This is a genomic window from Pseudomonas sp. m6p (genome assembly GCF_055760375.1).
The window spans coordinates 680023-736345 of the sequence record NZ_CM147084.1; the positions used below are offsets into that span (position 1 = coordinate 680023).

55 protein-coding genes, 1 tRNA gene and 1 pseudogene (2 of these 57 running past the window's edge) are annotated in these 56323 nt (G+C 49.0%); 29 read left to right on the plus strand and 28 right to left on the minus strand.

Features of this window, described 5'->3' with window-relative positions; translation table 11 throughout:
• The 4 genes from ACYZUM_RS03175 to ACYZUM_RS03190 all read right to left on the minus strand — a co-directional run.
• Positions 1-597, minus strand: partial view of a tripartite tricarboxylate transporter permease gene (locus tag ACYZUM_RS03175; RefSeq protein WP_041070400.1) — the start only. The gene continues 918 nt to the left of window position 1, outside the view; the window shows 597 of its 1515 coding nt (coding positions 1-597); its start codon is at positions 595-597; its stop codon lies beyond the left edge, outside the window.
• 1 nt (position 598) lies between these two features.
• On the minus strand, positions 599-1057 hold the full coding sequence (locus tag ACYZUM_RS03180; protein ID WP_041070398.1) for a tripartite tricarboxylate transporter TctB family protein: 459 nt from the start codon (positions 1055-1057) through the stop codon (positions 599-601).
• A 58-nt stretch (positions 1058-1115) separates the two neighbouring features.
• Positions 1116-2093, minus strand: a complete 978-nt coding sequence (locus ACYZUM_RS03185) for a Bug family tripartite tricarboxylate transporter substrate binding protein (RefSeq protein WP_041070529.1) — start codon at positions 2091-2093, stop codon at positions 1116-1118.
• A gap of 94 nt (positions 2094-2187) precedes the next feature.
• Positions 2188-3480 carry an OprD family porin gene (locus ACYZUM_RS03190; RefSeq protein ID WP_108181942.1) on the minus strand — a complete coding sequence of 431 codons (1293 nt, stop codon included), beginning with the start codon at positions 3478-3480 and terminating at the stop codon, positions 2188-2190.
• A 237-nt stretch (positions 3481-3717) separates the two neighbouring features.
• On the opposite strand from ACYZUM_RS03190, the gene ACYZUM_RS03195 reads away from it, so the two are divergent.
• Positions 3718-4389: a response regulator gene (locus ACYZUM_RS03195; protein WP_041070394.1), complete on the plus strand. Its 672-nt coding sequence runs from the start codon at positions 3718-3720 to the stop codon at positions 4387-4389.
• Complete coding sequence (locus ACYZUM_RS03200; RefSeq protein ID WP_142579908.1) at positions 4382-5767, plus strand: sensor histidine kinase; 1386 nt, start codon at positions 4382-4384, stop codon at positions 5765-5767. Before ACYZUM_RS03195 ends, ACYZUM_RS03200 begins: the two co-directional genes overlap by 8 nt.
• Positions 5768-5817: 50 nt before the next feature.
• Here the strand turns inward: ACYZUM_RS03200 and ACYZUM_RS03205 are convergent, their stop codons facing one another.
• Together ACYZUM_RS03205 and ygfZ are read right to left on the minus strand one after the other, a co-directional pair.
• Positions 5818-6639 (minus strand): HDOD domain-containing protein, encoded by an 822-nt coding sequence (locus ACYZUM_RS03205; RefSeq protein ID WP_086792023.1) that lies wholly within the window; start codon positions 6637-6639, stop codon positions 5818-5820.
• Between the two features lie 35 nt (positions 6640-6674).
• A complete protein-coding gene (gene ygfZ / locus ACYZUM_RS03210; protein ID WP_108181943.1) occupies positions 6675-7616 on the minus strand; it encodes a CAF17-like 4Fe-4S cluster assembly/insertion protein YgfZ in 942 nt (313 codons plus the stop codon).
• A gap of 149 nt (positions 7617-7765) precedes the next feature.
• On the opposite strand from ygfZ, the gene ACYZUM_RS03215 reads away from it, so the two are divergent.
• Positions 7766-8020: an FAD assembly factor SdhE gene (locus ACYZUM_RS03215; protein WP_007963266.1), complete on the plus strand. Its 255-nt coding sequence runs from the start codon at positions 7766-7768 to the stop codon at positions 8018-8020.
• Complete coding sequence (locus ACYZUM_RS03220) at positions 8004-8456, plus strand: protein YgfX (protein ID WP_108181944.1); 453 nt, start codon at positions 8004-8006, stop codon at positions 8454-8456. Before ACYZUM_RS03215 ends, ACYZUM_RS03220 begins: the two co-directional genes overlap by 17 nt.
• Here the strand turns inward: ACYZUM_RS03220 and ACYZUM_RS03225 are convergent.
• Positions 8425-8616: pseudogene (locus tag ACYZUM_RS03225) on the minus strand (L-aspartate oxidase); the annotation flags it as partial. The gene ACYZUM_RS03220 and the pseudogene ACYZUM_RS03225 overlap by 32 nt on opposite strands.
• A gap of 43 nt (positions 8617-8659) precedes the next feature.
• Here ACYZUM_RS03225 and ACYZUM_RS03230 point away from each other — a divergent pair.
• Positions 8660-10117 (plus strand): tyrosine-type recombinase/integrase, encoded by a 1458-nt coding sequence (locus ACYZUM_RS03230; RefSeq protein WP_142579909.1) that lies wholly within the window; start codon positions 8660-8662, stop codon positions 10115-10117.
• 487 nt (positions 10118-10604) lie between these two features.
• Here ACYZUM_RS03230 and ACYZUM_RS03235 read toward each other — a convergent pair whose 3' ends face one another.
• Positions 10605-11585, minus strand: a complete 981-nt coding sequence (locus ACYZUM_RS03235) for an IS5-like element IS1384 family transposase (RefSeq protein WP_010466230.1) — start codon at positions 11583-11585, stop codon at positions 10605-10607.
• Positions 11586-11727: 142 nt separating this feature from the next.
• Here ACYZUM_RS03235 and ACYZUM_RS03240 point away from each other — a divergent pair, with 142 nt between their 5' ends.
• The 5 genes from ACYZUM_RS03240 (at position 11728) to ACYZUM_RS03260 (ending at position 15854) form a co-directional block, all read left to right on the plus strand.
• Positions 11728-12123, plus strand: a complete 396-nt coding sequence (locus ACYZUM_RS03240) for a BRO-N domain-containing protein (RefSeq protein WP_473061235.1) — start codon at positions 11728-11730, stop codon at positions 12121-12123.
• 174 nt (positions 12124-12297) lie between these two features.
• Entirely contained in the window at positions 12298-12924 is a 627-nt protein-coding gene (locus ACYZUM_RS03245) for a hypothetical protein (protein ID WP_142579912.1), read from the plus strand.
• Between the two features lie 752 nt (positions 12925-13676).
• Positions 13677-14072 carry a hypothetical protein gene (locus ACYZUM_RS03250; protein WP_142579913.1) on the plus strand — a complete coding sequence of 132 codons (396 nt, stop codon included), beginning with the start codon at positions 13677-13679 and terminating at the stop codon, positions 14070-14072.
• A gap of 56 nt (positions 14073-14128) precedes the next feature.
• Positions 14129-15130, plus strand: coding sequence for a hypothetical protein (locus ACYZUM_RS03255; protein ID WP_142579914.1), 1002 nt, complete (start codon positions 14129-14131; stop codon positions 15128-15130).
• A gap of 250 nt (positions 15131-15380) precedes the next feature.
• A complete protein-coding gene (locus tag ACYZUM_RS03260) occupies positions 15381-15854 on the plus strand; it encodes a Rha family transcriptional regulator (protein ID WP_142579915.1) in 474 nt (157 codons plus the stop codon).
• A gap of 605 nt (positions 15855-16459) precedes the next feature.
• On the opposite strand, the gene nadB is transcribed toward ACYZUM_RS03260, so the two are convergent.
• Positions 16460-18067, minus strand: a complete 1608-nt coding sequence (nadB, locus tag ACYZUM_RS03265; RefSeq protein WP_142579916.1) for an L-aspartate oxidase — start codon at positions 18065-18067, stop codon at positions 16460-16462.
• A gap of 558 nt (positions 18068-18625) precedes the next feature.
• On the opposite strand from nadB, the gene rpoE reads away from it, so the two are divergent.
• From rpoE to ACYZUM_RS03285, 4 genes are all read left to right on the plus strand, one after another.
• Positions 18626-19207: an RNA polymerase sigma factor RpoE/AlgU gene (gene rpoE / locus ACYZUM_RS03270; protein ID WP_003172477.1), complete on the plus strand. Its 582-nt coding sequence runs from the start codon at positions 18626-18628 to the stop codon at positions 19205-19207.
• Between the two features lie 30 nt (positions 19208-19237).
• A complete protein-coding gene (locus ACYZUM_RS03275) occupies positions 19238-19825 on the plus strand; it encodes a sigma-E factor negative regulatory protein (RefSeq protein ID WP_041070379.1) in 588 nt (195 codons plus the stop codon).
• An 8-nt stretch (positions 19826-19833) separates the two neighbouring features.
• Entirely contained in the window at positions 19834-20796 is a 963-nt protein-coding gene (locus ACYZUM_RS03280; protein WP_108181945.1) for a MucB/RseB C-terminal domain-containing protein, read from the plus strand.
• 210 nt (positions 20797-21006) lie between these two features.
• Positions 21007-22437, plus strand: a complete 1431-nt coding sequence (locus tag ACYZUM_RS03285) for a DegQ family serine endoprotease (protein ID WP_047598084.1) — start codon at positions 21007-21009, stop codon at positions 22435-22437.
• An 80-nt stretch (positions 22438-22517) separates the two neighbouring features.
• On the opposite strand, the gene ACYZUM_RS03290 is transcribed toward ACYZUM_RS03285, so the two are convergent.
• Entirely contained in the window at positions 22518-23951 is a 1434-nt protein-coding gene (locus ACYZUM_RS03290; protein WP_041070373.1) for a M48 family metalloprotease, read from the minus strand.
• 98 nt (positions 23952-24049) lie between these two features.
• Here ACYZUM_RS03290 and ACYZUM_RS03295 point away from each other — a divergent pair, with 98 nt between their 5' ends.
• Both ACYZUM_RS03295 and ACYZUM_RS03300 read left to right on the plus strand, forming a co-directional pair.
• A complete protein-coding gene (locus ACYZUM_RS03295) occupies positions 24050-24289 on the plus strand; it encodes a sulfurtransferase TusA family protein (protein WP_007963279.1) in 240 nt (79 codons plus the stop codon).
• A 32-nt stretch (positions 24290-24321) separates the two neighbouring features.
• Positions 24322-25392, plus strand: a complete 1071-nt coding sequence (locus ACYZUM_RS03300; RefSeq protein ID WP_027614463.1) for an AI-2E family transporter — start codon at positions 24322-24324, stop codon at positions 25390-25392.
• A 94-nt stretch (positions 25393-25486) separates the two neighbouring features.
• Here ACYZUM_RS03300 and ACYZUM_RS03305 read toward each other — a convergent pair whose 3' ends face one another.
• Positions 25487-25960 (minus strand): peroxiredoxin, encoded by a 474-nt coding sequence (locus tag ACYZUM_RS03305; RefSeq protein ID WP_108181946.1) that lies wholly within the window; start codon positions 25958-25960, stop codon positions 25487-25489.
• Positions 25961-25970: 10 nt separating this feature from the next.
• Positions 25971-26531, minus strand: coding sequence for a glycine cleavage system transcriptional repressor (locus ACYZUM_RS03310; RefSeq protein ID WP_007963284.1), 561 nt, complete (start codon positions 26529-26531; stop codon positions 25971-25973).
• Between the two features lie 325 nt (positions 26532-26856).
• Between ACYZUM_RS03310 and dapA the strand changes: the two genes are divergently transcribed.
• The 6 genes from dapA (at position 26857) to ACYZUM_RS03340 (ending at position 31493) form a co-directional block, all read left to right on the plus strand.
• Complete coding sequence (gene dapA / locus ACYZUM_RS03315) at positions 26857-27735, plus strand: 4-hydroxy-tetrahydrodipicolinate synthase (protein WP_047292292.1); 879 nt, start codon at positions 26857-26859, stop codon at positions 27733-27735.
• 17 nt (positions 27736-27752) lie between these two features.
• A complete protein-coding gene (gene bamC / locus ACYZUM_RS03320; protein WP_041070366.1) occupies positions 27753-28868 on the plus strand; it encodes an outer membrane protein assembly factor BamC in 1116 nt (371 codons plus the stop codon).
• A gap of 4 nt (positions 28869-28872) precedes the next feature.
• Positions 28873-29634: an MBL fold metallo-hydrolase gene (locus ACYZUM_RS03325; protein WP_102354439.1), complete on the plus strand. Its 762-nt coding sequence runs from the start codon at positions 28873-28875 to the stop codon at positions 29632-29634.
• A 28-nt stretch (positions 29635-29662) separates the two neighbouring features.
• Positions 29663-30376: a phosphoribosylaminoimidazolesuccinocarboxamide synthase gene (gene purC / locus ACYZUM_RS03330; protein ID WP_007963288.1), complete on the plus strand. Its 714-nt coding sequence runs from the start codon at positions 29663-29665 to the stop codon at positions 30374-30376.
• Positions 30377-30460: 84 nt separating this feature from the next.
• A tRNA-Ser gene (locus ACYZUM_RS03335) sits at positions 30461-30550 on the plus strand.
• Between the two features lie 427 nt (positions 30551-30977).
• The gene (locus ACYZUM_RS03340; RefSeq protein ID WP_473061236.1) at positions 30978-31493 is read left to right on the plus strand and encodes a hypothetical protein; all 516 of its coding nucleotides are present in this window, start codon (positions 30978-30980) and stop codon (positions 31491-31493) included.
• 16 nt (positions 31494-31509) lie between these two features.
• On the opposite strand, the gene ACYZUM_RS03345 is transcribed toward ACYZUM_RS03340, so the two are convergent.
• The 8 genes from ACYZUM_RS03345 to ACYZUM_RS03380 all read right to left on the minus strand — a co-directional run bounded on the left by ACYZUM_RS03345 (position 31510) and on the right by ACYZUM_RS03380 (position 42169).
• On the minus strand, positions 31510-32373 hold the full coding sequence (locus ACYZUM_RS03345) for a hypothetical protein (RefSeq protein ID WP_473061237.1): 864 nt from the start codon (positions 32371-32373) through the stop codon (positions 31510-31512).
• Between the two features lie 770 nt (positions 32374-33143).
• A complete protein-coding gene (locus tag ACYZUM_RS03350; RefSeq protein WP_473061238.1) occupies positions 33144-34409 on the minus strand; it encodes a Y-family DNA polymerase in 1266 nt (421 codons plus the stop codon).
• A 1-nt stretch (position 34410) separates the two neighbouring features.
• Entirely contained in the window at positions 34411-34848 is a 438-nt protein-coding gene (locus tag ACYZUM_RS03355) for a LexA family protein (protein WP_473061239.1), read from the minus strand.
• A gap of 120 nt (positions 34849-34968) precedes the next feature.
• Positions 34969-35430, minus strand: coding sequence for a hypothetical protein (locus ACYZUM_RS03360; RefSeq protein WP_473061240.1), 462 nt, complete (start codon positions 35428-35430; stop codon positions 34969-34971).
• A 367-nt stretch (positions 35431-35797) separates the two neighbouring features.
• Positions 35798-36250 (minus strand): hypothetical protein, encoded by a 453-nt coding sequence (locus ACYZUM_RS03365; protein WP_473061241.1) that lies wholly within the window; start codon positions 36248-36250, stop codon positions 35798-35800.
• 332 nt (positions 36251-36582) lie between these two features.
• Positions 36583-38898 (minus strand): hypothetical protein, encoded by a 2316-nt coding sequence (locus tag ACYZUM_RS03370; RefSeq protein ID WP_473061242.1) that lies wholly within the window; start codon positions 38896-38898, stop codon positions 36583-36585.
• Between the two features lie 105 nt (positions 38899-39003).
• Positions 39004-41979 (minus strand): hypothetical protein, encoded by a 2976-nt coding sequence (locus tag ACYZUM_RS03375; protein ID WP_473061243.1) that lies wholly within the window; start codon positions 41977-41979, stop codon positions 39004-39006.
• The gene (locus ACYZUM_RS03380; RefSeq protein WP_473061244.1) at positions 41966-42169 is read right to left on the minus strand and encodes a hypothetical protein; all 204 of its coding nucleotides are present in this window, start codon (positions 42167-42169) and stop codon (positions 41966-41968) included. Before ACYZUM_RS03380 ends, ACYZUM_RS03375 begins: the two co-directional genes overlap by 14 nt.
• 805 nt (positions 42170-42974) lie before the next feature.
• Between ACYZUM_RS03380 and ACYZUM_RS03385 the strand changes: the two genes are divergently transcribed.
• From ACYZUM_RS03385 to ACYZUM_RS03400, 4 genes are read left to right on the plus strand one after another with little or no spacing between them, the layout of a single operon-like run.
• Positions 42975-43283, plus strand: coding sequence for a hypothetical protein (locus tag ACYZUM_RS03385; RefSeq protein ID WP_473061245.1), 309 nt, complete (start codon positions 42975-42977; stop codon positions 43281-43283).
• Positions 43284-44309, plus strand: coding sequence for a hypothetical protein (locus ACYZUM_RS03390; RefSeq protein ID WP_473061246.1), 1026 nt, complete (start codon positions 43284-43286; stop codon positions 44307-44309).
• 21 nt (positions 44310-44330) lie between these two features.
• On the plus strand, positions 44331-46379 hold the full coding sequence (locus tag ACYZUM_RS03395; RefSeq protein WP_473061247.1) for a hypothetical protein: 2049 nt from the start codon (positions 44331-44333) through the stop codon (positions 46377-46379).
• A 19-nt stretch (positions 46380-46398) separates the two neighbouring features.
• Positions 46399-47625 (plus strand): hypothetical protein, encoded by a 1227-nt coding sequence (locus ACYZUM_RS03400; RefSeq protein ID WP_473061248.1) that lies wholly within the window; start codon positions 46399-46401, stop codon positions 47623-47625.
• Positions 47626-47926: 301 nt separating this feature from the next.
• Here the strand turns inward: ACYZUM_RS03400 and ACYZUM_RS03405 are convergent, their stop codons facing one another.
• From ACYZUM_RS03405 to ACYZUM_RS03425, 5 genes are read right to left on the minus strand one after another with little or no spacing between them, the layout of a single operon-like run.
• Positions 47927-48208, minus strand: a complete 282-nt coding sequence (locus ACYZUM_RS03405) for a hypothetical protein (protein WP_473061249.1) — start codon at positions 48206-48208, stop codon at positions 47927-47929.
• 28 nt (positions 48209-48236) lie between these two features.
• On the minus strand, positions 48237-49190 hold the full coding sequence (locus ACYZUM_RS03410) for a hypothetical protein (RefSeq protein WP_473061250.1): 954 nt from the start codon (positions 49188-49190) through the stop codon (positions 48237-48239).
• A 51-nt stretch (positions 49191-49241) separates the two neighbouring features.
• Complete coding sequence (locus ACYZUM_RS03415; RefSeq protein WP_473061251.1) at positions 49242-49769, minus strand: hypothetical protein; 528 nt, start codon at positions 49767-49769, stop codon at positions 49242-49244.
• Between the two features lies 1 nt (position 49770).
• Positions 49771-51450 carry a hypothetical protein gene (locus ACYZUM_RS03420; protein WP_473061252.1) on the minus strand — a complete coding sequence of 560 codons (1680 nt, stop codon included), beginning with the start codon at positions 51448-51450 and terminating at the stop codon, positions 49771-49773.
• Positions 51451-51460: 10 nt separating this feature from the next.
• A complete protein-coding gene (locus tag ACYZUM_RS03425; protein ID WP_473061253.1) occupies positions 51461-51979 on the minus strand; it encodes a hypothetical protein in 519 nt (172 codons plus the stop codon).
• Positions 51980-52219: 240 nt separating this feature from the next.
• Between ACYZUM_RS03425 and ACYZUM_RS03430 the strand changes: the two genes are divergently transcribed.
• The 3 genes from ACYZUM_RS03430 to ACYZUM_RS03440 all read left to right on the plus strand — a co-directional run bounded on the left by ACYZUM_RS03430 (position 52220) and on the right by ACYZUM_RS03440 (position 54264).
• Positions 52220-52984 carry a hypothetical protein gene (locus ACYZUM_RS03430; RefSeq protein WP_473061254.1) on the plus strand — a complete coding sequence of 255 codons (765 nt, stop codon included), beginning with the start codon at positions 52220-52222 and terminating at the stop codon, positions 52982-52984.
• 693 nt (positions 52985-53677) lie between these two features.
• Positions 53678-53854 carry a hypothetical protein gene (locus ACYZUM_RS03435; protein WP_473061255.1) on the plus strand — a complete coding sequence of 59 codons (177 nt, stop codon included), beginning with the start codon at positions 53678-53680 and terminating at the stop codon, positions 53852-53854.
• 32 nt (positions 53855-53886) lie between these two features.
• Complete coding sequence (locus tag ACYZUM_RS03440) at positions 53887-54264, plus strand: hypothetical protein (protein ID WP_473061256.1); 378 nt, start codon at positions 53887-53889, stop codon at positions 54262-54264.
• Positions 54265-54313: 49 nt separating this feature from the next.
• Here the strand turns inward: ACYZUM_RS03440 and ACYZUM_RS03445 are convergent, their stop codons facing one another.
• The 3 genes from ACYZUM_RS03445 to ACYZUM_RS03455 form a co-directional block, all read right to left on the minus strand.
• Positions 54314-54820 (minus strand): hypothetical protein, encoded by a 507-nt coding sequence (locus ACYZUM_RS03445; RefSeq protein WP_473061257.1) that lies wholly within the window; start codon positions 54818-54820, stop codon positions 54314-54316.
• A gap of 20 nt (positions 54821-54840) precedes the next feature.
• Complete coding sequence (locus tag ACYZUM_RS03450; RefSeq protein WP_473061258.1) at positions 54841-55395, minus strand: hypothetical protein; 555 nt, start codon at positions 55393-55395, stop codon at positions 54841-54843.
• A 108-nt stretch (positions 55396-55503) separates the two neighbouring features.
• Positions 55504-56323, minus strand: partial view of a hypothetical protein gene (locus tag ACYZUM_RS03455; protein ID WP_473061259.1) — the 3' portion only. It continues 176 nt past the right edge of the window; only the last 820 of its 996 coding nucleotides appear in the window; its start codon lies beyond the right edge, outside the window; the stop codon is at positions 55504-55506.

The window sequence follows — 56323 nt, forward strand, 5'->3', positions numbered from 1 at the left end:
GTTGTCGCCAGTGAAACGGTACACACCGCTGTTGGCGTCGATGCCCACGGTCGACAGGAACAGGCCGATCAGCGCCGCGATAAACGTCTTCAGCGGACGATCACCGGCCATGCCGCCAAGGCAGACAATCGCGAACACCATCAGTACGAAGTATTCCGCCGGGCCGAAGGCAATCGCCCATTTCGCCAGCAGCGGGGCGAACAGCACCATGCCGCAGGTGGCAATGAATGCACCGATGAATGAGCTCCATGCCGACAGCGACAGCGCCACACCGGCCAGACCTTTGCGGGCCATCGGGTAACCGTCGAGAGTGGTCATCACGGTGGAGGCTTCGCCTGGAATGTTCAGCAGGATCGAGCTGATCCGCCCGCCGTATTCGCAGCCCAGATACACTGCCGCCAACAGAATCAGCGCCGACTCCGGCGGCAGGCCGAGGGCGAATGCGATCGGGATCAGCAGTGCCACACCGTTGATCGGACCCAGGCCCGGCAACAGGCCGACAACAGTGCCGATCAGTGTGCCGCACAGCGCGGTCACCAGGTTGTAGGGGCTCAGCGCAACGCCAAAACCCTGACCCAAATAGCCAAGAGTATCCATATCAGTTCTCCAGAACGCTGAGCAGGCCAAGGGGCAGCGGAACGTCCATCAAACGGTCGAACAGCAGGTAAAGACCGATGGCCATCAGGCTGATGATCGCCACGCTGGGCAACCAGCGACCGCCGTACAGGCGTGCCATCGGGATGCCGGTGATGACGCTGGCGATGATGAAACCCAGCGATTCAAATGTGCCGGCGAACACCAGCAGCAGGACGACGCAGATGCCGATCTTGATCAGGGTTTCGCGATCCAGCGGCGGTTCGTCCGCGCTGTGTTTGATGGGGGCCGGGCGGAACACCATGTACAGCAGCGCCAGGCCCATCAGGCCGAGCATCAGCAAGGGAAAGGCACGCGGGCCGACCGGTTCATAAGAAAAAGCCGCTTGATACGGCCACGCCATCAGCGCCAGGCCGACGCAGGCCAGCAACAGCACCGAGGCGAAAATGCGTTGTAAGAGCATGGGGAACTCCTGTGCCGAGGCCTCGATGCACGAGGCCGCAGCCGCTAGAAAGAGACGATCACTGAATCAGGCCGAACTCTTTGGCCAGCACCTTGTAATCCGCCACCTGCTTCTTCACGTAGGTGTCCAGCTCCGGGCCGGTCATGGCGAACGGGAACAGTTCACGCTGATCGCGCAGCTTGGCGAAATCGTCCGAGGCCAGCAGTTTGTCAAAAGCGTCTTTCCACCAGGCGTAGTCTTCGTCGCTGACTTTTGGCCCGAGGTAGAAACCGCGAACCACTGGCCAGACGATGTCGTAACCCTGCTCGCGGGCGGTCGGGATGTCTTTCATTTCCGGCTCGTCGAGGCGTTTGTCGGCGAATACTGCCAACAGGCGCATGTCACCGCTCTGGATGTGCGGCATGGAGTCGGAAATGTCGGTGCTGCCGACCTGGATGTGCCCGCCAAGCAGCGCGGTGGCAATTTCGCCGCCACCTTCGAGGGCGACATAACGCAGGTCACGCGGGTTGATCCCGGCAGCCTTGGCGATCAGGGCGGTTTGCATCCAGTCCTGGCTGCCGACGGTGCCGCCGGAGCCGATGACCACCGAGCTCGGATCTTTCTTCAAGGCTTTGACTAGATCGTCGAGGGTCTTGTAGGGCGAATCGCTTTTCACCGCGATGGCGCCGTAGCTGGTGCCGACGGCCGCGAGCCAGCGCACATTGGTCTCGTCGAAACGACCGAACTTGCCTTGCGCCAGGTTCAGCAGCGAACCGCTGGACCACGCCACCAGCGTGCCCGCATCGGCCGGACGCTGAGCGACGACCGCGTTGTACGCCACCGCGCCGACACCGCCGGGCATGTAGGTCACACGCATCGGCTTGGTCAGCAGTTTTTCATTGACCAGCGCGCTCTGCGCCAGTTTGCAGGTCAGGTCGAAACCGCCGCCGGGGGAGGCCGGGGCGATGCATTCCGGGCGCTTCGGTTCGGCCATCAGTTGGCCGGCGAACAGCATGACGCCAGCGGCCAGAGCAACTTTACGCAGTGATAAGTTCATTGGTTTCTCCACGGTCTTCTTGTTGTAGGGCTTTTTGCAGGAGCTGCCGCAGGCTGCGATCTTTTGATCTTCCAACCCGCAGCATTTCAATCAATTACCAAAGGGCAACGCTATAGCTCACCAGCAGACGCACTTCATCGGCATCGCGAGCGGAGTAGTTGGAACGGTAGGTGGCATTACGCAGGCGTACGGCAACGTCCTTCAAGGCGCCGCTTTGTACTACATATTTGATCTCGGTGTTGCGCTCCCACTCTTTGCCTTCATCGCCGTTCTTGAGCTTGATGTTGTCACCGCTCAGGTAACGACTCATGAACGACAGGCCGGGGATGCCGAGGCGCGCAAAGTCGAAGTCGTAACGCGCCTGCCAGGAGCGTTCCTCGGCGCCGGCGAAGTCGTTGATCTGCACGAAGTTGACCAGGTACGGGTCGCTGCCATCGACATACGGGAAGGCGCTGTCGCCGGACATGTGCTGATAACCGGCGGTGAACTTGTGGCCGCTCAGGGCATAGCTGACCAGGCCATTGAGCGAGCGGTTGTCGATCTCGCCACCACGGGCCGCGCCCTGATCGTCACTGACCGCAAAACGCAGGTCGGTTGCGAATGTGCCCGGGCCCATCGGCCGCGAGGCGACCAGGCCGAAGAAATGCTGGTTGTAGACTTCGTCGAGTTGGGCGAAATGGTAGCTGCCGGTGATCTTGTCGGTGAACTTGTAGTCCACGCCGGCAAAATCGAAATGCTTGCCGGCCACGGTGCCAGCGAAACGGCTGTTCTTGTTATTGAGGGCAATGTCCTCGAAATCGGTGCTGTCGCGATCCTTGGCTTTCTCCAGACGCCCGCCGGTGAAGGTCAGGTTCTTGATCTCTTTGGAGGTCAGCAAACCGCCCTCGAAGGTCTGCGGCAGGATGCGCCCGTCGTTCGGTTTGAGGATCGGCAATTCAGGCATCAGGCTGCCGATTTTCAGTTCGGTGGCAGAGATTTTCACTTTGCCGGTCAGGCCGACCTTGGAATATTCGTCAGCGGCGCGCCCGTCATCGTGGGTCGGCAGCAGGCCGGTGCCGGTGCGATCCGGACTCGAATCAAGTTTGACCCCCAACATGCCCAGCGCATCGACACCGAACCCCACGGTGCCGTCGGTGTAACCCGATTGCAGGTTGAGCATGAACCCTTGGGCCCATTCATCCCGCTTGCTTTGCTGGGCACTGGTGCCGTCGCGAAAGTCGCGGTTGAAGTACATGTTGCGGGTTTCGAAGGTGGCGGAACTGTCTTTGATGAAGTCGGCGTAGCTCAGCGGTGAAAAACCGGCGAGGGCGGCGGCACTGGCGAGGGCGGTGTGGCTGAAACGCAAAGGGCGAGCGGGCGTGAAAGCCCTGGTCTGCAAGGACGGCATGCGCGGTGTACTCCGTTTATTGTTCTTATTGGTCGAAAACGCTTCGTGGCGTTTTTCGTAGCGCTGTGTGGCAGCAGCGACGGCAGTCGAAACTGTCCGTGACCGGACTCTAACGGCCTAACCTTTCGCTAACCTTTCAGCTGGATTTCGCGGTTTTCGGGCTTCACAGTGGCGGTTGCGGCTGTAAACTCCGCGGCAAAGAATGGCGTCGGCCATCCCTGAATGAGGTAAGGATCCATGCGTGTTCTGCTCGTCGAAGACCATTTGCAGCTGGCCGAAAGCGTCGCCCAGGCGCTCAAGAGCACCGGTCTGACTGTGGACGTGTTGCACGATGGCGTGGCCGCCGACCTGGCGCTGGGCAGCGAGGAGTACGCGATGGCAATCCTCGATGTCGGCCTGCCGCGCATGGACGGTTTCGAGGTGCTGGCGCGTCTGCGCGCACGTGGCAAGAATCTGCCGGTGTTGATGCTGACGGCGCGCAGCGATGTGAAGGACCGTGTACACGGCTTGAATCTCGGCGCTGACGATTACCTCGCCAAACCGTTCGAACTGAGCGAGCTCGAAGCGCGGGTCAAAGCCCTGCTGCGACGCAGTGTGCTCGGCGGCGAACGCCAGCAGCGTTGCGGCGTGCTGGCCTACGATCTCGACACCCGACGTTTCAGCCTCGGCGAAGAATTGCTGACCCTGACCTCTCGCGAACAGGCCGTGCTCGAAGCGTTGATCGCCCGCCCGGGGCGGGTGATGAGCAAGGAGCAACTGGCGGCTCAGGTGTTCGGCCTCGACGAAGAAGCCAGCCCCGATGCCATCGAAATCTACGTGCATCGCCTGCGCAAGAAACTCGACGGCCAGCCTGTGGCGATCGTGACTTTCCGTGGCCTCGGTTACCTGCTGGAAAGCCGCGATGCATAAGCCCAGCAGCCTGCGCTGGCGGTTGCTGTGGAACCTCGCGTTGCTGCTGGTGGTGTTGATGCTCGCCAGTGGTTTGAGCGCGTACTGGAACGGACGCGAAGCCGCCGACACGGCTTACGACCGAACCCTGCTGGCCTCGGCGCGAACCATCGCCGCCGGCCTCTCGCAGCGCGACGGCACGCTCAGCGCCGACGTGCCCTACGTAGCCCTGGACACCTTCGCTTACGACAGCGCCGGGGGGATTTACTACCAAGTCAACGACATCCACCAGAAGCTGATTTCCGGCTACGAAAACCTGCCCGGGCCGCCACCCGGTACGCCAAGAACCGACGATTACCCGGCGCTCGCGCGCTTCTACAACGCGACCTATCGCGGGCAGAATGTGCGCGTGGTCAGCCTGCTCAAAGCGGTCACCGAACCGAACATGAACGGCATGGCGGAAATCCGCGTCGCCGAAACCGATGAGGCGCGCGTCGCCATGGCGCGCAGTCTGGCGGCCGATACGCTGTTGCGTCTGGGCATGCTCGCCATCGGCGCATTGTTGCTGGTGTGGTTCGCGGTGAGTGCTGCGCTGCGCCCGCTGGAGCGTCTGCGCACGGCGGTGGAGGAGCGCCAGCCCGATGATTTGCGGCCGCTGCCGCTGGTGGAGGTGCAACATGAATTGTGGCCACTGGTGCGCGCGCTCAATCACTTCACCGAGCGCCTGCGTGGGCAGTTCGAGCGGCAGGCGCAGTTCATCGCCGATGCCGCCCACGAACTGCGCACGCCACTGGCGGCGTTGAAGGCGCGGCTGGAGTTGGGGCTGCGTTCCAGCGAACCGGAAACCTGGCGCACAACCCTGGAATCATCCGCGCAAAGCACCGATCGCCTGACCCACCTGGCCAATCAACTGCTGTCGCTGGCACGGGTGGAAAACGGTGCCCGGGCGATTGCCGAGGGCGGCGCGCAATTATTGGATCTGAGTCAGTTGGCCCGCGAACTGGGCATGGCCATGGCGCCTCTGGCCCACGCGCGCGGCGTCGCACTGGCGCTGGAGGCGGATGAACCGGTATGGCTGCGCGGCGAGCCGACGTTGCTCAATGAACTGTTGAGCAATCTGGTGGACAACGCCCTGGCGCATACGCCACCGGGCGGCAACGTGATTCTGCGGGTCGCGGCACCGGCGGTGCTTGAGGTTGAAGATGACGGGCCGGGGATTCCGCTGGAGGAGCGTGATCGGGTGTTTGAACGCTTCTACCGGCGCAATCAACAAGTGGCGGGTTCAGGGTTGGGGCTGGCGATTGTCGGAGAGATCTGCCGGGCGCATCTGGCGCAGATCACCTTGCATGATGGCGAGCAGGCCGGTTTGAAGGTTCGGGTGAGTTTTATTGCCGGGTAGCAGCCGAGAGGGCTTTTGTGGCGAGGGAGGAAGCTCCCTCGCCACGAGTATCAGTAAAACATCGTCCGCGACTCTTCCAGATCTGCGCACAATTGCTTGTTCTCCGGATCGATCCCAAGCTTTCTGAATGCCGGCACACTGAGCGGGTCAATCCGTGAAATCGGATGATCGCTGTCTTTGTGGCAGTACAGGCTCGCGACCTGCACCAGATCGACGTAATCGATCTGTGCCGAGTCGCGCTTGAAATCCAGGTACAGCCCAGGCAGCTCCACCAGTTGCTCGGGAAATTCCCAAACCCGCAACAGCTTGTCGCCCAGCAGCGGGTGAATGTGGTCGATCACATGATTGAGGCTGACCGGATCCGACAGCAGTTCGTAGTGATCTTCGGCGTAAGTCAGGATCGGCAGCACGCCGATCTGATGCACCAGTCCGCCCAGCGCTGCCTGATCAGGTTTGAGTTGGGTGTGGCGGCGGCACAGGGCGTAGCTGACGCCGGCGATTTCCAGGCTCTTGCGCCAGACTTCGCGCATCTTCTGTTCGACCACGTCGGAGCGGGCGTGGAAGATCTGTTCCATCACCAGCCCGATCGCCAGGTTGCTGCTGTAGTTCACCCCCAGCCGGGTGATCGCGGTGTGCAGGTCGGTGACTTCCTGGGTTGCACGCAGCAACGGGCTGTTGACTACTTTGATCAGGCGCGCCGACAGCGCCGTGTCGCGGCCAATGACTTTGCTCAGATCGCTGACGCTGATCTCCGGGTCTTCGGCGGCCTTGCGAATTTGCAGGGCCACTTCCGGTAACGTTGGCAGAACCAGGTCATCGTTATCGATGGCCTCAACCAAATCCTGTTGGACCTTATCCGCCAGCTCGCTCATGTAGATTCTCTAGGGTGTTGCAACAAAAGCTGCGATCAGCGCTGGATTTCGCGGTCGCGATCCAGTTCGTAGGGCAGGTCGAGCAAATGCAGGGCTGGCCCTTCGAGGGCGCCCAGGTGCAGATCACCCGCTTCGGCAGCTTCGGCCTGCAACACCGCCAGCAGTTCAATCTTTTCTGCGGCGCGGGCGGCAATCACCACTTCGCCGATGGCGCTGCTGTGGCTTGGGGCGAACAGCAGGGTGCCCGGCTCTGGCAGTTCAGTCGCGTCAAGTTCTACGCGATAGAGGCGACGCTTGAGCTTGCCCAGGTACTGCATGCGCGCGACTATTTCCTGTCCGGTGTAGCAACCTTTCTTGAAACTCACGCCGCCGACGGCCTGCAGGTTGAGCATCTGCGGGATGAACAGCTCGCGGGTGGTCGGCATGACCTGACCGATCCCGGCGCGAATCTGCCCCAGCAGCCATTGGTTCAGCTCGCCTTCCGGCAGGGCGGCGACGAGTTTGGCCTTGATGGCATTGGCTTGATCGGCCGGTGTCCAGAGCTCGGCGCGATCCGCCGAGACGCGAATCGCGATCAGGCCTGCGTTGCGCACCACGGCATCGGTCTCGCGCGGCAGGTCCAGACCCAGGCTGGCCAATGCGGCGTCGCCGTGTTCCAGGCCAAAACGCACCCAGGCGGCGCTTTCGTCGGTCAACTTGGATTTGGAGAATACGGCGTACTTTTTCAGATCTGCCAGTTGCGGCTCCAGCAGTTCGCTGGCCATCGCCAGCAGCACGCCATCACCTTCGAGAAGAATGCGGAAGCTTGACTGCATCCGGCCTTTTTGCGTACAGCGTGCGCCAAGGCTGGCCTGGCTGTCGCTGAGGTAATTGATGTTGCAGGTCAATTGGCCTTGCAGGAATTTGCCGGCATCCGCGCCGCGAACCGCGAGTACGCCTTCATGAGACAGGGTGCAGAAAAAAGCAGAATCGGCCATGGTTCATCGCAGGGTAAAAAGTCTGGGGCACATCATAAGGGCGCGTTGTTGAAATGGGTAGTTGATAAAGGATCGGTGGTGCCCGACCAAAGCCGACTGTGCGACCCGCGCCGGGGCTGTATACTGCGCGCCTATTTGAGGAGGGCTCCATGGTCGAACAAGTTGAACTCAATCGCCTCTTCTGGCACAGCCGCCGCGGCATGCTGGAACTTGACGTGCTGCTGGTGCCGTTCGTGCAGGAGGTCTATCCGCACCTCAACCAGGTCGATCGCGACTTGTATGTCCGACTGCTGACCTGTGAAGACCAGGACATGTTCGGCTGGTTCATGGAGCGCAGCGAATCCGAAGACCCGGAACTGCAGCGCATGGTCCGGATGATCCTGGACCGTGTTCAGCCCAAGTAATACGTTCGAATGCCGCTGGCATGCCTCACGGCAGTTGCTGGCGGCGTATCTGTTGGCCCAGGCGTTCGCACTGGGCGTGTTGTTTCTCCTGTCGATTCCACTCTGGGCCAGTCTGCTCGGAGCTTTCGCCTGTCTGCTGCACGCCGCGTGGGTGCTGCCACGGCAGATTCTGCTGAAGCATCCGCAGGCCTTTTGCCGATTACGCCGCGACGCCGATGGCTGGCAGTTGTGGAATCAGGCAGTGGGGTGGCAAGCCGTACAGCTGTGCCCTGACAGCCTGGCGTTGCCCTTGATTGTGGTGCTGCGCTTTCGTCTGCGCGGCGAGCGGCGGGTGCGTTCGATCTGCGTACCGCGAGACTCGCAGGCGGCGGATGTGCACCGACGCCTGCGAGTGCGGCTCAAGTTCAGCCGGCGTAGGTGGGCGGCACCAGAATAGTGTCGAGCGCCTCGGGCAGCAGGTTCGGATAGTCGAGTGTGTAATGCAGGCCGCGACTTTCCTTGCGCTCCATGGCTGAGCAGATCATCAGCTCGGCGACTTGCGCGAGATTGCGCAGCTCGATCAGGTCGCGACTGACTTTATAGTTGCTGTAGAACTCGACCCTTTGAGGCTAAACCCAATGGATACAGGGGTTTCAGCCGATGACCGTCAACCACCGCTCCCAAAATGGGACAAACCTGTTACAAACTGCGCTTGCCAAGCCGTACCACTATCGCCGGTCTGGTCGCTATTACCTTCGCCTTCGCCCTCAAGGCACTGATACAGGCTTCTTCACGCTTTCGCTCAGAACTACCGACAAGGCCACCGCTATGACCATCTCGAAGGACATCCTCAAGACCCTCAAGGCGTATCACTTCGACAACCCTGAGGCGACTTGGGACGAACTTCGTGAGCGTCTGGTAGACGTGGCTGAGTCATCCTTGACGATGGCGCACGGTGATAGCTCATTGGTCGCCTATGAGATGATCCACGATGAGCATCATCAAGCGCTTCGAGAGGCCAGCGCCAAGATGTCCTTGAGCCTCAATCAGCAACGAGCAGTGGGCAAGGCATTGGAGATCATTGAGGCATCACAAGAGCGCCTGAATGGGAGGCCGGGGAAACTGGTCGAGATCGTTAGAGAACTTAAAGAAGAGTCTTGTGGCACGTCTGTGGCCCTCCGTCCGTCTCTATCTGTATTATCAACTGAAGCCTCCAAGCCGCTGACCTTCAAGGCCATCTCTGAGCTTTACATGGAGGAACGCAAGGAACACGTAGAGACAAGCACCATGCGGGACATAAAGTCTTCTTGTGGCTCTATAGCTGCTGTTCTGGGTGAGCTTGACTTGAAGGTCCACACACGGGCTGACATGGTGGCTCTGAAGGAGAGACTTCTTGAGGATCGCTCAGCGTCCACCGTGAAGAAGATACTGACCCGCCTTACCACGGTCATGGATTGGGCAGTACATAACGGCTATATCGATAAGAGCTTCGATAAGGGTCTGAAGCCTACCAAAGGTGCCGATAGCTCCCGTGAGGCGTTCTCTCAGGATCAAGTAAAGACACTCATGGCCCATACCAAGACGCTCCCGGAGAACTCGTGGCAGCGCTGGGCATTGTCTCTTGGGGTCATCACTGGGACTCGTATTGAGGAACTGAGGCAGCTCACCAAGGCTGACGTTAAGAAGATCCCAGGCACTGACGGCAATGGCATTTGGGTCATCGACATCAATAGGAACGATGGCAAGACAGCCAAGACCAAGAATGCGCTCCGTGTCGTACCGCTGACCGATGGGGCCTACGGATTCGACCTTCAAGCGTTCCTTGGGTTTGTCGAGAAGGCCGACTCTCAGTTGTTCAAGCTGGGCGCAGGGCAATTCTCGGGGGTTCTTAACGGGGCGCTTCGAGATGTCTTGGGCCTGAAGGCCGACCGCACCCAGACTTTCCATTCGCTAAGACACTCTTTGGCTGGTGCCTTGAAGGCCGCTGAGATTCCTGTGGGCACCGCTGAGTCGATCTTGGGGCATACGTCAGGGTCGATCAGCTATGACCTATACGGGGCAGGTAGTGGGGTAGAGGTCACGAGGACGGCAGAGGCGCTGAAGGTAGCCTTGCTTTAGTCTCAAAGGACGTGTCAGGGACTATCAGCGAAGAAAATGATTACAGCATCCTAATGCGCCGAGAAGCATTTAGGATGCTGGAATTTACTTGGAGACTAAATCGCCCGTGGTGTTCGTCCGTACGTTGAGTTTCCATCGAATCGGAGTTCCGGGAGCATGCTGCGAATGATTTTGTGGTGGGAAATCGTCCCCCTCATTACAGGTGACCTCCCGTTTGCAATTGATGCAACGGTAGATGCCTGAGGTTGGAACCCGATCGCCCGGAGAGTGGATATCTGTCCAGCGGGAATGAGAGCCAACTACGTTATTTAAAACTGAATCGTCCGTATAAAGTGCCATTAGGGATGGTCTGAAGTAGCCATGTATTTCCCCGGCATACCACCTAGCGCAACTTTTAAACTCGCCAAATGATCAAAAAACAATCAATTCGACGAGTATTTCTTACGTTTTCGCCACCCGGACCCCACTCCGGTGGCCATTTCCCGCATTACAGGCGCACCTCTCCTGCATTCGTCAGTAAATGTCGGCGCGCCATCCACAGGTTCGACAGAGCGAACAGTGTCACCAGTTGCGCCGTGTTTTTGGCCAAGCCGCGAAAGCGCACCTTGGTGTAACCGAACTGGCGCTTGATTACCCGGAACGGATGCTCGACCTTGGCGCGCACCTGAGCCTTGGCCTTTTCAATCTTGCGCTTGGCTTTGTACAGCACGCTGCGCTTATCGAGTTTTTTGTAGGTGCTGCGGCGTGCCGCCACCTGCCAGATAACTTCACGTCCTTCATGCTCGGGCCGCTTTTCGACACCGGTGTAGCCTGCATCGGCGCAGACCACGTTTTCGTCGCCATGCAGCAATTTGTCCACCTGGGTGACATCCGCCACATTGGCCGCCGTGCCCACTACGCTGTGCACCAGACCCGATTCGTCATCGGCGCCGATGTGGGCCTTCATGCCAAAATAATACTGGTTTCCCTTCTTGGTCTGGTGCATTTCCGGGTCGCGCTTGCCGTCCTTGTTCTTGGTCGAACTGGGCGCATTGATCAGCGTTGCATCGACGATGGTGCCCTGGCGCAGCGACAGGCCGCGGTCGCCCAGATAGCCATTGATGACAGCGAGGATGCCGGCCGCCAGCTCGTGTTTCTCCAGCAAGCGGCGGAAGTTGAGAATGGTGGTTTCGTCGGGGATGCGCTCCAGGTTCAGCCCGGCAAACTGGCGCAGGATCGTGGTTTCGTACAGCGCTTCCTCCATCGCTGGATCGCTGTAGCCGAACCAGTTCTGCAGCAGATGCACACGCAGCATCGCCATCAACGGGTAGGCCGGACGGCCACCTTCACCTTTCGGATAATGTGGCTCGATCAAAGCAATCAAGCCCTTCCACGGCACCACCCGATCCATCTCGATCAGGAACAACTCCTTGCGGGTTTGCTTGCGCTTGCCAGCGTACTCGGCGTCGGCGAAGGTCATCTGCTTCATCGGGAAACTCGGTGGGTGGGGTCGCGGTATTTTGCCAAATCAGAAAGTCTTTTTCAGAGTTTCCTTAGCGTTACAGCTCCATGTGATGATAGTTCGCCACTACACGTTATCGTTCGGAGTTTTTACTGTCCAGCGTAATTTCATGGGCATCGAACTGGATGTCCTCGTGGGCCACCCTGAGCACGAGCTGGTTTTCTTCGGCGTGCAAGTGGCCTCTTCGGCTGGAATCAAGGACGCATCCGGTGCTGTGATGTCCTACAGACAGTCCAAGGTAGGCAAAGAAGCTGCAAAGCTCACTCTCGGAGGACTAATGGTAAATTCTCCCATTAGTGTCCCTCTGGATCATAAGGGCCGAGCGCTACGCTCGACAATGGCGATGCTCACTGAGCCACAAGCCTTCCAGATGCTCCTACGGGGCCACGCACCGGCCTCTGAGCCATTCCGCAAGTGGGTCACTGAGGAAGTCCTCCCGACCATCCGTAAGACCGGCAAGTATGACGCTGAGCAGTCGAGTAACCCGGCGGTAACGCGTATCTGATTGCGCTCCTACGTGAAATCTAATCGACTCGCTGGGTACTGGCCTTGCTGCTTGAGCGTAGGAGCGTGTTCGTAGAAATCCTAAAGATGCCCTGAAGGCCCGTATTTGCTGGTCCGAAGTTCGTTGTCGCAAAACCCCTCACTGTGGCTACCCACTACACAGGAGAACGACACCATGACCAGCTTCACCGCCAACCTGCCACACCGCCACGTCGATCAGGAGACTGGGCACATCCTCCACGTCGATCCAGGCACAGGCGCAATCGTCGCTCGTAAGGAGATTGTTCGACGCAAGGACCCAAGAGCCGAGTTTGAAGCATGGGCTGCCCAGCGCCGAAGTGAAGATCTGAGTGCCGACTACGCCACACTCCAAGCTGCCGTTAAGAAGTCTGAGCCTGTTGTCCCAGTTGTCGAGGCTGAGCCTATCAAGCGCGGTCGACCGAAGATCGTATTCACAAACCCAGCGGCTGCCTTCATGCCTTTCCTTGCAACGCCGCATCTTCCGAACTGGGCAGACGACATTATCACCGGGTCGATCTACACAAGCGCGGGGACCAACACCACCAGCGGCAAGGTGAATGTTAAGTCTCGCTCCGTGGTTGCCGCGTTGTTCCTCTCGGAGATCTCAGCGGAATCCTGCCGGACCAGCGAGTACACCCTACGCACCGCCCAGCGCATCGCCAAGGCTGCTCGACATGCCGCCCATGGGATCGCTTCGTATGTGGAGAGACACCCGAAGATTAAGGCTGAGCTGGAGACTGAGATGGCTGTAGAGGCTCTATACCGGGCATCTACGACTTAACGTCGTATGTTAGTAAGAACATCTCAATGACCAAGTTTCAGCTCATCGACCCGCCTCAAGGAGAGAGGGGTAGTGATTAAATCACCCCTCTCTTCAAGGAATCTTAAAGAACAACGCGAAGGAGGCTCATCAATCATGTCCATCTTGTCTTATCCAGCCATCTCCAAGCTCACCGAAGCGGACGCTGAGATCCTTTCTGACCTCTTCCCCAAATCAACTCGGTCTCACCTGATAGCGCTTCGTGGTGTCCTGAACAATGGAAAGGCACCTTGGAGAACCTACGCTCATGGTCTGGTCTCTATCGACGAAGAAGCAATGCTCACTGAGGTTCGCTTGAAGTGTTCCCTGAAGACGGCTGACCGGGTGTCCCTCCTAATAGATCGAGGGGTCTGCCTCCAAGCTGTCGCAACGACGCCCTTGAAGATTCCCATGGTTGGAACAGAGCGAATCTCACTCAGGTAATGAGCAGTGTGTCCAGTGACGTTTAAAAACCCTCACTATGGCTACCCGGTAGAAATATCCTCAAAAATAATTCTCTTCGATAGCAGCAGCTCCCAGCCGTCGCCACGGTTGTCCCTTCAGATGCCTTCAGGCTTGCCATGTCCTGATCCAGCATTAGCCACATAACCCAAACCAAGAACCTTTTGATCGACCTTGGAAGATGCCCATGCGGCTCCCTCCTTGCCGTCTTGTCGTGCGCGTCTATGGCGCCAAGGTCGATCAAAGGGTCACCTCATAGGAGATCCAAACCCATGAATATCACCATCACCAAAGTCCTGAAGAACGAAGTAACTGTGTCGGGGCAGACCCTCAATCGTGAGTACGTCGAAAGCGTCATGTTGCCCTTGTTGATGGCCCAGTGTGGCCGGAACAATGGCACCAAGTTCGGCGTTATCAAAGCCTTCGAGGAAGCCGGTTTGTCCCTCAAGGCCATCCAAGAGGACGCTCAGGTCTACTTCATGACCAAGCGGGAGCAGAAAGCGACCCGTGAGCAACTTCAGCGGGAAGCTGACGAGCGTGCTGAACGTTTACGCGAGTGGACGCCACGCGAACTGGCCCAAGCGAAAGCTGAAAGAGATGCCCGTGCTGCTGCCATCCGTGAACAAGCTCAAAAGGTTTTGGCAGCACGCTCCCGTAATAACGGCTGATAGCTCCAGACCTGCACCAGTCACTTCCCTACTTATTCTTCAGGAGACCAATTTCAATGAAACAGCCTAATCAATACGTCAAACCATCGACTTACAGCACTGCTCTCACCGATAGTCAAAACGGCTCGATCCGCTTCAATACGGCTGATGTCCGTGTGGAGACCCAAGCGGCCACCGATGTGTCCGCCTATGTTGAAGCCCTTACAGAGGCCCTCGACGATTACCTCAACGGTGACGAGTGGCGCCAAGCGGCAATCGAACATACGCCTTGTGAATTCCGCCCGGCTGGCTCCGAGGCTACCGGTCAGCAAATCATCACGATGGCTGATCGCTCCGTCACTTTCGACCCTCGTAAGAACTGGGATAACGAAACCATCTCGAAGGGCGAAGTCCTGGCCGGGTCTGTGATCTTCACCGAGCCCACCGATAAAGCTCTGGTAATCAGCAAGCGCTTCACCATCCTCGACCACAACCTAATGGCGGGCTTCACTGAGGGCTCCTTGCACCAGACCGGTGAGAAGCTGTTACGAGACATTGAGCATGAGGCCGCTGGCAAGATCGCTGGCATTCTGGCTACAGCTCCGAGCACCGAAAGCGTCTCCGAGACTAAGCCAACCGGTAAGCCTGTGGAGGTCGCTGAGGATCTGATCGACATCTTGACGATGAACATCAACCAGACCGTAGGTAGCTCCCTGTCGGACTTTGTGGTTCTGCTGCCGGTGTCGTTGCTCGCGGTTCTTGAGCGTGCTGCTCAGCGTGCAGGTGTTGAAGACATCGAGTCTCTGATCGGTGCCTCTGTGCAACCTTATAGCGGCACTGACTACGGGCTGTTCTTGCTGCCTAAGATGTTCACCTCGCTGAGTTATCGCGAAGGTGGTAACGGAGACATCTGGAAGATCCAAGCGACCCGTAATGGTGCCCATCAGTGCTGGGACCTTGAGATCATGACCACCGTAGACATCGTGGCTAACGGCAAGGTCCGCGTGAAGCTGACCGCTGATGGTCTCCAGACCGAAGCTGTGGCCTTCCCGATGATTACCAACATCAAGCTGACCTGACCTCTGATCTACAAGCGCCCCGTAAGGCCGGACCTCAAGAGGGACCGGGAGGGGCGCTGGTATCCGGTAATACCCTCACTAAGGCAGCACACCCTCGCCTTGAGTAGCCGACCTATCTGCCCGTCGCTGGGCATCCATCTAATCGAAAGTCTTTCTGTTTGCTCTCTGTGCCACCGGCAGAACCCTTGTCTGGGGTCTTTCGGCTGCCCGTGGGAGCGAACTCAGAGAGCAAACATAAGGAAAACAGACTATGACCATGACCACCAATACAGCAACCATCTTCGAGAACATCTCCAAGGCCGGAGCGGTATCCTCAACGACTCTCAACGGCTTACCCGGTATGTCGTCCTTGGAGATCGCTGAGATCACCGGTAAGCGCCATGACCATGTACTCAGAGACATCCGAAAGATGCTCAACGAGCTGGAAAGGGAGACCCCAAATCTGGGGGCACCTCAATGGGTCGAGGCCAGCTACCATTCCAGTCAAAGCAAGTTATTACCGCTGACCATTCTCGACAAAGAGCTGACCTTTACGCTGCTCTCCCGGTATTCCTTCAAGCTGTCCAACATGATCGTCAAGCGCTGGCTTGAACTGGAAGGCTCAAGGTTTGAACGTGTGTCGATACAGGCTGCTGTGGTTCACCTGCTCGACCGAGAGAAGGACAACTATCGAGTCGCAATGAGGGACATCAGGACCGCTGCAAGGCGTCTCAAGGCCCGCTGAGAGTTGAATGACACTTCCTCAAACGAAGCGTGACGGGCTATGCTGAATGACTAACTTGTCCTGACGAGACGCCTCCATGAGTGTCACGCTGCGTTACACCTACAAGGGTAAACGGGTAGTAACCAAAGTGCCTGTCGAGTCTCTGACTCCACATGCGGCGCTATGCTATGCCTTGCTTCAATCAGGCGCCTCTGACGACCAATCCCAAGGGAGCTGGCCGCATTCATATGAGCGCCTCCTTGAGGTAGCCCTGCAACACGAACTCACAGACGTTCGCTTTCACAAGTCATTCTAATCCCTCAAGGAGAACCCCATGGACCACCTACAGGCCCTCTACTGGGTCTGTCTGGTCGTGCAACTGGGGTTCTGGTTGTGGCCGCATAGACCACCCTAAGGCCCTTTGAGAATCTGACAGAAAAATCTGAAAGGTCACCATTACAAGACTTCCCGCGCTGGCTCCCCCGTAGGCCCTCGCATGGGTGCCCGTGAGCGCGTTAAGGACCCTCGCGGGCGCACCATAAAGACCCCAGAGGCTGGGACAAATGTGCGCCAAAGCTGTTACAAAACCCAGCCGAACGGTGTACGCTGAGCGCTCCTAACGTGCCTCATTTGTCGGGTGTAAGGATCGTATCCTTCGCCTCTGGCAGCATCTCTGGATAGTCCAGCGTGTAGTGCAGACCCCGAGATTCCTTGCGTTCCATGGCTGACCTAATCATCAGCTCTGCTACTTGAGCAAGGTTCCTCAGTTCAATCAGGTCTCTGCTTACTCGGTAGTTGCTGTAGAACTCGTCGATCTCGTCCAGCAGCAGGCGCACGCGGTGCTGCGCCCGTTGCAGGCGCTTGTTGGTGCGCACGATCCCCACGTAGTCCCACATGAAGCGGCGCAGCTCATCCCAGTTGTGGGCGATGATCACGTCTTCGTCGGAATCGGTTACCTGGCTGGCGTCCCACTCGGGCAGGGCGTTTGGCGCGGTGACGGCATCCAGTTGCGCAAGAATGTCCGCTGCCGCCGAGCGGGCATAAACGAAGCATTCGAGCAGCGAGTTGCTGGCCATGCGGTTGGCCCCGTGCAAACCCGTGAAGCTGGTTTCGCCGATGGCGTACAGTCCCGGCACGTCGGTGCGACCGTGTTGATCGACCATTACGCCACCACAGGTGTAGTGCGCCGCGGGTACGACCGGGATCGGTTGCCTGGTGATGTCGATGCCGAAACCCAGGCAGCGCTCATAAACTGTCGGGAAGTGGCTTTTGATGAAGGCTTCAGGCTTGTGGCTGATATCGAGATAGACGCAGTCGACACCCAGGCGCTTCATTTCATGGTCGATGGCACGGGCGACGATGTCGCGTGGCGCCAGTTCGGCACGTTTGTCGAAACGCGGCATGAACCGTTCGCCATTGGGCAGCTTCAGGTGCGCACCTTCGCCACGCAAGGCTTCAGTGATCAGGAAACTCTTGGCTTGTGGGTGATACAGGCAAGTGGGGTGGAACTGGTTGAATTCCAGGTTTGCCACCCGGCAGCCCGAGCGCCAAGCCATGGCAATGCCATCACCGCAGGCGCCATCGGGGTTGCTGGTATAGAGGTAAACCTTGGCGGCGCCGCCGGACGCGAGGATCACGAAACGCGCGCCGTAGGTATCGACTTCGCCGGTCGCGCGATTCAGCACGTAGGCACCGAGGCAGCGCTCGCCGTCCAGGCCCAGACGACGCTCGGTGATCAGATCAACGGCAACCCGTTGTTCCAGCAGCTCTATATTGCTGCGCTCTCTGGCTTGGGCGAGCAGGGTGGTGAAAATCGCTGCGCCGGTTGCGTCGGCGGCGTGGATGATGCGCCGATGACTGTGACCGCCCTCGCGGGTCAGGTGGAATTCGAAGCCGCCGTCTTCGGTGCCGGACTGTTCGTCGCGGGTGAACGGCACGCCCTGGTCGATCAACCACTGGATGGCTTCCCGGCTGTGCTCGACAGTGAAACGCACCGCGTCTTCATGGCACAGACCGCCGCCGGCGTTCAGGGTGTCATCGACGTGGGATTCGACAGTGTCGGTATCGTCCAGCACGGCAGCGACGCCGCCTTGGGCCCAATAGGTCGAACCGTTGGCCAGATCACCCTTGCTCAATACGGCAATGCGCAAATGACCCGGCAGGGTCAGCGCGAGACTCAAACCGGCAGCGCCGCTGCCAATCACCAGAACATCGTGTTGAAACTGTTGGCTCATTTCAGGATTCCGCTCAAAGCGACCCGGATCGGGGTTGGCGCAAGACAGCTGGATCGGCGAGTCAAGACAGCCACACAGCCCACTAGTATATAGAGGGGTGGAGCGGCACAATAGCCGGGCTTGTATGGCATTGTGAAACTACTGTGACGACAAAAGCCTGACGTTTCGTCGGACGTTTTTTTCGGTCGTTTTGGGAAAAGGCGACTGTATCGAGGATGAAACAGGCTTTTTCAGCGCACGGTCGTTCAATGTCGCGCCAGCATGGCTATAAATAATTGGAACTTTTGCCAGAGGCCCAAGATCAATAGACAGTTGCCAGAAACACGGGACAGTGTCGGCTTCAATGCAGAACCTGCGATTGGGTTTTTGCCGGCGAACCGATGACAAGATTATTCGCGCAGCCGGTTTATCCCGCGCTGCGTTTTTCGTGCGTGCCAAATCAGAGCCCGCAGGAAACTTGCCTGGAGGGGGAGAACTTTTGCGAAAAGCCCGAGTCTATGTTTGCAAGTCTGGTCGTTTAGTTATGCAAGCCTCCTCCATGCTTATCGAGGAGTGTTCATGCTAACCCAGGAAGAGGATCAGCAGCTGGTCGAGCGCGTTCAGCGTGGCGACAAGCGAGCTTTCGATCTGCTGGTGCTGAAATATCAGCACAAAATTCTCGGGTTGATCGTGCGTTTCGTGCACGACACCCATGAAGCCCAGGATGTCGCTCAGGAAGCCTTTATCAAGGCGTACCGAGCATTAGGAAACTTTCGCGGAGACAGCGCGTTCTATACGTGGCTTTACCGCATTGCCATCAACACGGCAAAAAACTATCTGGTTTCACGCGGCCGCCGGCCGCCGGATAGCGATGTAAGTTCTGAAGACGCAGAGTTCTACGATGGCGATCATGGCCTCAAGGATCTCGAATCACCGGAACGCGCGTTGCTGCGGGATGAGATCGAAGGCACCGTCCATCGAACCATTCAGCAACTGCCAGAGGATTTGCGTACGGCGTTAACTTTACGTGAATTCGATGGTCTGAGTTACGAGGACATTGCGAGCGTCATGCAGTGTCCGGTGGGTACCGTGCGCTCCCGGATTTTCCGCGCTCGGGAGGCCATCGATAAAGCCCTGCAGCCGTTGTTGCAGGAAAACTGAGACAGCGGCGACAGCCAAGAGAGGAACGCCATGAGTCGTGAAGCCCTGCAGGAATCGCTGTCCGCAGTGATGGATAACGAAGCGGACGAACTGGAATTGCGTCGAGTGATCAATGCACTGGACGATGTTGAAACCCGTGAGACCTGGGCTCGTTACCAGATCGCCCGGGCAGCCATGCACAAGGACCTGCTGCTTCCGCGTCTGGACATCGCTGCGGCAGTCTCTGCTGCGCTGGAAGACGAAACGGCTCCAGCCAAAGTATCCCGTGGTCCATGGCGTAACCTCGGTCGTCTGGCCGTTGCCGCTTCGGTGACCGTTGCCGTACTGGCCGGTGTTCGTCTGTACAACCAGGACGAAATCGCGGGTGTCGAGTTGGCTCAGCAGTCCAATCAGCCTTCGCTGGTAGCGCCACAAGCCAAAGGCCCGGCAGTGCTGGCAGGCTATAAGGAAAGCTCGGAAACCACCGGTCCGATGGCCAATGGCGTTCTGCAAGGTCAGCCAGGCTGGCATGATCAGCGTCTGCCAGGTTATCTCCGCCAGCATGCCCAGCAGGCTGCGCTGAAAGGTACTGAAAGCGCCTTGCCTTATGCGCGTGCAGCAAGCATGGAAAACCGTTAAGGAGGATCATGCGCGCCATACCTTTACTTTCGCTTCTGCTCAGTGGCTGGTTCGTTGTTCCAGCCCACGCTGATGAGGCCCAGGACTGGTTGAACCGTCTGGGCCAGGCCGAACAGCAGCAAAGCTTTCAAGGCACCTTCGTTTACGAGCGTAACGGTAGTTTTTCTACCCATAACATCTGGCATCGTGTCCAGAACGGTCAGGTTCGCGAGCGTCTTGTTCAACTGGACGGCTCGGCGCAGGAAGTGGTGCGCATTGATGGGCATACTCAATGTGTCAGTGGCACTCTGATTGCGGGGTTGGGAGACTCTTCCAACTCGACCGCTCGTGCGTTTGATCCCCAAAAGCTAAAAAATTGGTATGAGCTTGCCGTCATCGGCAAGTCGCGCGTGGCCGGGCGTGATGCGGTTATCGTATCGCTGACGCCGCGAGACCAGCATCGCTATGGTTTCGAGCTTCATCTGGACAAACAGACCGCTCTGCCGCTTAAGTCATTACTGCTCAATGACAAGGGGCAGTTGCTCGAGCGTTTCCAGTTCACCAGCCTCGATACCGCTGATGTTCCGTCGGATAAAGATCTGCAAGCTGGCACCGAGTGCAAGGCCGTTACTATTGATAGTGACAAGGCCTCTGCCGTGAAGACGGCTCAGGTCTGGCATTCCGACTGGCTCCCTCCGGGTTTCGTGCTAACCAGCAGCACCTCGCACAAAGATCCGGAAACCAAGACTCAGGTCAACAGCCTGATGTATGACGACGGTCTGGCGCGTTTTTCGGTATTTCTTGAGCCGTTGAACGGTGCAACAGTGACCGATACCCGCACGCAGTTGGGGCCGACTGTTGCCGTTTCTCGCCGCCTCACCACGCCCGAGGGTGAGATGATGGTCACGGTGGTCGGAGAAATTCCAATCGGCACAGCTGAACGCATTGCTTTGTCGATGCGCAACGATGGCACTGCAACCAGCAAGCAGTGAGCTGATTTCAGTCATTTCCACCTCTTCGTCGAGACGTAGATGAAATGTTTGCTCAGCATTTTCATTTGCAAATCACCCGAAAGTTTTTTATAGGTCAGAGCCTCACGGCTCTGGCCTTGTCTGTTGTTCCCGGAACAAAAATACCGGCCCGCGGTTCCCGGTGTTCCTTGCTCCATATCGCTTAACCCTGCTCGTCGTAACGGGAGCTGTATGTCGATACTTAGCTTGAAGTCTTATCTCTCCATTTTCGCCACCGTGCTGGTGCTGGGTCAGGCTGTCCCCGCTGTCCAGGCGGCCGACCTGCCGGATTTCACCCAACTGGTTGAACAGGCCTCGCCTGCAGTGGTGAACATCAGTACCACGCAGAAACTGCCGGACCGCAAGGTGAATCAGCAGATGCCTGACCTGGAAGGCTTGCCGCCGATGTTGCGCGAGTTCTTCGAGCGCGGCATGCCGCCTCAGCAGCGTTCGCCGCGCGGCGACCGTCAGCGTGAAGCACAATCGCTGGGTTCGGGCTTCATCATTTCTTCGGATGGCTACATCCTGACCAACAACCATGTGATTGCCGATGCCGACGAAATCCTCGTGCGTCTTGCAGATCGCAGTGAAATGAAAGCCAAGCTGATCGGCACCGATCCGCGCTCCGACGTGGCCCTGCTGAAAATCGATGGCAAGGATCTGCCGGTGCTCAAACTCGGCAAGTCCCAGGACCTGAAAGCCGGTCAGTGGGTGGTGGCGATCGGGTCGCCGTTCGGCTTTGACCACACCGTGACCCAAGGCATTGTCAGTGCCGTCGGCCGTAGCCTGCCGAACGAAAACTACGTGCCGTTCATTCAGACCGACGTCCCCATCAACCCGGGTAACTCCGGTGGCCCGCTGTTCAACCTGAACGGTGAAGTGGTCGGGATCAACTCGCAGATCTACACCCGGTCCGGTGGCTTCATGGGTGTGTCGTTCGCCATTCCGATCGATGTGGCGATGGACGTTTCCAATCAGTTGAAAAGCGGTGGCAAGGTCAGCCGTGGCTGGCTGGGTGTGGTCATCCAGGAAGTGAACAAGGATCTGGCCGAGTCGTTCGGTCTTGATAAGCCGGCCGGTGCGCTGGTTGCGCAGATTCAGGATGACGGTCCGGCAGCCAAGGGTGGCCTGCAAGTGGGTGACGTGATCCTGAGCATGAACGGTCAGCCGATCGTCATGTCCGCTGACTTGCCACATCTGGTCGGTGCGCTGAAAGCGGGCGCCAAAGCCAACCTTGAAGTGATTCGTGACGGCAAGCGCAAGAATGTCGAGCTGACTGTCGGCGCGATTCCGGACGAGGACAAAGAGCTGGCAGCGCTGCCGAAATCCGGCGCGGAAAGCAGCAGCAATCGCCTCGGTGTTTCGGTGGTCGAGTTGACCGCCGAGCAGAAGAAAACCTACGACCTCAAAGGCGGGGTAGTGATCAAGGAGGTTCAGGACGGTCCTGCGGCCCTGATCGGTCTGCAGCCGGGTGACGTGATCACTCACCTGAACAACCAGGCCATCGGCTCCACCAAGGAGTTCACCGAGATCGCCAAGGCACTGCCGAAGAATCGTTCGGTGTCGATGCGCGTACTGCGTCAAGGTCGCGCGAGCTTCATCACCTTCAAACTGGCTGAATAACCCGGTTGCGGTGAAATAAAAAACCGCCTCGAAAGAGGCGGTTTTTTTATGCCTGAAATTTTTATGTCGCTGATGAGAACTCAGCCCATCATGTCCTTGATCATGCGTTCCTGCTCCATCAGCTCGCGCTGGCGCGCATCGATCCGCGAGGACAGCGGGAAGTTGCTGCCCGCCTTGCGTTTGGCAAAATCGAGCTGCTGGATCGCCTGACGATAGTCCCCCACCAGCGCAAAGTATTCGGCGCGAGCCTGATGCAGACCGATGATATTGCCGGACAGGCCACGAGTTTCAGCGACCTGATACCACACGTCCGGATCGTTCGGACGAGATTTGAGCAAGCTGTCGAGGGCTTTTTCCGCGTCAGCGGTGCGATTCTGTTTCAGCAACAGATCGACACGAACCTGATTCAACGGGTAGTTGCCCGGATATTGCGTGAGCATCCGGTCCACTCGGGTTTGCGCATCCGGCAGGCGGTTGTTGGTGATGTCCAGGTCGATCTGCGCGAGGTTGTAGATGATCTCGTTAGGCGACTTGGCCAGCAATTGCTTGAGGTTCTCCCGCGCTTCATTGAGCTGACCACCCTTGATCTGGGCGATTGCCAGGCCATAGCGCGCCACGTCATTCTTCGGGTTCTCATCCAGTTGTGCGCGGAAGCGCTTGGCGCCCAGCCCCGGGGTTTCTTCGTAGATCAGCTGTACGCGGGCGCGGATCAGCTGATAGCGCATGCTGTCTTCGATGCCGCCCGCTGGCGCCTGTTCTGCGCGGTTACGGGTGTCGGCGATACGCGATTCGGTCACCGGGTGAGTCAGCAGAAATTCCGGCGGCTTGGCGTCGAAGCGGTATTGGCGCATCAGACGTTCGAACATGGTCGGCATCGAGCGCGGGTCGTATCCGGCCTTTTCCAGGTTGAGGATGCCAATACGGTCGGCTTCCTGTTCGTTCTGGCGCGAGAAGGTACGTTGCGATTGAATGGCTGCTGCTTGACTGCCGGCAATGGTCGCGATCCCGGCATCACCACCACCGGCAGCGGCAATCACGATGCCAGCCAGCAGCGCCGCCATCATCGGTACCTGCATCCGTTGCGAAGCTTCGACGCCACGAGCAAAGTGACGTTGCGACAAGTGAGCCAGTTCGTGAGCCAGTACCGAGGCATATTCGCCTTCGGTCTGCGCATTGAGGAACAGCCCGCCGTTGACCCCGACCACGCCACCTGGCGCCGCGAAGGCGTTGAGCTGCGGGCTGTTGATCAGGATAAATTCGAGGCGGCGGTCAGTTACCTGGCTGGTTTCCACCAGCTTGTAGACGCTGGACTCGACGTAGTCCTTGAGTTGCGGATCGTTGAGTTGTGCAACCTGACTGCGCAACATAGCCAGCCAGGCGCGGCCCAGCTGATATTCCTGTTGCGGTGAGACAATGGCAGAACTGGCGTCGCCAAGTGACGGCAGATCGTCGGCAAAGCCCGGTGAGGCGAGCAGGCAAGCGAGCGTCAACAGGGTAGGGCGCAGAAATGTCATGCACAAAGCCTTAGAAGACAAAGACCTTACTGTAGCCGGACACCGGGCCCGCGACCAGATATTCTAGGCCGCTCGACCATCTGAACCGGAGTGACGCAATGACTGACGCTGTAGCCCATGATTGTGAACTGGACGCCAGTGGCCTGAATTGCCCGTTGCCGTTGCTCAAGGCCAAAATGGAACTCAACAAGCTGCCCAGCGGCGCCGTACTCAAGGTGATCGCCACGGACGCGGGCTCGCAGCGTGACTTCCGCACCTTTGCCCGTTTGGCCGGTCATACGCTGCTGCGCGAAGAAGACGAAGCAGGCGTTTACCGTTACTGGTTGAAGAAAGCCTGAAACCCACCGCGTAAAAGACCCAGGGATTATTGATGTTCAAAGTGTTACGCGACTGGATTCAGCGCTACTTTTCCGACGAAGAAGCGGTGGTGCTGGCAGTGCTGCTGTTTCTCGCCTTCACCGCAGTGCTCACGCTCGGTGGCATGCTCGCGCCGGTACTGGCGGGGATGGTGCTGGCGTACCTGATGCAGGGGCTGGTGCTTGCTCTTGAGCGTATGCGCGTGCCTGGTGCGGCGGCGGTGGGCCTGGTGTTTGCGCTGTTCATGGGCGTGTTGCTGGTGTTTATCGTGGTGGTGTTGCCGCTGCTCTGGCATCAGTTGATCACCTTGTTCAACGAGCTGCCGGGCATGCTCGCCAAGTGGCAGTCGCTGCTGCTGTTGCTGCCCGAGCGCTATCCGCATCTGGTTTCTGACGAGCAGGTGCTGCAAGCCATCGAAGCCGCGCGTGGCGAAATCGGCAAATTCGGGCAGTGGGCGCTGACCTTCTCGCTGTCGAGCCTGCCCCTGCTGGTCAACATCATGATCTATCTGGTGCTGGTGCCGATCCTGGTGTTTTTCTTTCTCAAGGATCGGGCCATGATCGGCGAGTGGGTGCGCGGCTATCTGCCTCGCGAGCGGGCGCTGATTACCCGGGTCGCGCAGGAAATGAACCGGCAGATTGCCAATTACATTCGTGGCAAGGTCATCGAAATCGTGATCTGCGGCGGCGTGACCTACATCGCCTTCGTCGCCCTCGGCCTCAACTATGCGGCGCTGCTGGCGTTGCTGGTCGGGGTGTCGGTGGTCGTGCCGTACGTCGGTGCGGTGGTGGTGACCGTACCGGTGCTGCTGATCGCGCTATTCCAATGGGGCTGGAGCGATCAGTTCATTTATCTGATGGCGGTCTACGGAATCATTCAGACGCTGGATGGCAACGTGCTGGTGCCTTTGCTGTTTTCCGAGGCGGTCAACCTGCACCCGGTGGCCATCATCTGCGCGGTGCTGTTGTTTGGCGGGTTGTGGGGCTTCTGGGGCGTGTTCTTTGCGATTCCGCTGGCGACGCTGTTCAAGGCAGTGCTGGATGCCTGGCCGCGCAAGGAGCCTGTGGTGGCTCCGTTACTATAAAAGCAAAAAGATCGCAGCCTGCGGCAGCTCTTACAGGGAAACACATTCCAATGTAGGAGCTGCCGCAGGCTGCGATCTTTTGATCTTTTGATCTTCAGGCTTTATTCAGCGCCTGAGCCGCAGCCAGCACCGCATCCACATGCCCCGGCACTTTCACGCCGCGCCATTCCTGACGCAGCACACCGTCCTTGTCGATCAGGAATGTGCTGCGATCGACGCCCAGGTATTCCTTGCCGTACAGCTTCTTCAGCTTGATCACGTCGAACAGCTGGCAGACGGCTTCGTCCTTGTCGCTGATCAGCTCGAACGGAAATTCCTGCTTGCACTTGAAGTTCTCGTGGGACTTCAGGCTGTCGCGGGAAATCCCGAAGATTTCCGTGTTGGCAGCCTGAAACGCCGCGTACTGGTCACGAAAACCCTGGCCTTCGGTGGTGCAGCCCGGGGTGCTGTCCTTCGGATAGAAGTAGATCACCACTTGCTTGCCCTTCAAGGCAGACAGACTGATGGTCTGCCCGCTGGTGGCAGGTGCTTCGAAATCCGCAACGGGTTGGTCGATGACAACGGCCATGAAAGCTTCCTTACATTGGGTTTTGTGGGCGCCAAGGCTCGATGAGGGCATCCAGGTTCATCGCGTCGGCGAAATCCAGGAACTGGTCGCGCAGCCAGCTGATCTGGGTGCCGGCCGGCAGAGTCACGGTAAAGGTGGCGTTGAGCATGGTGCCGCCGGTCTGCGGGGCCTGATAGGTATCGCAGGTCAGGTTTTCCAGCTCGACGTTGTGGTCCATGAAGAACTGGCACAGCTCATTGATGATGTCCGGGCGATACGCCGAGCTGACATAAGCTACATAAGGCAGCGCCTGCGGGCGATTTTCCAGCGCCGCACTGCGTACCACGTTGACGGTGAAGGCGTGGCGCTTGGCCAGGGTTGGCAGGCTGCCTTCGAGGCGGGCCAAGGCGTCCCAGCTACCGGAAATTTCCAGTACCAGGGCACTGCACTCGCCGTGGCGGGTCAGGCGGGAAGTGACGACGGCGCAGCGATTTTCATGGCTGGCGCGGCACAGGACGTTAGTCAGCTCCATGGGGTTGGCGCCAAGGGCACTGATGACAAGGAATTGTTCGCGAACTGTGGGGGTGGACATGCAGCATTCCTAAAGCGATGAGCGGTCGGTAGGTCGATGGGCGTTGGCCGTCGGGATGCGTCTGCGCGTGCCCGTTCAGAAAGCCCCGGACCCTGGCTCGCGATTCGCTCCAATAAAGGCGGAACGTACAGCTGCGACACTGGAACGGGGCCTGGGAGGCCGAAAGGGGAGGCTGGAACCCGGCTTACAAGCTGATCTGTACCGATCAAAGTCTGAAGGGTAGCGAAAACCGACGCCAAGGGGAATGGCGGCGCAGTACTTCGCTTGTGCAAGCATCTTGGCGCCAGTACCATTACCGCTCTCTTTTTCCGGCAGGAGCGGTTTCATGATTGCGGGCAGTATGGTGGCACTGGTCACTCCCATGGATGCACAAGGGCGTCTTGACTGGGACAGCCTCAGCAAACTCGTGGACTTCCATCTCAAGAACGGCACCCATGCCATTGTCGCGGTCGGTACTACCGGCGAGTCGGCAACCCTTGATGTAGAAGAACACATCGCCGTCATCAAAGCCGTGGTCAAACAGGTCGCAGGCCGCATCCCGGTGATCGCCGGTACCGGTGCGAATTCGACCCGCGAAGCCGTCGAGCTGACCCGCAACGCCAAGGAAGCCGGCGCCGACGCCTGCCTGCTGGTCGTGCCGTACTACAACAAGCCGACCCAGGAAGGCCTGTACCAGCACTTCAAGCACATTGCCGAAGCCGTCGACATTCCACAGATTCTCTACAACGTTCCCGGCCGCACCTCCTGCGACATGCAGGCCGAGACGGTGATTCGCCTGTCCACCGTGCCGAACATCATCGGCATCAAGGAAGCCACCGGCGACCTGAAACGCGCCAAAGCCATCATCGACGGCGTGAGCAAGGACTTCATCGTGCTGTCCGGCGATGATCCGACCGCGGTCGAGCTGATCCTGCTGGGTGGCAAAGGCAACATATCCGTAACAGCGAACGTCGCCCCGCGCGAAATGGCTGACCTGTGCGAGGCCGCGTTGAAAGGCGACGCCGATACCGCACGGGCAATCAATGAAAAACTGATGCCGTTGCACAAGGACCTGTTCATCGAAGCCAACCCGATTCCGGTGAAGTGGGCTCTGGTTGAAATGGGCTTGATGCACGAAGGCATCCGCCTGCCGCTGACCTGGCTGAGCGCTCCTTGTCATGAAACGCTTCGCACGGCCCTGCGCCAGTGCAGCGTCCTGGTTTAATTGAGGAAGTACAACGCATGAAGCGAATGGCCGGACTTTCCGCACTTGCCTTGATTATCTCCAGCACCAGTGGCTGCGGATGGGTCTGGGGCCCGGAAGGTTATTTCCGTGACCGTGGTAGCGATTACCTGGAAGCGCAACAGACTGCACCGATGCAATTGCCACCGAATGTCAGCACCTCCAAGCGCCTCGACCCGCTGTTGCCGATCCCGCGCAACGTGGCCGATGACACTGCCAAAGGCGAATACGTGGTGCCGCGTCCACAACCGCTGACCGCGATTGCCGATGCAACCGACTACTCGCTGCAGAAGAGCGGTGACTCGCGTTGGGTCGTGGCCCAGCACCCACCGGCCGAAGTCTGGCCAGTGGCGGTGCAGTTTTTCCAGGACAACGGTTTCCGTCTGGATGAACAGCGTCCGCAAACCGGTGAATTCACCACCACCTGGCAGCATTCTGACGAGCTGTCCGCCGCCATGGCCAAGCGCCTGAGCGCAGCGGGTGTCGGCGCCGACAGCGAAACCCGCGTGCGGGTGCGCATCGAGCCGGGCGTGCAGCGCAACACCAGTGAAATCTACGTGGTCAGCGCCGAGCGTCCTGCCGGCAGCACCGCTGACGTCGATTTCACCAACCGTTCGGTCAACACTGGCCTGGACGCTGCGCTGGTCGACGACATGCTGGCGAGCATGAGCCGGACCTCCGAAAAGGGTGGTTCGGTGTCGATGCTGGCTTCGCGTGATTTCGATACCCCAAGCCGTGTCAGCCTCAGCGAAGACGGTAGCGGCAACCCAGTGTTGAACGTCGGTCCGGATCTGGATCGTGCCTGGTCGAGCGTCGGTCGTGCGCTGGAGCAAGGTCAGTGGCGCGTTGAAGACATCAACCGCAGCCTGGGCCTGTACTACATCAACCTGGCCGAAAAAGCCGAGAAGAAAGACGAGAAGCCTGGTTTCTTCAGCAGCCTGTTCGGCAGTGCGCCGACCAAAGAGGAAGTTGAAGCCCGCGCCGAGCGTTATCAGGTTCGCCTGAGCAAGGTCGGTGAAAACGTTCAGGTAACCGTCGAGAAGAACATCAACACCGTTGCGCCGGCCGATGTGGCCCGCAAAGTGTTGAGCGTGATTCAGGACAACCTGGGCTGATCACATGCGCTTTGCCGTTCTCGGCAGCGGTAGCCAAGGGAACGGCACGCTGATCGCCAGCGCTGATACGTATGTGCTGGTGGATTGTGGTTTTTCCCTGCGGGAAACCGAAAAACGCCTGTTGCGCCTGGGTGTGAACCCGGCGCAATTGAGCGCGATACTCGTAACCCACGAACATGCCGACCACGTGCATGGCGTGGGTTTGCTGTCTCGGCGCTACAATTTGCCGGTCTACCTCAGTCGCGGCACACTGCGCGGGATGCGCAAACCGATCGAACCCGCAGGCTTTCTGGCCGGCGGCGAGCAGTTGCAGATCGGCGCACTGAACATCGGGGTCATTGCCGTGGCCCATGATGCGCAAGAGCCGACTCAGTATGTATTCAGTGACAACGAGCAGCGGCGCTTCGGCCTGCTGACCGACCTGGGTTCCTACTGCGAGCGGGTGCTGGACGGCTATCGGGATCTCGATGCATTGATGATCGAGTCCAACCATTGTCGCGACATGCTGGCACGTGGTCATTACCCGTACTTTCTCAAGCAGCGGGTGGGCGGCGAGCTGGGACATTTGAACAACCATCAGGCGGCATTCCTGGTGGCCGAGTTGGGGTGGCAGGGCTTGCAGCATCTGGTTCTCGCCCACCTGAGCAGCAAGAACAACCTGCCGCAGCTGGCCCGGCAATGTTTCGTCGACACCCTCGGGTGCGACCCGGACTGGCTGCAACTGGCCGATCAAGATTCAGGGCTCGACTGGCGCCATATCGCCTAGCCCATCTACTTAGCAAGCGGAGCCCATCATGGAAAAACGTGAAGAACTCTACCGCGGCAAAGCCAAATCGGTTTACAAGACCGATGACGCTGACCGCTTGATCCTGCTGTTTCGCAACGACACCTCGGCGTTCGACGGCAAGCGCATCGAGCAGCTCGACCGCAAAGGCATGGTGAACAACAAGTTCAACGCTTTCATCATGCAGAAACTCGAAGCGGCCGGCATCCCGACCCAATTCGACAAACTGCTGGGCGACAATGAGTGCCTGGTGAAGAAGCTGGACATGATTCCCGTCGAGTGCGTCGTGCGTAACTACGCCGCCGGCAGCCTGGTAAAACGTCTGGGTGTCGAAGAGGGCATGAAGCTCAATCCTTACACCTTCGAACTGTTTCTGAAGGACGACGCCAAGGGCGACCCGTTCATCAACGAATCCCACGTCGTGGCATTCGGCTGGGGCACCGCCGAGCAACTGGCGCGCATGAAAGAACTGTCGCTCAAGGTCAACGAAGTCCTGAGCAAACTGTTCGACGACGCAGGCCTCTTGCTGGTGGACTTCAAACTTGAATTCGGCGTGTTCAGCGACGGCTCGATCGTCCTGGGCGACGAGTTCAGCCCGGACGGCTGCCGTCTCTGGGACAAGGACACCAAGAAGAAGATGGACAAAGACCGCTTCCGCCAGGGCCTCGGTGACGTCATCGAAGCTTACGAAGAAGTCGCCAATCGTCTGGGTGTACCGCTTTAATCGACGCAAGCATCTGATAGCACGGAGAAAATTTTCGAAAGAGGGTTTGCTTTCGGCAGAAGTGTTGTTATGATGCGCGCCGTTGGAGAGATGCCAGAGTGGCCGAATGGGACGGATTCGAAATCCGTTGTACCTTCACCGGTACCTAGGGTTCGAATCCCTATCTCTCCGCCATTCGTCGGAAACCCTTGTAAATCAACAACTTACAGGGGTCGTAAAAAAGAGTTTCTGGACCAACTTTCTGGACTGTTTCTTAGTCTGAAAAGAACCCAGAAGCTCTTTTTTTTGCCTACATTTTTTCATACCCAGCTCCTACTGTGTCCCCTAATGGGTACTACGTCCCCATTGTCCCCATTGTCCCCTCTTGTCCCCACCGGGGCACTTTGTCCCCAAAATCCCCACAACACTCAACACGTCAACAGCTTCTGGGAATGCTCCGCATTGGGAGGGTTTGTGAGAGCTTCTGTGAGCGTTTCTAGCCTAGCGTGTGCGTTTGCTACTGCAACACGACAGAAAGCCCTGTAGAGCCTCACAGACTGTCGAGATTTGATTTTTATTTGAGGGGTGATATATCTATAGAACTAACAATTAAAAATATTTTATGAATAATGAAAAAAATAAAGACCTATTTGAAACAACGCTTGATGAATTCTTTGCTAGATATCCAGATTCCCGAAAGGAAGACGGAATAACCAGCGAAAATATAGATTTGTTTTGTGAATGGGCCATGGAAGGAATTGAATTAGTCGAAGACCAAACCGGTTATTTCAGCAATGAAGATGACGGGATATTCAAAGAAAATCAAAATGAAAAAACTCTTGAAGACCTTCTTGAACAATTAGGAAAAGGCGGAAAAATTGATTGGGAACACAAACGCGAAAAAGACATCGAGTTCAAAACTAAAAATGGTATAGATATTGAAGTAAATATCTGTTGTGAGCCAGAACCTGTTCTAAGTAAAAAGCTGGAAGAAATAGAGGAAAATGGTCAGATAGACTTTGGAGCAGATCCAGAGGTAACAAAAAAGCTTACGAATTATTTTAATAAAAAAGGTAAGAAGCTACGTAAGCAAAAATTCAAAGTCGCAAAAGAAGATACAGTTTTCTTCTTAAAATAAAACCAGCATTAGCTGGTTATTTTTTTGCAAAGAATTTTAATTGTGATGTTATTCGTTTGGTTTTTATGAGTTCATAATGTTCCAAAACATTCTTTGACTTCAACTCATTCATAACTCTATTTAACGTCCTATTAGCCTCTTTTTCTGGAGTCTGGAACACAACTACTTCTTCTGTTCTATCTTCGACCTCTTGTAGCTCTGTACGCTTAAATTCAAAGATATTATCTATAGCTTCTCTGTGTAGAAAATGATGATTCTTGTTGGCAGTCAAATAGAGATAAAATTTTAGTGCGTCTACTGAAAGCTCAGTAGTTAGTTTTATATTTGCATGGCACAGATATGTTTCAGTTGATTCTCTGAAATAAGTAATAAATTTAGAAAATATTCTAATGGTGAATGATTCTGTATTTTTCGATAGGTCAAAAGAATATTCAGGAAGAACAGAAAAATCGACCTCTGATTTTCCTTTTATCGTTACAGTGTTTCTTAATGTCCTTATTCTAATTAAAGAATTTTTTACTTGCTGTTTTCTAGCAAGCTTGTTTCTCTGTTCTTTTGGAACTTGCATCATTTCAAATATTTCAGAGAAAAATATTTCGCGCTCCATTATTTCAGTGTTTTCAACATAAGAAGCACGGTCAAAAATCTTTATTATCGCTAAAAACAGTATAAAATCATCTTTGTTCAGCTTTGCGCCGGTCAATTCATATTTTTCAATGTTCAGATGCTTAGATACGACTTTAGTTGTTATGTTGTCATCGTGATGACCAGAAAAAAAGGGTAGTTCTGCCATTTCCTTAGTCAAAATGAAATTACTGTCTGTGCTGTATCTGCTAGCAAATCCAAATTCTTTTATTTTAGTTTCGTCATTTCTAATCATTCTATTCCTTTTCCTATATAACTAATAAAATCGTAACCCATTTAAAATATTTTTCAAGAGAGGGTTGAAAATATTTTCAGTTAAAATCTCGGGAAACTTTCTACACCGAAACACATTTTTTCGGGAAACTTTCTACACCGAAACTAAAAATCTCGGGAAACTTTCTACACCGAACAAGTTTTTATATATATACGTAGTATATATATAGGGTGAGTCCTAACAAATAAGATCTAAAACTAAACAAATATAAAGATGAATAAAGTGATTTTTTTGAAAATCACATCATACTGAGCAGCGAAAATCTTAAAGCATTAAAACCAAATCAAAAGCCTCTGGAAGCTTCGCTTTGGAAGGGCAAAGATCTTTTTTAAGAGCTAGTTGTGGAAAATCGAAGCTGAATTTAGCGTTTTTAGACGTTCATCTATGTTCGTTCGATAAATTGCATTACCAAATAAAAAGAAGGGCTGAAAAGGCCAATTGTGTTATTCACAACAAAACCCCACCAATGGCATTTATGCCACCAGAAGCGTTTGATCTTACAAATCAATTTGGAAATTAAATTTTAGGCATGAAAAAACCCGCACTGGGCGGGCTTTTCCAACTAACAACAATAACATGAAATATTACCAAAATATAAAAACATAGGTTGAAGCTAGTGACTAAACAAAGACAACCTACACTTCTAAAATTACTATATCAAATTTATTTGTCAAGAGTGATCCATAAAAAATAAAAACATATAAAATAATGGAAAATTTCAAAATGGCGGATTAGCCAGTCTTTACTTTGATTAAATCGTTCCAGTCGGTTGTAAAACATTTACTGAGATAATCTCGTTTTGAATCCCATACAGGGTTAACTGGTTCAGTCCCAAATCTTAACGTGCCTTTGCCATTACGTGAGTTCACGTAATCAATCAATCCCATAAGCCGATCTGCATTACGACGCTCAGGCTTTGTAAACAGATCGGGCATGTACCCAGCTTTGTCTACAAAATGAGTCAACTGCACGCCAGCTTTGGAATATGCAAAGCCGGTGCGAAAGATTCTAGTCAGACCATTCTGAGCCGCTTCTATGAAATTTCGAGTGTCATCGGTAGGGGCTTCAAGGTGCAGAACGGCAGTCTGGGCGTAAGGATTGTCATCGTAGCGACTCGACTGAATAAACACCTGAATACAGCCCGCTAGCTGCTGTTCACGCCTCAGTTTTGAGCAGGCGCGAGCGGTATAGGTAGCGACGGCTTGACGAAGCTCAGCAAGCTCATAGACCCGCTGGCCGAACATTTTAGAGCTGACTATAGATTTCTTGGTTTCTGGGCCTTCTGATAATGAAAAGCAGACCTCACCACATAGCTCTCTGGCGGTACGCTCTACGTTCACGTTGAAAGATTTACGCAAAGTAGATTTATCGAATTGAGCTAAATGAATAGCTTTTGTGATATTCATGTGCCCCAAGCGTTCGCTTATTTTTCTACCGATTCCCCAGACTTCATCAACGTCTGCATATGCTAGAAGCTTGCTCTGCCTTTCTGGCTCCAAAATGACAACAACACCCCCGGTTTTTGGCTTCCACTTCTTCGACGCCCAGTTGTTTATCTTTGCTAAAGTTTTATTTGGGCCAACACCGATACCAACATTCATGCCCACATGTTTTAAAATTTCTTGCTGGATACGTCTACAGACATTCTCTACGTCTTTGATTCCGCTTAGGTCAACAAAACTTTCATCAATTGAATAAACTTCATGAAACGGTACATTCCTAGCGATTATCTGGACGATTCTATTAGAGATGTCTTGATACAGAGAGTAATTGCTAGAACAAGGAATCAAGCCAGCTTTCAGGATTAAATGCCGAATCTCAAAGAAGGGCACGCCCATTTTGATCTGGAGTGCTTTTGCTTCTTTGTTTCGAGCAACAACACAACCATCCGAATTAGACAAAACTACTACAGGTTTTCCCGCAAGCTTGGGATTAAAGATCGTTTCACAGCTAGCGTAAAAACTATCTGAGTCGATAAGACCAAATACTTTTTGCATATTAAAATATTTGCTGGTGGAGGTTGTGCGTAATCACGCCCCAGATTTGTTTTTCTGAATGATTATCTGATTCTTCTTCATAGATTGGCTTTTCCGATTCAACCGGGCTTCTAAAAAAACCAAATCCATTTTTGTCTATTTCGTATTTCATGACTTTAAAATCAGCGTCAATAACAGCGACGATTAAAGATCCACTTTTTGGATTTATGGCTTTGTCTACGATTAAAACGTCATTAGTGTGTACGCCATGACCCTCTAGGCGGTAGTCAGCAGCACGCATGAAGAACACAGAAGGACTACCCACGTTGGCAAGGTCATCGAGGCTCAGGGGATTCATGTAGTAGTCATCAGCCGGGGAGCTAAAGCCAGTTGTCTTGCAGTGGTTAGGCACAGCCGGGGCTGGCTCAGACGTGCGGAATGGGGGCTTCATGCGGTTCATAGCGGTGACTACGTTGTACTGTATGGGCGTACAGTATGTGCAGAACACGCAGGAACAGGCAAGGCTGGCCGACAAAACGACAAAACCCGCACTAGGCGGGTCTGTAGAGAGGGGAGGGCTTTATCTGGTGATAGCTATGAACGTCCCCAAGCAAATCAAAGCAGCAACAAACAGAAGGATTCCGAAGACGTTTTGACGACGCTTATTGCTCTGTAGGTTTCGGTCTATTTTGGCACCTGCACCACGTAGAAAGATGCTGACCAAACCAATAGCTAGCGGGATAGCAGCAACGACAGACACCAACGCTAAAGTAGCTTTATTGAGTTCGCTGATAGGCACGTAGAAATAATTCGCTCCAGCCGCTGCAATTATTGCCATTAGGTAGAAAAGAACCTCATATCCCAATGGATTTTTATCTCTCCTTACGGCTGCAATACCGCAGCCAATAACAAGAAAGATGAACAGATTCAAAACAAGATTCATCAAGAAATCCATAGACGTATGATAGTACGCATTGAAAGCTGTGATGAATGCAAAAACAACGATGAAATCTTTTGGAAAGTATTTTAATAATTTTAACATTGGTAAATCTCCTTTTTGGTTTTATGAATTGTCAATCCATAGGGATAGATTACCATTTATTTTTTATATGTAAATAAGGCTCCGCAAAATTTATTATAATGCTATACCACATTGGAGACATTGGAGACATTGGGGACATTGGGGACAAAAAGCAATTCTGGTAGGGATTGGTAAAGCTTTGTTCTGTTTGAAATATAAGACTGGCGTTTACAGGTTTTGCTTTGCAGAAAGGGGAAATGTGGTAATAGTGTGTCGCTAAACGCTGAAAGAATAGAACTAACCAAGTGCATTCATGCACACCAGAAGTTTTTAAAGGGCGTAAAAAGGCCCACGGTTAGGTGGGCTGATTCATAATTTCTCAAAATTATCATCTGGTATTCGCTGTAATATTAGAATCTAAAGTGGTTTTTGTGAAAATCACAGGTTCTTCATTTATTTGTGCAATTGAAAGTTTGTCTTTCCCTATTGGCTTGATAATAACAGTAAAGAAACAATAGTTTTTATAGGGTGTACTAAATTCATTCTCACAATTACCATTTTCATCAACGAGTTCAGGAGCATTACCAGCCGTAGTATATTGCATGGTGTATGCCTCACCAGATTTTTCAATATTGTATGCGGTAATGGAATACATACCTAGCGCCACATTTTCCGGGCTTACATAAAAAGAAATTTCCTTACCTTTAATGTCTCCAACGTAGAAACCAATCAGTTCTGGGTTTGTCTTGTAAACCTCCAACGCTGGTGGTTTTGCTGCAAAGGCACTAAAGCTGGTGAAAGCTGAAATTGCAATTATTAACTTTAATACGTGTTTGCTCATTTTAAACTCCTTTTTCAATTATCGTCTTCAAAGTATGCTTCAAACAATCCAGTGTGTGTATAGATAGCTAGAAGGGTATTATTTATGGTTACATAAGCTGCACTACTTGCAATGATGAACAGGGGAATACTTACGAACTTATAATTATCAAAATCTATGTTCATCCAATGCATTGGATAGGCAATACATGCGGCTCCTATCAAAAACGATAGAAGCAGAATCGTTAACCAAAAAACTGCTTTACAATTCTCCATTTCTAAAGGCTCCGCAATATTTATAATTATATATTAGCATCACTATAATAAGATGCAAGAGATGTTTTTAAATAAATTTTAGAAGTATGGTTTTGTCCAATATTTAAATTTACTGTACCAGCCCATTGTATTTTCTTGAACTGCTCTATCTTCTGTTTCGTCCCTATTAGTTCTCATGATTTTCAAGAAGAAAATGTTTGTAAAGAATTCCGGGGCAACAACCAATATGAAAGAACTCAAAGTCCAAGACACAGCAATAGCACCAATTTTTAAAAGGTCGTCTACATTTAAAAATAAAGTGCCTTCAATATTTTGTTCTACAGTGAAAGAAATAGTTTCGTACATAGTGTGAGCAAATAACCAACTGCATAAGAGAGCTATACACCAAGCTATCGTGTAAACAGCACGCTCCAAAGCGAGCGTAGTTAAATCATGTTTTATTCCATCCGCAGCGTTTCTTGTTTGAGATAAACCTTCATCATCAAAGCGACTAGTGACAAGCAGGTTGCATAAATGTGCATCGCCAACAAGGAAAGTTTTAAATAGCTTCAACATGTGAGCAAGTTTTTTACCAAAAAATATAAGGTTGTGTAGAAAAATCGTGATGAAGACAATCAAGACTATAGCGAATATTACGAAATTCCAAAATGGGGAGACATTCATCCAAATGGCTTTAACGTGAGGACTCACTAATGTAGCAGCCATCATTCCCCATTTTATATTATTCGCAACGTTTAAATGACTGAATGCGACGTTCTGCATATTTCCTAAATCAGCCATATTGGTGTTTCTGCAATTTAAAACGCTTTTGAAGCATTCGCCATTTTTCGGATTTATGAAAACAGCTAAGGAATTATTTTTTGTGTAAATTGGAGTGTTGATTAATTGATTTAAGGCTACGTCATTTTTAGCAATGTAAAAACTTTCGCTATTGGTTTGCCCTTGCTCAAAAAGTTCTTTATTTGAATCATCACGCTCTTGCTGATTGTAAACAACTGTGTATTGCTCAAAATATGCTAAGAAATCCATGTACGAAGGGCTTTTAAGAGTAGCTACAGTTATTGAGAATGGTAAGGCTGCACCAGATAGCGTCTTGACAACGTTGATCATTTCTTTAGCAGTCTGAGTGTCTGATTTGGCAATTTCAATTTTTCGTAGAGAATACAAATCATTAAATATTGCGATAATTAATTTATCTTTCTTAGCTCTTATGCTATTGAAATCCAATGCTTCTGTTAACAGCTTTGAATATCGTCCATCAGACGCAACAGTTCCATTCTTTATATCTAGACATGATCTAAGATTGGCTACAGTGTTTACGTTGCTTTCTTTGTTGTTAACGCAATCGTAAGCGATAATATCAGACATTATTTCATTCGCTTCTTTTGCATGTGAAGCTATTGCAATAGTCGCTTGTTCGCTAATATTTGGAATATGACCACAATCAAGTGAAAACGTACCATCAGTCAAATTACTATAAGCTTTATTGAACGTTTCAGAAATTCCGTCATACGCTCTGCCACCTCTACCAGCTAAATTTGTCTGTGAAGGTACATTGAAATAGTCCAGAACCGTTTGGGATGAAGATGCAATAAGGCGCTGTCTTTCCGTTTCACTAAGAGTGAAGATCAGATTATTTCTGTTGGTAAGCTCACATTTTTTTCCTAATAAATAATTGTTTACTATATTTTGCTCAATAATCGTTAACGCATTATTTCTAACTACTGGATTTATTTTGTCAATATTATCAGAGGTGAACGTTGCAAATAGGTTGGGTAGAAGCATCAGCGTTATGGCTTGCTCATGTAGCATTGCAAACATTGATAACGTGACCAACACGCCGCGATAAACAGAAATATCAAGTCCGGGTATTGGTAAGCATAATAAAAGCACCACAAAGCTTACAGCAGTCTTGGGCATTGTGATCCACTGAAAATCTCTACCGCTTTTATCGTTTACTTTTTTATTGTACTCAGCATAGAAATTTATAATGAACATACAGGCAGCAAAGAAAAAAACAAAAATATCAACAGATGTCCAAAATGTAGAAAGAGTTTTGATGGGGCCATTACTAATTGATTCTATATTGTCATCTGGTTTTATCTGGAACTGTTTCTCGTTTAAATAGTAAAGATCGTAAACCAAATATATAAACTTTGTCTGCGCAAATATACTTAGAATTTTTGCGTCCAATGAATCAGAGAAAATTTCGGCCCTACAGCTTTTTGCAGCGCTGTGTTCAACAAAAGATCTGGAACCATTCTTGATTTCAGAAAATTGCTGTATCCAGTCTGCACAATATGTTGAGTTGGTAGTTTTTTCTTCTGCAAATGAGATATTTGCTATGCCAATAGTCAAAGCAATCAAGAGAAAGAGTTTGTAGAATCTAGTCATATTGTTTTTGTTGTTATATTTAATTATTATAATGCTAAAAGAATATAATGCAAATTGAAAGACGAGAAAAAAGCCGCTAAGCAGCTTTCTTTTTATGGTTCTAGATCACCTTCTTTTGTACTGTTCAATTTTAGATTTTAAATCCTTAACTTTTTTAGCAGCTTCATCCCTAACGTATGCACCAGTAGCGGCAGCAGCAGCAGTGGACATAGTATCGTGGTGTGTATACTGAGCTTCTTGAGGCGATATGATATATCTGATTGAAGCGTCAATACCTTTCAACATTTTCAAAATAATTATTATCGTTAAGGAGCTTTGAAGCGGAATCAATATATAAATGGTTTGACCAAACAATAAACCAAGCACAGCATTCATTTTCGATTTTACCATTAAGAATATGTCGCATAAAGCAGCCCATAGAATTGCGTCTACGATTGTATATAATGACATGAAAAGGTTTGGGAAGGCGGCTGCGAAACATGCAGAGTAGGTTATTAATAAACCACTTCTTGCAAACATTTCATGGCCTGTATTGTCTTTCTTAAAAGCACCAATCACGTAAGCAATTGATAATCGTATAAAGCTGAAATAAATCCAGATCAGGAAATTCACGAATAGTAGTATTGATTCTATTATCACGTAAATTATAAATCCTGCTAACAATGCTTGTGCCAATAACATATAGTAATAAACTTCTGATAAAAGGCCGCAGATTGTGAAGACAACCTTAGCCATTTTGCCGCCGAATTTTATTACATTGTTGAATATGTCACCTAAAACACCACCGATCATTTGACTAGCACCATCGGCAACGCCATCGACCAGATCACCTACTTTTGAAATAGCATAAAGACCTACGAACATTTGAATTGAAAAGCTAATGCTTTCTGTATTGCCTCTAAAGGTCATAACGAATGTGTTGCTTCCATTAAAGCAAAGTTTGTTTCTTAAAACAGAGCATTCTGAAAGTCTTCTGATTATGTTTTCTGAACCATTCATACCCTTCATCATATTGGTACTAGTGGTGCTTCCAGAAGTCAAAGCTGTTTCTATATATTTGATAATGACATTTGGGTCAATTTCATTTTCGTCACTCTTAAAATCTTGTAAAGGTGTTTCTACACCTGAGATGGTGGAACCTCCATTATTCAAATGTTTGCCTAATCTGTAATTTTGTAAAGATACAGCAGCTAAAGCCTCTTGCGCAGGGTTATTTTTCTCAGAAACAACGTTCCAATTTAAATAATTGCTAGGTGAATTCCATGGGTGTTTGCTGACTACAGATGGTGAAATGTCAGCAGCAGAATCATACATATCACTTGCATTGTTACTATCAGTGATTAGAAGCCTAGTGAGCCTCATCACTGGGCCATATTTAGCTTTGTCATCAACCGTTAAATCTGTTTCATTCTGCATATAGTAATCATGAAGCTCCAAAGCTAAACCAAGCTCAACATGATCGAGGTAAGAAGCCACTAAATTATTTTCTGTTAAAACTATTTTCTGAGCTTCTACTATATCTCTGGGAGTAGTAGCGCCATTGAACACTAATCCGTTCTTTTCAAAGCTAAAACATTCAACATTTAGTGTTGACATCTTTCCACTTTCATCAGTGAAAGGCGTTGAAGAAATAGAGTTTACTTGTGAGGCAATTCTTTGACCATTTTCTTTCAGTGGGCAGTATTGCTTAATAATATTAGCAGCTTGTTTTAGCGCTGACTTATAAAGCTCGGTAGTGCTATTTATTCCATCCTTGTTCTTTCCATAATGTGCGTCTCTACATTCCATCATCACCTGATAATAAATAGCAGCTTTGCTTTTGTTGAGGGTTTTAGAAAGGGACTTAATTTCGTCCAAGGAAGATTTCTTACACTGTGCATACATTGATCTCATTATGGATTCGTTTCTAAGACTTGCAATATCAATTGCAACGCCATCATTTACCTTTTTAGTTATTTCAGAATAAACGTTGCTACCCCTAAAGGCGTTAACAGCATTATTAGAAAATTGTGGAGAGTATTTTGTTTTTGTTTCTATATAATTTTCAATTGTGGATTGATTCTCCGTATAGTTTTTGCTTGTGAAGTATTTGGATTCTGGCTCAAGCGTTGGGAAATTTATTTCACCAAGTGAAGAATCAGTGTATCCGTATACATTGTCCCTATACATATATTTTTCGCCACTGCATTTTGTTACATGCGAAAACTTAATACTAGTGTTTTGCGTAAGTCCACCAAAGACAAATTTGTAAACGGAATTATCATTTGTCAAAATGTAATTTGGCTTGATAACGTTGCACGAAGTTATTCGGGAAATGAAGTCTTGAAAAGTCAGCTCATTTTCAAATATTGAGGTGTAACTTTTGCTAGCATAATCTTTGCTAAAAGAACCAAACGCCAAAGAGTCCACATATCTTGTGGTGATTATATCTTGCATGGCTATAGCAGTAAGATTGTTGCTGTTATTAATGTTTTTAATGCTTGAAAATTTCTGTAGCGGATCTTTATTTATGGCCGCTAAATCAGCTTCATAATCTATCTTGTTGGCTGTGTATGTTGCCAATGCACCGAAGTAGCTCATTGCCAAATAGTTCAGGTTTGTGTTAGTGAGCGAGAAGGACAAAGCAAAACCTATGCAAGCTGATATTGCTCCCTTCGCACTTCTCCAAATTCTTTGACCATTTGCGTCTCCACCATTTCTATTGTCAACAAAATATCCTACGAAACAAATGACAAATAATACAAAACAGATAATTGCAATTATGTAAGTGATTGCATCTAAAGAAGCTTTCAGAGTGTCAGCATTTTTAGTGCTGTTGCTCATTCTTGTCCCACCTTCACTGAAAGCATTGTAGAGCTTAGGATCTATGTCCTTTTCATTTACAGATTCGTTTCTCATTGTGCTAATGACGTTCTCAGCACACATACCGAACTTATCGCTAGTTACCTGTTTTTTAACTCCCCCAATTTCAACTTCTTGGACACCACAAGGCACATCAGATTTACTTTGCGCTGCTATTGTTGAGCTTGAAGATACTGCTAGAACAAATACAAATGCTGATAGAAATTTATAGAGTGTCATTATTCAACACTCCCTTTTTTGCTAGGCGTTTGATTCTTATATTATTGGCAATTTCTTGCTTCAATTCCTTTTCGAGAATTTCTATTTCCACAAGGTTCTTCTTGTATTGAATTTCTTCTTCGCTATCTGCTATTGAGGCTTTATTTTCTGTAGGAACATTTATTGTTTTTCTCTTGAGTAAGCCTTTCACAAATATTTGCGCCATGTAGGTAATACAAACGTACATGACACAGAGCATGAGTGTTAAAAACCAGTCTGACCCCTTCATAAAGAAGTGGAAAAATATTATTACTGCTATGCCATATCGGATTGATTCAAGTAGACAGACAAACAATCTATCAACGCTCCATTTGAAAACCTTTTTTGGCGTTAAAGTCTGTAAGTCATTTAGAAGTTTGTTTAGTGGAGACATGATTTATAAATTTGTTAGTATAAATATTATAATCATATAAAAAGCATTAAATCAAATAACCCAAACAAATAAAAACCAGAAAAGAAAAAGCTTTCAATCTCAGGGTTGGTATTTCACTTTATTTAAAGATTATTTGGTGTGAAAAACCCAAAAGTGCGCAAGCACGCAAATGCAAAAAAAGGACGTTGTGCGGAAGCACGCAGCACCATAAAAACGCCCAAGTGCGTAAGCACGCAACCCCCTTAAAAAGACGTTGTGCAGAAGCACGCACCTATCTAAAAACACCATTGTGCAGAAGCACGCAAGCCAAAAATGGTGCAGAAGCACGCAATTCTGACGGCCTCATATTATCTTGAATAAATAAGAAAGCTTTATATGCCAGATATACGCCTATGCGTGCTTACGCACCAGTAGGCGGCAAAAGCTCCGCTGTTTGTGTTGTTAGTTTAGATTCCTCATATTTGTATTTTGATTTCATAAGTTATCTATTTGACTTATTTTTTAGATATAGTAATTTTAAATTAATCAAGCACAATAATATTGCTGGTTAATTTTATAAAACTAAAAACTAAAGGAGTTGATTATGAAGTCATTAAGAGATTTAAAAAATGAGATTGAAAAGCTAGAGTCAGAAAGAAAATCCTTAGCTGAACCAAACGTGGATATTCGCAAATATCCAGAACTGAGTGGTGCGCAAATCTTGAAGCTTAGAAAAGAAGAAAGCGTTGTTGTCAGCAACAAATTGAAGAAGCTCAGAGCAGAGCTTAAGAACCTAACGGACAAAGAAGAAGAACAAGAGTTTTTGAAAAACCTAAAAGCTTTGGGTTACACCTTTGATGAAGTGATTGCGAAGCTCAAAGGAAGCTCTGTAGCCACCCCAGAAGGAGTTTAAATGACAGACACCAATCTTTCTCAAGGCTCACAGATACACAGCCTAAAACCAGCTCCAGCGGCCTTGCATACAGAAGCGCAGAAGGTCGAGGACGAACCTCTGTTCAACCTTTCCACACGTATGGATCTACTCAGTAAAGAAGTAGCAACGGAAGCCCCAGTGAAAGCGCCAGAGTCAAAGCATACGAGCTTGAAGGTAACGTTTACCGGGCCTGAGTTAAGAGCTTTCAAAGTGCTCTCAGAAAGCCTAGAGGTATCAGACAATACCCTGATAGCTCACGCCATTTCCGGTCAGCCGATTGACCTAGCAAAATGCAGGAGAGAGAAAAGAATTACGACTACAGCCATTGAGAAAATCATGCTCAATTCTAGGTCTAATTTCGCACAACTTGAGGCTTTCATAAAAGACAGCAGCAACAAAATTTCAGAGCAGAGAAGGGCACGAATTGAGTTAGCCCTAAGAAAAATATCAGAAGCTTTTTATAAAATTATCGAACGTAGTAATAAGACGGTTGAGGTTTTGGATTTGGCCGTCACCAACAAAGATTATGCTCAAGCTTTGGAGTTATACAGGGCGGAAAATATTAATGCTGTTTTGAAATTTCATGAGGTGAAGAAAAATAGAGCATTGAACCAGCACCGCAAAAAGCTAAACAAGAAGATCGATGAAAGCCGCTCTGTAGAAATTAATACAAACTCAAAAAATTACAGAGTCGATAGAGCAGCAGCGGAACGATTCAAGGAATCAAAAAATACGGCTTTTGGTAAAAGAAGCTTAGTGTCACAAGGGTTAGTATCGTGTTTTGAAAATCTTCAATTAATGAGTGTCGTGTATCAAGAAGCAACGACCTTTCATAGAAAACTGTTGATTGCCTTGAATGAGTTGAACAGCCATTTTAAAAGCAGAACAATTTCTATGGCAGTAGATACAGACAATGAGAGTTTGATTGAAAAAGAGTTTAAAGAAATAACTCTAAAGCTCCAAGCGGTCTACAATATTTTGATTGAAAATATTCCTAAAATATAACAACAAAAATACAGGAGAATCATGTTTATAAAAGAAGAAGGAGACAAGATTACAAAAAGAGCAGTGTTAGGGAAATGGCTTTATGAGCTGTATCAAGCTCAGGGTGAAAAGGGCACTAACTACGACGACGAAACCATCATCAAACGTGTCACAGGTTTTGAACATTGTGAGTCTTTAATACCGATTCCACGCTTCTATGTTGGCTGTGACCACGACAAGTATAAAGAAGATTGTTTGCAGGCTCTTTCACGCCTTTATGACGTTATGGAATCAAGACAAAACAAGCTTGTGATTCAGAAAAATAAGAATCCAAACTACAAAACTAACCCTTTAAAATTTCAAGGCTTGAAGGATTTTACGGCCTCATTCACAAACGAAGAATTAGAAAATCTTGGAGCTGATACACCAGCGCAAAAACGATTGGTTATGAAAAGATTAGTCAACGAATATTTTAAGCATTTAACTGACAATGCTGGTATGGATTTGGTTATTGCAACACACGTCTATAAAGATAAAACCTCAGACTGCCATATCAAGTGTATTCGATTCGATAAGCGCGGAATGGTTTTCAATGAACACAATTTGCACAATCGAATGATGGATTCGTTAATCTACATGCACAATAAAAAAGGGTACAAAGGGAAATTGATTAGGCCGAAAAATCTTAGAGAGACTATCCCGCACAAAAGAGCAAAAGAAGAATTGACGGAAGCTCAGAAGCTAGAAATATCTAGAAGAATACTCGCACTAAATCCCAAATGGATTAACGACATAAAGGACGATGAAATAGAAGTTTTTTTACAGATGAAATCAGGTCAAAGAACGGCTGTTGATTATACAAAAAGGAAATATATCCAAGCTAAAGACCAGATCAACAGTCTTCACATCGAGTTCAAAGGATACAAGTTCTATTCCAACATTCTAACACCAGAAGCTGACAGACGTTTACAGTTGATTCTTGAAGCTGAAAAGCTTATGGAGAAAAAGGGGATTGATCTTTATTCGATCAAAGAGAAGCTGCAAAACAATTTCAACACCTGCACCAGCTTTGAAGATTTTACAACAAAAAGCTTAGAAGACGGCATTAGGGTATTGCCCGTTACTAGCAAAGATAAAAGCACAAACCAAACACGTATAACAGGTTTTGTGATTCACCCAATCGGATTAAGTAAAGAGCTTAAATTATCCTTGTTTGATATTGATTTATTCAAGCGTTATGGTTTAGACAAATTCAATCAGAATGATATGAATCGTGTCTTAAATGAAGGTATCAAGCACAGAGAATCATATGCTCAATTCACAGAAGGGGAAATGAAATTAAAATTTGGTGAAACGATAGATGCAAAACTTGCTGCACTCAGGGACGCCCAAGCAGAAAAATATTTAGGTACTTTTTCGCAAATTGGAAATGTCTATACTTTCAAAAACTCTCATACACCAAGCTTTGTATTCGATGAGAAAAGCGGTAGCGCAACCCTCCATAAAATGAACACAAGTTCTATTCATGGCTTAGGTTCTTTGTTTGTTAAAAATGGTTCTATTGAGCTTCTTGTATCGGGGGTAAGCCGTGCAGAGGTAGAAGAAATTTACATGATATTTGGTTTGGTAAAAGGCATAACTGTACGCAATCATCACATTGATGAAAAAATGAAATCAAAATTAAACGTGGCTATTTTAGAGAAAGCGATGAAGCAGCACAAAATAGAGCTTGGAAGGCTTGAATTTAAGATTAAGAACAACAATGGCAAGCCGGTAACATCTATCAATATTATGCCAATTTACGCGGAAAATAAAACGGTTCTTACATATGAAAGCGTTTGGATGATGTTAGACACTGTTGCAAAAATGAACATCGATTTAAAGAAAATCTCCAGTCAGGTATTTGTCGATAATGAAAAATATCTTAAAGAGAGATTTTCAAACAATAAAATAGTTTTAGAGTATGTACAAACTAGAATCAATAGACATAGCCAAGACCTTGAAACAAAGTCAAAAGCCTATGAGGAATTGAAGCATAAGGCCAATAGCGCTAATTTTGTTAAGCAGAATAAAAATGATATAATTAAATAACAACAATAAAGGAGATATGATGAAAGCACCAAAATTAACACAGTTATTCAAAGCAATAAAAGGATTCAAGTTTAATGCTCAAGCAGAAGAATTTGAAACAGAGGAAGAAGAGGTAGGCTACATATCAAACGTGCCGTTTGATGGTGAAGATTACACGCAAGACACCCCAAAAAAGAATACTGTTCATAAGATTTACGATGAATACACAGTAGACGAAAGAGCTTTGTTTCAAGAGCAGTATGAGCAAATGCTTAAAGAAGGCAATTTCAAATACGGTAGATTCACCAAAAAACTAGGCGGCAAAGAACTGGCTAAAGATTTTATTATAGGCGGCGCTCTCTACAAAATGTTGAAGGACGGGGAGGGCATAGAACACCCTGTGTTTGCTTCTCGTTTCAATGCATATACGAACAAAGTCACATTCAGCAAGAGCACTGAATTAGATCAGGAGACATTGAAGATTGCTTTTCTCAGTCTCATGAAAGATGGTAAGCGCCCTTTCTATTTGAATAGAACTATCAAAGCACCTGAAACCATTGCAGACCAGCAAGCGTATTTTGCAGCGGCCTACAAGGCAGCTATGAGCCTCAATATTCCTCATGACGAAATCAAGCTACCCAGAAAATTTGCTGCATTCAAGGAGCATTTAAGACAGGAATCAAAAATCACAACTGAAAAACCTGATTCAAGCTATGACGAAGACTTAAGCAATCACCCAGCTTTAGATGACGAAGCACCAGTAAGTGAAAAACTTGAAACTCAAGCTCAAGAGATAATTCAACCAAAGCCAGAAAATGACGCAAAGGAAAAAGCAGAGCTAAGCATCAAAGAAAATCCAAACCATATGTTCCTTTTCAGAACCAGAGACGATGAAAATGGGGAACCAAAATATTTAGCGTTCCTCACTCCAGAATCTAAAAACGATTTAGAGTCTATGAAAAAAGGCTTTGCGCATATTGTCAAAGATCAACCTGAATTAATTCCACAAATCAAAGGGGTTTATAGAGCGGCAGGGTATGAAGAAAACCTTCAAGACATTCTTAAGAAGGAAGACAACTGTTTAGAAGGCTACAAGCTTTTGAGAGACATTCAGAATGGTGTAGTGAACCTTAACGCTAAACCAGCTAAGGAAATGATTGATGAAACAAATATCGTCCCAATCAAAAAGCCAGAAGCTGATAGCCCTACGCCAAAAGAGAATGAAACCAAACCTAAGACAAGATCCACAGCGAAGCCTAAGCGTTAAGAAATTAAGCTCCTACACAGGGGCTTTTTTTAGCAAAAAAAACCCACGCTTGGGGCCGTGGGCTGAAAAACACTTGGAGAAGTGTATGTGTGCATCATATCACCGTTACCCCTGTATGACTGTCCCCAATGTCCCCAATGTCCCCTATAGCCCTATGAGGGCACACTGTCCCCTTTGTCCCCACATGGGGACACTATCCCCAATAGGCCCATTAGCCCCCGGCATAGATCGATCTGGCGAGCGAGCGCAGGCATTACAAGCTCCAGCTCTACCCAAGGCTCTCACAGAGCCACCAGACGTTTTAATCACCACCAGCCGAAAGAGCACACTTGAGAAGCTTGTTCACCGCTTCATCTGTGTTGATAAAGCTGTTTATCCTTCTTCCCAAAGCTAAAGCGTTTCTGGTGTTGAGGTTTGATTCTTTGACCGCCAGAAAATCTAGACCTTCGACACGACGCCTAATAATGACTATCTGAGCAATTTCTGATTCAAATACAATCTCTTTCAGATTTTCTCCCGCGCTCAGCGTTGGCAACCGAATCTGAAAATCCTTAAATTCAATTTCTGGGCTTTTGTTTTCCATAAACAGTCCTTCTCCTAAAGAACTTATTTCAGTTCAGTTTTTTGTCCGCTTGGTAGTTGTTCAAAAACTTAGGATAGATAATGTCGTGCTCAAGGGACAACAGGTTTTGTTCTTCTTCACTTAACTCAATAACTTTCAGAAAGGTTTCTTCGTCTTGTGTTTGTTCAAATAATTCGTCCATGTGTGTTAGATATTTTGCCATCTGCTGATAATCATTACCCACAGCATTAGCCAATGACATGTTAGAATTTAGTCCGAGATCGGTATTGAACGTATTTGAAATCTCATACAATGCAGCAAGCTTAATTCTGTTCAAGAACTTGATTTGCTCAGATTTTTCAAGCGCCACAAAATTATTTGCAAGAAGATCATCAAGAATATACGTACCAATCTTGTTTGTTTCAGCAGGGACTACATTCACACCGTCTTTTGTAATTCTAAAAAACAAGCGATATTCAACGTCGTTTTTTGAATCATTAGCAATGACTTCAATCTGATGGATTCCAGATTTGTAGACCGGCTTACACATGATTTTAGAATTGCTTGTAATCCTCAATAGGTCGTTAAAGCCATTCGATCTTTTGTTGTTTTTGATACCCTCATATAACCTATCCAGCCTTGTAAGAAACTCAGGTAGAAATGAAGTCTCGTATTTTATAGGCGTAAGGTTATAGAGATACAGCGAAAGCCGAAGCCTAACGCTTGGGTTTTCTGATATGTATTTATCTATAGCTCTACCCAACCGCACCCCAGAATCACTGCCAACCAAAGCAAGTACGTTGTAGTTTTCATTGTTGGTATTTGCGTTTTTGCGTGTAACAACAATTTTGTCTATTGGTGATATGAAATATAAGCCGTTCGCTTCGCCAGCGACATACTCTATCTGCAAATCCGATTTATTAAATCCATTTTGCATGGAGTCATTTAGCAAATCTTTAAATCGCTCAGATTCTACTTTCACGGATGGCATTTTTACCTTCATGTTTTCTTAAATCCTTGTTTCTTGAAATTAACTGTTGAGCAGTAGTGGAATTTACTTCCTTGGTTTCCTTTTACTCTTGGCTTTTTTCTTGATGATATTAAAATCTTCATCAACCCTTCCCAACATAATTGCAAGTGGGTATTCTGAGAACGGTATGTCATCAGGTTCATTATCAAAAAGTTTGTAAAAGGCAGTTTCCACCGTTTTTTCGAACTCCTTAAGTTCTTTTTTATTAAATGAGAATGTGTAATCCATACCGTCAGAGCAGTTAACTAAACAGAGAAAAGGATCTGTGATAGGATTTTTTTCTGAATATCTATCTATAAAATACCCTAGTCGCCAAAAGCTTTGCAGAGTAATCAAAGCTTCAAAATCGTTTTTATTCTCTTTGTTTTCAGAGATTAATTGTTCTATCAATTCTTGAACTGGTTGTTCATACCTAACTAAAATATCATTCATAAAGCTATCATCTTTAGCATGGGCTTTTATGAATTTTTCAATGTCATCAATCAAAGCATTACTTTTTATGATTGCTCTGTTACTTCTTGCTGCTGCAATTTCTCTGGTTAATCCTACCATCTCATTCACCTTTTGATTTATTTAAAATAAATTTTGTTTTTGCAATGCTATGAGTAATTGTCGAACCCTCAATAGCATAGATTTTCAAGCCTAGTTCATCTCCAACCACAGAATCCAGATCGGTATAGAACGCAGCTTCAAAGCCTTTTAGCTCGCTCTGAAAAACTGGTGGCGTGACCATATTCCCAAACAAATTGAAGTCCTCACCACAACGCTCAGTAATTTTCAAATATGATGCTAAGCCATGATGATTCATTTGCTGAACTGTTTTGTCATCGACTTTAAGCAGATGGGCACTAAGAATTTCTTTTCCCATTTTTTCTTTGTGACCTAGATTTCCACGAAGAATCTGGGAGTAAATGTTAATGAGGCGTTCATCGTTTTCAGAAATATCGAGACTAAGCAGTTTTAAATTTTTATCTACTGCCATAGCAATAGTTTTTGCTCTATCCACTAATTGAACGATATGAGCGAAAAACTCGTATAGGGGCATTAAATCATGATCTGTATTTTCACCAAAGGGCAACATATTACCATCAAGATTGAACTCAATAATCATCCTTGCTTCAACGTCACGCTTGAGAAAATTCACAGCTTTTAGGAGTTTTGGTAAATGTTCCAAATTAGAAAGCTTTGACCCTATCCATTCAATAGGGTTGAAATTGTAGTCAATCTTAACTTTAAATGTTTCGCTGTTATAAATGTATTTGAAGCTAAACAAGCCGTTGAGACATTCCCCAGCAATGTAGAGGTTTTCCCCAGCTACGTGGAGGTAAGCATCGAACGAAGCTAATTCAAATTCCAGATCGTGTTTCAGAGATTTAAAATAGAGGGTAGACGGCACAACGCTTTTCTGGGGTTCTATTAAGAGAACGCCAGACTGCATGTTTTCTGTAAGCATTTCAAAAAGAGCCGAACCTACAAACTCAAACTCATTTGAGTTTATTTCAATGCTTTCGCCAGTTTCTAGAAACCTTTTCCAACCAGCGTTAGCAATTTTTGCGACGTTATCATTTTTGAAAACAATATTGATTTTGGCGTCATGCCCCTGTTTAACCTTGATTTCATGGGTTACGTGCTTACCTGTCGCCGTAGTGTTGACCTCAAATCTGGGATCGAGCTGGGCTAGGTAATTCTCATAACCAGCCACGAAGCCAGCAAGTGGAGCTCTTGAGTAGTCCCCCATTCCTGTATAGGCGAGTTGCGAAGCAGTGGCGACGGCCTCTATCAGCTTGTTCTGTAGCTCACCCGGTGCCACAGACGCCTTACCAATCAGATCGAGGGCACGCCTGATAGCGTCTCGCTTCCATACATGCAGTAGCTCAACAGTGAAGCGCACTTCATCAGTATCGATGAGCTTGGAGCATGACTGGCACAGCCAGATCCCGTTGTACTCCGATACCCTTACCGACTCAGGCATGTCTGGATCATAGCGCCTAGCACCCGGCCCCGGAGCAGCAGCGGTGATATGAGCGGCCACCCCTATGCTTGAGTAACCTTGTCTGTCCTCTTGGGTAGGCCCGAACGTGGTTACAAGGCAATCAGGATTGGAGCAAATACCACCACACATTCGCTGGAGCTGGTTTTTGACAGGCTGTTTAAAGTTATCCCTTACGGATTCTTCCTTCGGTTTTTTAACCGGCTTTGGTTTTGCTTCTTTTGTAGCAGTTCCCTTTGCCATAACAAAACTCTCAGTATTCTTTTGGCTTTTGGATTGGGTTGTACCCGAGATTGTCAGAGGCAATATCTTCTGCACTCAAAGCTTGGTCATAGAAAAGACTGTGTGAAAGGGTCGCCCCAATAGCGTCTATGTGATCAAAAATTCTGATTGCTTCTGTAATGGTCATGTCAACGCCGTTGACCATGATTGTATTGTTTTCGGATTCGCCATTTTCGATTAAAAATCGTAGTGACTGTGAGGGCTTCATGACATGTCGAATAGCGCTATCAAGGTTACTATCCACATTACCTTCAAAAGTGTCACCATGGTAATCTTCTATTTCAGCGATTATTCTGAGCGCTGACCTAACGTCATTAAACCTTTCTAAATCCATATTCAGTGCGGTATCAGCTATGATTATTTTTGAAAACTCATTAGTAAACTGTGCATAACGTTCATCAGGTTCATCACCGTCTTCATATTGTTCAATGAGCTTTTTCATTTCTTCTTTGAACTGCTGGGCTTCTGCTGTGAAGTTCGTTTTGCTCATGTCATGTCGTCCTTTTACCAGAATGGCTATGCTGGCTTTTTAGCATCCATAGAGATAATTTTCAAGAAATCTATTTGTGATTTTAAAAGCTAATAAATGGCGTTTTTTAAAGTTGTGGAAAAATTATTAAATATAATAAATAAAAAATAGGTTGATGAATAGAAAAAAGGCATCTATTATTCATTTCAACAAAGCAGAAAAGCTTTGAAATCAGAAAGAAAACTCTTGGAGAAATACAGCATGGCTAATCAACAAACTGCACCAGAAGCACAATCTAAAGCCCCAGAAGGCGAGGCTAAGGTAAACTTCAAGAAAGACTATGAAGAAGCCATTACATCGGTTGGTTTGTACCACCCAGCAGCCACAAACACTGGCGAACGTGTTCTTAATCGTCTTCTGAAAGGAACTGTTATCAGCTCGCTTGCTGAAATCAACAAGCAGATCGCAGAAGCAGCAGCGAAGAACGAAGAAGAACTGATGGAAAAGCTGTTCGCTGAAAGGAAGAAACTCAAAGACGCTCAGTCAGAGAATCTGAAATCTCTGAGCACAATTCGTAAGGCCACTCCATTTGATCAAATCCTGATTGCCTATAAGCCTGAAATTGAAGCATTGGCTTATGAACTGGCGCTGGACGTATTGAAATCCACTCACTTGGCTATCAATGCCACCAAGGGCGGCAAGCCAGCTAAAGCCGGTAGCAAGCCAACAGAAGAAAAGGGCACCCGTGAAGCGGCTCAGTACACTGTTAAGAAAGGCGGCGAGAGCATCACCTTCACCAAGCGCCTAGGCCGTGGCGGTGCGAACCTCAAGCAAGACGAAGCCGAGTTCGGTTTCCTCGGTTTCAAGGTCGTCCTGAACGAAGAAAACAAAGAAACCCTTGAGCCAGCAACCATTGAGCTGAATGATGGTAATCACGTACCGGCCACCCGAAACAACATTATCAAGGCAATCGAAGAAAAGAATGCTAAATCGCTGGAAGGCTACACCGCTGAACTGATCAAGTAAGCCCTAAAGGCTCCCCAGACCCCGCCCTAAGAAGCGGGGTTTTTTTGTGCCCGGTGATAAAAGGTAGGGTGACAAAATCCCCTAATGGGGACATTGGGGACACATTCAGATTGACTTGATGAACTGCACTCGGGGGCTGTTGTTGAATACGTACCAAGCGAAATCCTTTGTACCGCCAGATCGGGTTTCATACCCAGCGTCCACCGGGAGGCTTTCATCAGCCTTGTAGAACGTAGGACGGCTTGCCAGCACCAGTACGCCCTGTAGGTGCTGATTCATGACCTGTTCGCCCTTAAATCACTACCAGAGAGGCTTTTAAAGCCGTTAGCTCTTAAGGTCTTAAGTATCTGCCCACAGCCCACGCATGGGTCATAAAAGCGCTCAGACTGGTAGCCATTGCTAATTAACTATTTGCAGAGAGATTGTATTGTCTGGGTTGGTGTTTCCTTAAAAATCAAAATCGTTCTTGGAGTTATTCCTCTTGTTGTTCATATAAAAATAAGTTGTTAGTTCTTATATATTTATCAAGAACAAAAGAAAAGTAAATAGGAATACAATAATATTTATAAGACTTCGCAAAGGGAATTTATAAAAATATTTGATAGGTTGTATTGTAAAAAAGTATAACGAGTTATAATTAAACTACAACAATAATTTGGGGTGTATATGCAAAAAAGCGATTTTGAAAATTTCATGATTGAATTGGTTAAAAAGGAATGTGATGAACATAGAATAGACAAAGATTTAGATATTAGCGAATGCGATTATAGGAGTTTTTTGCTTATCAACAAAGAAGTCTTGCTGGAGGAAAACGCTGATATGTTAAATCTAAAATTTGATAGAGCGGATTTTTTTCTGGTGAAGATATAGATGCTGCGCTAGACATAGAAACGATGCAAACGATGATTGAACAACACCCTGAGTCCGCACGACTCGTGGAATTGTTGACTGATCCGAGAACTGAGGACCGCCTTACCTTTCTCAATACGGGTGAATATATTGCATTAAGATATACAGATCCAGAAGGAACAGAGTATTTAGGTTTTGAACTGTATATTAATGGAGAAGATAAAAATCAGATAATATCATGGGAAATTACAGAAGACCAAAATGGTGAAGGTGAATTTTGTAGTGACAGTTTAGAAGGTTTGTCCAGATTATTAGAAAATATTGAACAGCTCGAAATTAGAAAGCAAAATAAGATTGAATTTTTAAGGGACGAAGCACTTGAAGAAGCAAAAGCTAATGCAAGTAAACCTAAGCATAAACCAAAAATGTAATCGTAATATCCGCAGTGATAAGGCACCTAATAGGTGCCTTTATTTCACCTCAGTAAAAATATCCCGGCCTACCACTGTCGTCTAAGATTTTGACCAATTGTCTTTGATCCGTTTTCTTAACTGATAGCTCACAGGTTGTGGTATCTGCTGTATATCTAATGAGGTTTCCATACTCGCAAAAATCAGCGTCATTGTTCTCTAGGATAAACGTTTCATTGTTTTCGCCAATTATTATTGCCTTGTAGTCATAAGCAAAAAACTTATAATCCTTGAGATAGAATCTAAATTTAATTTTATGTTTTCGTTTCGTCACAAGGTTCTTATACTCAACATTGATCCAAATATTACGTTGCTCAAATTTAAATTTTGTAAAATGAATGAGTTCAGTTTTGAAATCAAAGAAGAATATTACGTTGAAAAGCGAAGGAGCTATAGCTTTCAGGTTTATGAATTTGTATAGAAAATCAACGTAGTAATCAATTGATAAATCAGTCTGTAGGTAAATTGAATCAAAATCTATTGCTTTGTTAGCCAAAAGACTTTCTTTGATTCTCACTTTTAAATATCTGGTATCCATCATTTCGTGAAACTAATGGTGTAGGTATTTTTTGAAAACGCGCCGGTCATGTAATTACTATTCTTGAAATTTGGAGTGAATGACATGCACCAAACACTTGTGTTGTCCATACCACCAGAGCCAGCAGATTTACAAACGTATTTGATATTGTCGCTTGTAGTAATTTCTACGCCCTTAACATGCTTTTCCAATTCTTTATCACGAATATTTAGATAAGCACTAAATTGATTCTCGCTCAGAGTTACAGAAAGAATATTGCTTTGTCTTGCTATGATATTTTGATTTGTGGCTCTAGAAAAACTAGGATCAATTTCATACTCTCTTTCGTCCCCAGCGGTAGCTGTCACAATCATATTTTGGTATGGGCTAATGTCGTAGTCATCCTCTGGCTCAGACGGCTTGTCAGGCACCACAGGGGGCTTAGGCTCTGGGTTGTATTGAGAAGCAAAATGGGTGTCTTCAAGCTTTTGTCTGAATTGATATTCAGCAGCGTTGGCAACTAATGGAATTGCAAAGACAATCGAAAGTATTGTTATTAATTTTATATTGGTCATGATAAATATTGTTATTAGTATAATCATTATATAGGGATTATGCATATAATCAATATAGTTAGCGTAATAAAAAATCCGCACGCGGCGGATTCATCTTCAAACTAAGTTTCACTTATTCATGCTAAATACTGTAGTGCTGTTAGGTACAGCTATAATCCCTTCTCCAACAAAACCTGTGCAAGTAACTAATATCGCAGGCCATACCCCAACTGTCGCTGCTTTTGCTGTAACTTTTGTACAAACTTTAATATTTTGATTTTCTACAGTTATTGAGTGAACTTCATTATTTATTGCGTTTATTAAAAAAGCTTGGTCGTCATTCCAGCTAAGTCCAGTAATATTAAAACTAAGTTGTGTTTCAGAAAGTTTAAAATTTGCAGCGGGATATTTCCACAAGTTACTTTTTTGTGTTATTGCAGAAATAGAAAGCCCATAAGCAGACATACCCTTAAAATCTTTAATGTTTAATGGTTCTGAAATTACTTTCTTTACATTCATGCACGCATTATAAAAAAATGGTGTATCAGCTTTATCAGACGAATATAAATCAGCTTGATATTTGCACAAAGAGGCTTTATCTCTAAAGTGTAACTTTTCAGACGCTCCGTTTTCCCAATTTAGTGGTTTCAGTGGAACAAGCTCTCCAGTTAAAAATTTATTTCCATACTCCATTACTGAGTCGTCCGTTATTTCTCTTCCGAGAAATTTTAAATCACTTTTTGCATATTTGTCAGCAAATTCGTAGATTTCTTTATTTTCAATATCTTGATTAGTTGTAAAACTACGTACACAATAATCAACATTATATTGAAATGTTGCCATTTTTGTATTCTTGAAATAAAGTTCTGCGCTTGAGTATGTCCCTTGAGTGAAATAAACATAGCTTTTTTGATAATATTGCGGATTAGCAAAAGTATACACCTCACAA

Excerpts from the sequence above, each read along its gene's own strand:
- ACYZUM_RS03180 (WP_041070398.1), bottom strand. The coding sequence starts at position 1,057 with ATGCTCTTACAACGCATTTTCGCCTCGGTGCTGTTGCTGGCCTGCGTC.
- ACYZUM_RS03185 (WP_041070529.1), bottom strand. The coding sequence starts at position 2,093 with ATGAACTTATCACTGCGTAAAGTTGCTCTGGCCGCTGGCGTCATGCTG.
- ACYZUM_RS03190 (WP_108181942.1), bottom strand. The coding sequence starts at position 3,480 with ATGCCGTCCTTGCAGACCAGGGCTTTCACGCCCGCTCGCCCTTTGCGT.
- ACYZUM_RS03195 (WP_041070394.1), top strand. The coding sequence starts at position 3,718 with ATGCGTGTTCTGCTCGTCGAAGACCATTTGCAGCTGGCCGAAAGCGTC.
- ACYZUM_RS03200 (WP_142579908.1), top strand. The coding sequence starts at position 4,382 with ATGCATAAGCCCAGCAGCCTGCGCTGGCGGTTGCTGTGGAACCTCGCG.
- ACYZUM_RS03205 (WP_086792023.1), bottom strand. The coding sequence starts at position 6,639 with ATGAGCGAGCTGGCGGATAAGGTCCAACAGGATTTGGTTGAGGCCATC.
- ygfZ (WP_108181943.1), bottom strand. The coding sequence starts at position 7,616 with ATGGCCGATTCTGCTTTTTTCTGCACCCTGTCTCATGAAGGCGTACTC.
- ACYZUM_RS03215 (WP_007963266.1), top strand. The coding sequence starts at position 7,766 with ATGGTCGAACAAGTTGAACTCAATCGCCTCTTCTGGCACAGCCGCCGC.
- ACYZUM_RS03230 (WP_142579909.1), top strand. The coding sequence starts at position 8,660 with ATGACCGTCAACCACCGCTCCCAAAATGGGACAAACCTGTTACAAACT.
- ACYZUM_RS03235 (WP_010466230.1), bottom strand. The coding sequence starts at position 11,585 with ATGAAGCAGATGACCTTCGCCGACGCCGAGTACGCTGGCAAGCGCAAG.
- ACYZUM_RS03240 (WP_473061235.1), top strand. The coding sequence starts at position 11,728 with ATGGGCATCGAACTGGATGTCCTCGTGGGCCACCCTGAGCACGAGCTG.
- ACYZUM_RS03245 (WP_142579912.1), top strand. The coding sequence starts at position 12,298 with ATGACCAGCTTCACCGCCAACCTGCCACACCGCCACGTCGATCAGGAG.
- ACYZUM_RS03250 (WP_142579913.1), top strand. The coding sequence starts at position 13,677 with ATGAATATCACCATCACCAAAGTCCTGAAGAACGAAGTAACTGTGTCG.
- ACYZUM_RS03255 (WP_142579914.1), top strand. The coding sequence starts at position 14,129 with ATGAAACAGCCTAATCAATACGTCAAACCATCGACTTACAGCACTGCT.
- ACYZUM_RS03260 (WP_142579915.1), top strand. The coding sequence starts at position 15,381 with ATGACCATGACCACCAATACAGCAACCATCTTCGAGAACATCTCCAAG.
- nadB (WP_142579916.1), bottom strand. The coding sequence starts at position 18,067 with ATGAGCCAACAGTTTCAACACGATGTTCTGGTGATTGGCAGCGGCGCT.
- rpoE (WP_003172477.1), top strand. The coding sequence starts at position 18,626 with ATGCTAACCCAGGAAGAGGATCAGCAGCTGGTCGAGCGCGTTCAGCGT.
- ACYZUM_RS03275 (WP_041070379.1), top strand. The coding sequence starts at position 19,238 with ATGAGTCGTGAAGCCCTGCAGGAATCGCTGTCCGCAGTGATGGATAAC.
- ACYZUM_RS03280 (WP_108181945.1), top strand. The coding sequence starts at position 19,834 with ATGCGCGCCATACCTTTACTTTCGCTTCTGCTCAGTGGCTGGTTCGTT.
- ACYZUM_RS03285 (WP_047598084.1), top strand. The coding sequence starts at position 21,007 with ATGTCGATACTTAGCTTGAAGTCTTATCTCTCCATTTTCGCCACCGTG.
- ACYZUM_RS03290 (WP_041070373.1), bottom strand. The coding sequence starts at position 23,951 with ATGACATTTCTGCGCCCTACCCTGTTGACGCTCGCTTGCCTGCTCGCC.
- ACYZUM_RS03295 (WP_007963279.1), top strand. The coding sequence starts at position 24,050 with ATGACTGACGCTGTAGCCCATGATTGTGAACTGGACGCCAGTGGCCTG.
- ACYZUM_RS03300 (WP_027614463.1), top strand. The coding sequence starts at position 24,322 with ATGTTCAAAGTGTTACGCGACTGGATTCAGCGCTACTTTTCCGACGAA.
- ACYZUM_RS03305 (WP_108181946.1), bottom strand. The coding sequence starts at position 25,960 with ATGGCCGTTGTCATCGACCAACCCGTTGCGGATTTCGAAGCACCTGCC.
- ACYZUM_RS03310 (WP_007963284.1), bottom strand. The coding sequence starts at position 26,531 with ATGTCCACCCCCACAGTTCGCGAACAATTCCTTGTCATCAGTGCCCTT.
- dapA (WP_047292292.1), top strand. The coding sequence starts at position 26,857 with ATGATTGCGGGCAGTATGGTGGCACTGGTCACTCCCATGGATGCACAA.
- bamC (WP_041070366.1), top strand. The coding sequence starts at position 27,753 with ATGAAGCGAATGGCCGGACTTTCCGCACTTGCCTTGATTATCTCCAGC.
- ACYZUM_RS03325 (WP_102354439.1), top strand. The coding sequence starts at position 28,873 with ATGCGCTTTGCCGTTCTCGGCAGCGGTAGCCAAGGGAACGGCACGCTG.
- purC (WP_007963288.1), top strand. The coding sequence starts at position 29,663 with ATGGAAAAACGTGAAGAACTCTACCGCGGCAAAGCCAAATCGGTTTAC.
- ACYZUM_RS03340 (WP_473061236.1), top strand. The coding sequence starts at position 30,978 with ATGAATAATGAAAAAAATAAAGACCTATTTGAAACAACGCTTGATGAA.
- ACYZUM_RS03345 (WP_473061237.1), bottom strand. The coding sequence starts at position 32,373 with ATGATTAGAAATGACGAAACTAAAATAAAAGAATTTGGATTTGCTAGC.
- ACYZUM_RS03350 (WP_473061238.1), bottom strand. The coding sequence starts at position 34,409 with ATGCAAAAAGTATTTGGTCTTATCGACTCAGATAGTTTTTACGCTAGC.
- ACYZUM_RS03355 (WP_473061239.1), bottom strand. The coding sequence starts at position 34,848 with ATGAACCGCATGAAGCCCCCATTCCGCACGTCTGAGCCAGCCCCGGCT.
- ACYZUM_RS03360 (WP_473061240.1), bottom strand. The coding sequence starts at position 35,430 with ATGTTAAAATTATTAAAATACTTTCCAAAAGATTTCATCGTTGTTTTT.
- ACYZUM_RS03365 (WP_473061241.1), bottom strand. The coding sequence starts at position 36,250 with ATGAGCAAACACGTATTAAAGTTAATAATTGCAATTTCAGCTTTCACC.
- ACYZUM_RS03370 (WP_473061242.1), bottom strand. The coding sequence starts at position 38,898 with ATGACTAGATTCTACAAACTCTTTCTCTTGATTGCTTTGACTATTGGC.
- ACYZUM_RS03375 (WP_473061243.1), bottom strand. The coding sequence starts at position 41,979 with ATGACACTCTATAAATTTCTATCAGCATTTGTATTTGTTCTAGCAGTA.
- ACYZUM_RS03385 (WP_473061245.1), top strand. The coding sequence starts at position 42,975 with ATGAAGTCATTAAGAGATTTAAAAAATGAGATTGAAAAGCTAGAGTCA.
- ACYZUM_RS03390 (WP_473061246.1), top strand. The coding sequence starts at position 43,284 with ATGACAGACACCAATCTTTCTCAAGGCTCACAGATACACAGCCTAAAA.
- ACYZUM_RS03395 (WP_473061247.1), top strand. The coding sequence starts at position 44,331 with ATGTTTATAAAAGAAGAAGGAGACAAGATTACAAAAAGAGCAGTGTTA.
- ACYZUM_RS03400 (WP_473061248.1), top strand. The coding sequence starts at position 46,399 with ATGAAAGCACCAAAATTAACACAGTTATTCAAAGCAATAAAAGGATTC.
- ACYZUM_RS03405 (WP_473061249.1), bottom strand. The coding sequence starts at position 48,208 with ATGGAAAACAAAAGCCCAGAAATTGAATTTAAGGATTTTCAGATTCGG.
- ACYZUM_RS03410 (WP_473061250.1), bottom strand. The coding sequence starts at position 49,190 with ATGAAGGTAAAAATGCCATCCGTGAAAGTAGAATCTGAGCGATTTAAA.
- ACYZUM_RS03415 (WP_473061251.1), bottom strand. The coding sequence starts at position 49,769 with ATGGTAGGATTAACCAGAGAAATTGCAGCAGCAAGAAGTAACAGAGCA.
- ACYZUM_RS03420 (WP_473061252.1), bottom strand. The coding sequence starts at position 51,450 with ATGGCAAAGGGAACTGCTACAAAAGAAGCAAAACCAAAGCCGGTTAAA.
- ACYZUM_RS03425 (WP_473061253.1), bottom strand. The coding sequence starts at position 51,979 with ATGAGCAAAACGAACTTCACAGCAGAAGCCCAGCAGTTCAAAGAAGAA.
- ACYZUM_RS03430 (WP_473061254.1), top strand. The coding sequence starts at position 52,220 with ATGGCTAATCAACAAACTGCACCAGAAGCACAATCTAAAGCCCCAGAA.
- ACYZUM_RS03435 (WP_473061255.1), top strand. The coding sequence starts at position 53,678 with ATGATTGAATTGGTTAAAAAGGAATGTGATGAACATAGAATAGACAAA.
- ACYZUM_RS03440 (WP_473061256.1), top strand. The coding sequence starts at position 53,887 with ATGATTGAACAACACCCTGAGTCCGCACGACTCGTGGAATTGTTGACT.
- ACYZUM_RS03450 (WP_473061258.1), bottom strand. The coding sequence starts at position 55,395 with ATGACCAATATAAAATTAATAACAATACTTTCGATTGTCTTTGCAATT.